At 68.9% G+C, this 56541-nt stretch carries 53 protein-coding genes and 2 pseudogenes (2 of these 55 cut by a window edge); 13 read left to right on the top strand and 42 right to left on the bottom strand.

Features of this window, described 5'->3' with window-relative positions; all coding sequences use genetic code 11:
• From ATK30_RS01325 to ATK30_RS01345, 5 genes are all read right to left on the bottom strand, one after another.
• A protein-coding gene (locus ATK30_RS01325; RefSeq protein ID WP_101433889.1) for a DUF6292 family protein crosses the window boundary here: on the bottom strand, positions 1-376 show its 5' portion. 83 nt of this gene lie to the left of the window's left edge; only the first 376 of its 459 coding nucleotides appear in the window; the start codon lies at positions 374-376; its stop codon lies beyond the left edge, outside the window.
• A gap of 362 nt (positions 377-738) precedes the next feature.
• Positions 739-1101 carry a VOC family protein gene (locus ATK30_RS01330; RefSeq protein WP_158242429.1) on the bottom strand — a complete coding sequence of 121 codons (363 nt, stop codon included), beginning with the start codon at positions 1099-1101 and terminating at the stop codon, positions 739-741.
• A gap of 29 nt (positions 1102-1130) precedes the next feature.
• On the bottom strand, positions 1131-1829 hold the full coding sequence (locus ATK30_RS01335; protein ID WP_341867334.1) for an aldo/keto reductase: 699 nt from the start codon (positions 1827-1829) through the stop codon (positions 1131-1133).
• Complete coding sequence (locus tag ATK30_RS01340; RefSeq protein WP_101433892.1) at positions 1822-3030, bottom strand: IS110 family RNA-guided transposase; 1209 nt, start codon at positions 3028-3030, stop codon at positions 1822-1824. The genes ATK30_RS01335 and ATK30_RS01340 overlap by 8 nt, the downstream gene beginning before the upstream one ends.
• 82 nt (positions 3031-3112) lie before the next feature.
• On the bottom strand, positions 3113-3619 hold the full coding sequence (locus ATK30_RS01345) for an aldo/keto reductase (RefSeq protein WP_101433893.1): 507 nt from the start codon (positions 3617-3619) through the stop codon (positions 3113-3115).
• Between the two features lie 73 nt (positions 3620-3692).
• On the opposite strand from ATK30_RS01345, the gene ATK30_RS01350 reads away from it, so the two are divergent.
• Positions 3693-4229, top strand: a complete 537-nt coding sequence (locus ATK30_RS01350) for a TetR/AcrR family transcriptional regulator (protein WP_101433894.1) — start codon at positions 3693-3695, stop codon at positions 4227-4229.
• Between the two features lie 164 nt (positions 4230-4393).
• Positions 4394-5488 (top strand): hypothetical protein, encoded by a 1095-nt coding sequence (locus ATK30_RS01355; protein ID WP_101433895.1) that lies wholly within the window; start codon positions 4394-4396, stop codon positions 5486-5488.
• Positions 5489-5556: 68 nt separating this feature from the next.
• Here ATK30_RS01355 and pabB read toward each other — a convergent pair whose 3' ends face one another.
• The 3 genes from pabB to ATK30_RS01370 are packed head-to-tail and all read right to left on the bottom strand — an operon-like array spanning position 5557 to position 8943.
• The gene (gene pabB, locus ATK30_RS01360) at positions 5557-6714 is read right to left on the bottom strand and encodes an aminodeoxychorismate synthase component I (RefSeq protein ID WP_101433896.1); all 1158 of its coding nucleotides are present in this window, start codon (positions 6712-6714) and stop codon (positions 5557-5559) included.
• The gene (gene purU / locus ATK30_RS01365) at positions 6711-7559 is read right to left on the bottom strand and encodes a formyltetrahydrofolate deformylase (protein WP_101433897.1); all 849 of its coding nucleotides are present in this window, start codon (positions 7557-7559) and stop codon (positions 6711-6713) included. The genes pabB and purU overlap by 4 nt, the downstream gene beginning before the upstream one ends.
• A 10-nt stretch (positions 7560-7569) precedes the next feature.
• Positions 7570-8943: an L-serine ammonia-lyase gene (locus ATK30_RS01370; RefSeq protein ID WP_101433898.1), complete on the bottom strand. Its 1374-nt coding sequence runs from the start codon at positions 8941-8943 to the stop codon at positions 7570-7572.
• Between the two features lie 110 nt (positions 8944-9053).
• On the opposite strand from ATK30_RS01370, the gene ATK30_RS01375 reads away from it, so the two are divergent.
• Complete coding sequence (locus ATK30_RS01375) at positions 9054-9728, top strand: GntR family transcriptional regulator (protein WP_101433899.1); 675 nt, start codon at positions 9054-9056, stop codon at positions 9726-9728.
• Positions 9729-9751: 23 nt separating this feature from the next.
• Here ATK30_RS01375 and folP read toward each other — a convergent pair whose 3' ends face one another.
• From folP to ATK30_RS01450, 15 genes are all read right to left on the bottom strand, one after another.
• On the bottom strand, positions 9752-10591 hold the full coding sequence (folP, locus tag ATK30_RS01380; RefSeq protein ID WP_101433900.1) for a dihydropteroate synthase: 840 nt from the start codon (positions 10589-10591) through the stop codon (positions 9752-9754).
• Complete coding sequence (locus ATK30_RS01385; protein WP_101433901.1) at positions 10588-11436, bottom strand: bifunctional 5,10-methylenetetrahydrofolate dehydrogenase/5,10-methenyltetrahydrofolate cyclohydrolase; 849 nt, start codon at positions 11434-11436, stop codon at positions 10588-10590. The genes folP and ATK30_RS01385 overlap by 4 nt, the downstream gene beginning before the upstream one ends.
• The gene (locus tag ATK30_RS01390) at positions 11433-12053 is read right to left on the bottom strand and encodes a cyclodeaminase/cyclohydrolase family protein (RefSeq protein WP_101433902.1); all 621 of its coding nucleotides are present in this window, start codon (positions 12051-12053) and stop codon (positions 11433-11435) included. Before ATK30_RS01390 ends, ATK30_RS01385 begins: the two co-directional genes overlap by 4 nt.
• A 23-nt stretch (positions 12054-12076) precedes the next feature.
• A complete protein-coding gene (locus ATK30_RS01395) occupies positions 12077-14551 on the bottom strand; it encodes a GcvT family protein (protein WP_101433903.1) in 2475 nt (824 codons plus the stop codon).
• A 40-nt stretch (positions 14552-14591) separates the two neighbouring features.
• Positions 14592-15182, bottom strand: coding sequence for a sarcosine oxidase subunit gamma (locus tag ATK30_RS01400; RefSeq protein WP_101433904.1), 591 nt, complete (start codon positions 15180-15182; stop codon positions 14592-14594).
• Positions 15175-17889, bottom strand: coding sequence for a 2Fe-2S iron-sulfur cluster-binding protein (locus ATK30_RS01405; protein WP_101433905.1), 2715 nt, complete (start codon positions 17887-17889; stop codon positions 15175-15177). Before ATK30_RS01405 ends, ATK30_RS01400 begins: the two co-directional genes overlap by 8 nt.
• Positions 17890-17971: 82 nt before the next feature.
• Positions 17972-18253, bottom strand: coding sequence for a sarcosine oxidase subunit delta (locus ATK30_RS01410; RefSeq protein ID WP_101433906.1), 282 nt, complete (start codon positions 18251-18253; stop codon positions 17972-17974).
• Between the two features lie 11 nt (positions 18254-18264).
• Complete coding sequence (locus ATK30_RS01415) at positions 18265-19494, bottom strand: sarcosine oxidase subunit beta family protein (RefSeq protein ID WP_101433907.1); 1230 nt, start codon at positions 19492-19494, stop codon at positions 18265-18267.
• Positions 19491-20789 (bottom strand): serine hydroxymethyltransferase, encoded by a 1299-nt coding sequence (locus ATK30_RS01420; RefSeq protein ID WP_101433908.1) that lies wholly within the window; start codon positions 20787-20789, stop codon positions 19491-19493. The genes ATK30_RS01415 and ATK30_RS01420 overlap by 4 nt, the downstream gene beginning before the upstream one ends.
• A gap of 111 nt (positions 20790-20900) precedes the next feature.
• The gene (locus ATK30_RS01425) at positions 20901-21527 is read right to left on the bottom strand and encodes an MBL fold metallo-hydrolase (protein WP_101433909.1); all 627 of its coding nucleotides are present in this window, start codon (positions 21525-21527) and stop codon (positions 20901-20903) included.
• Positions 21524-22612, bottom strand: coding sequence for an S-(hydroxymethyl)mycothiol dehydrogenase (locus ATK30_RS01430; protein WP_101433910.1), 1089 nt, complete (start codon positions 22610-22612; stop codon positions 21524-21526). Before ATK30_RS01430 ends, ATK30_RS01425 begins: the two co-directional genes overlap by 4 nt.
• Positions 22613-22626: 14 nt before the next feature.
• The gene (locus ATK30_RS01435) at positions 22627-24912 is read right to left on the bottom strand and encodes an FdhF/YdeP family oxidoreductase (RefSeq protein ID WP_101433911.1); all 2286 of its coding nucleotides are present in this window, start codon (positions 24910-24912) and stop codon (positions 22627-22629) included.
• A 37-nt stretch (positions 24913-24949) separates the two neighbouring features.
• Complete coding sequence (locus tag ATK30_RS01440) at positions 24950-26083, bottom strand: aromatic ring-hydroxylating oxygenase subunit alpha (RefSeq protein WP_101433912.1); 1134 nt, start codon at positions 26081-26083, stop codon at positions 24950-24952.
• Positions 26084-26122: 39 nt separating this feature from the next.
• Positions 26123-27298 (bottom strand): NAD(P)/FAD-dependent oxidoreductase, encoded by a 1176-nt coding sequence (locus tag ATK30_RS01445; protein ID WP_101433913.1) that lies wholly within the window; start codon positions 27296-27298, stop codon positions 26123-26125.
• The gene (locus ATK30_RS01450; RefSeq protein ID WP_101433914.1) at positions 27298-27639 is read right to left on the bottom strand and encodes a bifunctional 3-phenylpropionate/cinnamic acid dioxygenase ferredoxin subunit; all 342 of its coding nucleotides are present in this window, start codon (positions 27637-27639) and stop codon (positions 27298-27300) included. Before ATK30_RS01450 ends, ATK30_RS01445 begins: the two co-directional genes overlap by 1 nt.
• Positions 27640-27761: 122 nt before the next feature.
• Between ATK30_RS01450 and ATK30_RS01455 the strand changes: the two genes are divergently transcribed.
• Positions 27762-28526: an IclR family transcriptional regulator gene (locus ATK30_RS01455; RefSeq protein ID WP_101433915.1), complete on the top strand. Its 765-nt coding sequence runs from the start codon at positions 27762-27764 to the stop codon at positions 28524-28526.
• 179 nt (positions 28527-28705) lie between these two features.
• On the top strand, positions 28706-30142 hold the full coding sequence (locus tag ATK30_RS01460) for an MFS transporter (RefSeq protein WP_244194460.1): 1437 nt from the start codon (positions 28706-28708) through the stop codon (positions 30140-30142).
• A 115-nt stretch (positions 30143-30257) separates the two neighbouring features.
• Here the strand turns inward: ATK30_RS01460 and ATK30_RS01465 are convergent, their stop codons facing one another.
• Positions 30258-30695, bottom strand: a complete 438-nt coding sequence (locus ATK30_RS01465; protein WP_244194461.1) for a hypothetical protein — start codon at positions 30693-30695, stop codon at positions 30258-30260.
• 803 nt (positions 30696-31498) lie between these two features.
• Between ATK30_RS01465 and ATK30_RS01470 the strand changes: the two genes are divergently transcribed.
• Both ATK30_RS01470 and ATK30_RS01475 read left to right on the top strand, forming a co-directional pair.
• Positions 31499-31855: a hypothetical protein gene (locus tag ATK30_RS01470; protein WP_101433916.1), complete on the top strand. Its 357-nt coding sequence runs from the start codon at positions 31499-31501 to the stop codon at positions 31853-31855.
• 81 nt (positions 31856-31936) lie between these two features.
• Entirely contained in the window at positions 31937-32374 is a 438-nt protein-coding gene (locus ATK30_RS01475) for a hypothetical protein (protein ID WP_101433917.1), read from the top strand.
• 119 nt (positions 32375-32493) lie between these two features.
• On the opposite strand, the gene ATK30_RS01480 is transcribed toward ATK30_RS01475, so the two are convergent.
• The gene (locus ATK30_RS01480; RefSeq protein ID WP_101433918.1) at positions 32494-33483 is read right to left on the bottom strand and encodes an AraC family transcriptional regulator; all 990 of its coding nucleotides are present in this window, start codon (positions 33481-33483) and stop codon (positions 32494-32496) included.
• A gap of 131 nt (positions 33484-33614) precedes the next feature.
• Between ATK30_RS01480 and ATK30_RS01485 the strand changes: the two genes are divergently transcribed.
• Together ATK30_RS01485 and ATK30_RS01490 are read left to right on the top strand one after the other, a co-directional pair.
• A complete protein-coding gene (locus tag ATK30_RS01485; protein ID WP_101433919.1) occupies positions 33615-34463 on the top strand; it encodes an NmrA family NAD(P)-binding protein in 849 nt (282 codons plus the stop codon).
• A gap of 341 nt (positions 34464-34804) precedes the next feature.
• A complete protein-coding gene (locus ATK30_RS01490; protein WP_158242430.1) occupies positions 34805-36199 on the top strand; it encodes a methyltransferase domain-containing protein in 1395 nt (464 codons plus the stop codon).
• A gap of 532 nt (positions 36200-36731) precedes the next feature.
• Here ATK30_RS01490 and ATK30_RS01495 read toward each other — a convergent pair.
• The 3 genes from ATK30_RS01495 to ATK30_RS01505 all read right to left on the bottom strand — a co-directional run bounded on the left by ATK30_RS01495 (position 36732) and on the right by ATK30_RS01505 (position 40093).
• Positions 36732-37505: an SMP-30/gluconolactonase/LRE family protein gene (locus ATK30_RS01495; protein ID WP_158242431.1), complete on the bottom strand. Its 774-nt coding sequence runs from the start codon at positions 37503-37505 to the stop codon at positions 36732-36734.
• Positions 37506-37927: 422 nt separating this feature from the next.
• Positions 37928-39079 (bottom strand): DUF3592 domain-containing protein, encoded by a 1152-nt coding sequence (locus tag ATK30_RS01500; protein WP_143271333.1) that lies wholly within the window; start codon positions 39077-39079, stop codon positions 37928-37930.
• A 9-nt stretch (positions 39080-39088) separates the two neighbouring features.
• Positions 39089-40093 (bottom strand): RNA polymerase subunit sigma-70, encoded by a 1005-nt coding sequence (locus ATK30_RS01505; RefSeq protein WP_101433923.1) that lies wholly within the window; start codon positions 40091-40093, stop codon positions 39089-39091.
• Between the two features lie 121 nt (positions 40094-40214).
• Here ATK30_RS01505 and ATK30_RS01510 point away from each other — a divergent pair, with 121 nt between their 5' ends.
• The gene (locus ATK30_RS01510; protein ID WP_101433924.1) at positions 40215-41141 is read left to right on the top strand and encodes an SDR family oxidoreductase; all 927 of its coding nucleotides are present in this window, start codon (positions 40215-40217) and stop codon (positions 41139-41141) included.
• Positions 41142-41369: 228 nt separating this feature from the next.
• On the opposite strand, the gene ATK30_RS45530 is transcribed toward ATK30_RS01510, so the two are convergent.
• Positions 41370-41726 carry a cupin domain-containing protein gene (locus tag ATK30_RS45530; protein ID WP_244194462.1) on the bottom strand — a complete coding sequence of 119 codons (357 nt, stop codon included), beginning with the start codon at positions 41724-41726 and terminating at the stop codon, positions 41370-41372.
• Between the two features lie 915 nt (positions 41727-42641).
• On the opposite strand from ATK30_RS45530, the pseudogene ATK30_RS47215 reads away from it, so the two are divergent.
• Positions 42642-42728: pseudogene (locus ATK30_RS47215) on the top strand (AAC(3) family N-acetyltransferase); the annotation flags it as partial.
• 1056 nt (positions 42729-43784) lie between these two features.
• On the opposite strand, the gene ATK30_RS01520 reads toward ATK30_RS47215, so the two are convergent.
• The 13 genes and pseudogenes from ATK30_RS01520 to ATK30_RS44950 form a co-directional block, all read right to left on the bottom strand.
• Positions 43785-44303, bottom strand: coding sequence for a hypothetical protein (locus tag ATK30_RS01520; RefSeq protein ID WP_101433925.1), 519 nt, complete (start codon positions 44301-44303; stop codon positions 43785-43787).
• Positions 44303-44905, bottom strand: a complete 603-nt coding sequence (locus tag ATK30_RS01525; RefSeq protein ID WP_101433926.1) for a hypothetical protein — start codon at positions 44903-44905, stop codon at positions 44303-44305. Before ATK30_RS01525 ends, ATK30_RS01520 begins: the two co-directional genes overlap by 1 nt.
• A 4-nt stretch (positions 44906-44909) precedes the next feature.
• The gene (locus tag ATK30_RS46800; RefSeq protein ID WP_279629977.1) at positions 44910-45041 is read right to left on the bottom strand and encodes a hypothetical protein; all 132 of its coding nucleotides are present in this window, start codon (positions 45039-45041) and stop codon (positions 44910-44912) included.
• A gap of 513 nt (positions 45042-45554) precedes the next feature.
• Positions 45555-46031, bottom strand: a complete 477-nt coding sequence (locus ATK30_RS44580; RefSeq protein WP_143271334.1) for a hypothetical protein — start codon at positions 46029-46031, stop codon at positions 45555-45557.
• A gap of 171 nt (positions 46032-46202) precedes the next feature.
• Positions 46203-47456 (bottom strand): WXG100 family type VII secretion target, encoded by a 1254-nt coding sequence (locus ATK30_RS44585; RefSeq protein WP_143271335.1) that lies wholly within the window; start codon positions 47454-47456, stop codon positions 46203-46205.
• Positions 47456-47740: a hypothetical protein gene (locus ATK30_RS44590; RefSeq protein ID WP_143271336.1), complete on the bottom strand. Its 285-nt coding sequence runs from the start codon at positions 47738-47740 to the stop codon at positions 47456-47458. Before ATK30_RS44590 ends, ATK30_RS44585 begins: the two co-directional genes overlap by 1 nt.
• Entirely contained in the window at positions 47737-48063 is a 327-nt protein-coding gene (locus ATK30_RS44450; RefSeq protein ID WP_158242432.1) for an SAV_915 family protein, read from the bottom strand. The genes ATK30_RS44590 and ATK30_RS44450 overlap by 4 nt, the downstream gene beginning before the upstream one ends.
• 746 nt (positions 48064-48809) lie before the next feature.
• A complete protein-coding gene (locus tag ATK30_RS01535) occupies positions 48810-49553 on the bottom strand; it encodes an ESX secretion-associated protein EspG (protein WP_101433927.1) in 744 nt (247 codons plus the stop codon).
• A gap of 3 nt (positions 49554-49556) precedes the next feature.
• Entirely contained in the window at positions 49557-50870 is a 1314-nt protein-coding gene (locus ATK30_RS01540) for a hypothetical protein (RefSeq protein WP_043836024.1), read from the bottom strand.
• Entirely contained in the window at positions 50870-51481 is a 612-nt protein-coding gene (locus ATK30_RS01545) for a DUF3558 domain-containing protein (RefSeq protein ID WP_043836026.1), read from the bottom strand. The genes ATK30_RS01540 and ATK30_RS01545 overlap by 1 nt, the downstream gene beginning before the upstream one ends.
• 4 nt (positions 51482-51485) lie before the next feature.
• Positions 51486-52097 (bottom strand): PE domain-containing protein, encoded by a 612-nt coding sequence (locus tag ATK30_RS01550; protein ID WP_244194463.1) that lies wholly within the window; start codon positions 52095-52097, stop codon positions 51486-51488.
• A 797-nt stretch (positions 52098-52894) separates the two neighbouring features.
• Positions 52895-53233, bottom strand: a pseudogene (locus tag ATK30_RS45920) (DUF3558 family protein); the annotation flags it as partial.
• 1 nt (position 53234) lies between these two features.
• Positions 53235-53471, bottom strand: a complete 237-nt coding sequence (locus ATK30_RS44950; protein WP_158242433.1) for a hypothetical protein — start codon at positions 53469-53471, stop codon at positions 53235-53237.
• Between the two features lie 1269 nt (positions 53472-54740).
• Here ATK30_RS44950 and ATK30_RS01565 point away from each other — a divergent pair.
• Both ATK30_RS01565 and fxlM read left to right on the top strand, forming a co-directional pair.
• Positions 54741-55337, top strand: a complete 597-nt coding sequence (locus ATK30_RS01565) for a lanthionine synthetase LanC family protein (protein WP_244194464.1) — start codon at positions 54741-54743, stop codon at positions 55335-55337.
• A 9-nt stretch (positions 55338-55346) separates the two neighbouring features.
• Positions 55347-56541 carry the 5' portion of a methyltransferase, FxLD system gene (fxlM, locus tag ATK30_RS01570; protein ID WP_101433929.1) on the top strand. Its footprint extends 29 nt past the window's final position, so 1195 of the gene's 1224 nt are visible here — the first part of the coding sequence; its start codon is at positions 55347-55349; its stop codon lies beyond the right edge, outside the window.

The following is a 56541-nucleotide window of genomic DNA, read 5'->3' on the forward strand; positions in this document are numbered from 1 at the left end:
CGGGTTTGAGCCCGCAGTCCTGCCTGCTCCGCGTGGCGTTCTCGCGAGGCCGTGCCAGCTCGGCCAGCGCTTGACGGACCCTGCGGGCCACCACGACGGCAGCCGGCCGTACCGGTTTCGGCCAGTGGGCGAGGACCACCGGCTCCTCCGCGCCTTGGGGTTCGAGAGCGAGGCACCATCCGGTGTCCTCGGCCCACTGCAGCATCAGGAACCGGTCCGCGTGCCGCGGGCATCGGTCGGCCAGTGCGACGTAAGCGGTCGACGGGCTGCTGTGCTCGCTCCAGCACGCGGCCGGCTCGACATGCAGCAGCACGGCGACGGCCTCGACGTAGGTGCGCAAGGCCTTGATGTCGGCGTGTCCCGGATCCGGTTTCACCGGTGCGAATGCCTCCTTCCGCGACCGCTTCCCACAGCGGAAGCGCCCACCCATTCGCTGTACCCGCTTTGCGCCTCGTCATTCTTGCGACGACGGAAGCGTCGCTGCCGGGCGCTGGTCCAGCGCGGTGGTCTGGGGCGAATCCGCCGGACGCGCGTCGTTCGACGGGCTGCCCGGCGCCACCGGCAGCGGCCAATCCGACCACGTCCACGGGCACCTCCTCTTCGCCGCGTTTCCTGCCAGGAACAACGGGAAACGTTCCAGCGCCCGGGGTCAGCGGCGCATTCGGAATCCACAGTTCGATCTCTTCCGGCCCGAGGACGCGACGCCCTGTCCATGGCTTTATCCGCGAACGAATCCGCCTACGTCATGGCCCGCAGGCAGAACGGATGCCCGGCTGGATCACGGAGCACCCGGAAGCGGTCCGGGCCGGGCTGCGCCGCTTCCTTGGCGGCTCCGAGCCCGATCGCCGTGCGTTCGGCGGCATCGAGGTCTTCGACGGCGAGGTCGAGGTGGATCTGTTGCGAGCGCTCGGCGGACGGCCAGGTCGGCGGCCGGTACTCGGCGACCTTGACCGCGCCGAGGTGGAGCGGACCGGCTTTGACCGCACAGAATCCCGGTGTCTCGACCACGGTCTCGCCGTCCAGCATTTCGGCCCAGAAGCGGGCCAACGCGGCGGGGTCGGCGCATTCGAGGTTGATCGCGGCGATACGGGCTGCAGGCATGCGCACTCCAGAAGTCGGCGAAGCGGGCATCACGGCACCGGAACGAGCGGACCGTCGAGGAGGCTCCGGTCGCCGTCGAAACCGCGGGCCAGCGCGGCCTCCACGTCTGCGTGCGGCGCGCCTGGCCGGACGGCGCTGACCTCGTCCAGCAGGTCGCGGTGCTCCCGGCTGAGGTCGACCTCCAGCGCGTCCAGGTATCCCCGCAGGTGGGCCTGGGTGCGGGGCCCCACGATCGGGACCAGCGCGGTCCGCGTCCGCTCGGCGCGATGACGCAGCCAGGCCAGCGCGACCTGGACCGGACCCGTCCCGGCCTCCTCAGCGACCGAAAGGACCGCGTCGAGCACGGCGGCCCGCTGCCCGGACTTCGCGTCCGCCGTTCCCTGTGCGGTGAGCCGGCCCTCTTCGCCGCGCCGGTACTTCCCCGTCAGCAGCCCGCCGGCGAGCGGCGAATACGCGACGATTCCCATCCCGTGGGCACGTGCCATCGGGATGAGTTCCCGGTCCGCGGAGCGCTCCGCCAGGCTGTACTCGGTCTCGATGCCGGCCAGCGCCGAAAAGCCGCCCACCTCCGATCTCACCGCGGCGCCCGCGACTCGCCAGGCCGGGAAGTTGGACAGTCCGCCGTACCGGATCTTGCCCGCTCGCCGCAGGTCCTCGAAGCCGGACAAGATCTCCGGCATCGGGGTCACGCCGTCCGGAAAGTGCTGCCTAATGTTTATGTCAAGCAGCGGTAGCCGTGGTGTGTCGGTAGTCGGCCTGGTAAGGCTGGCGGGTGCGCAGGAGCGCGTAGAGGACGTTGATGCGTCGTCGGGCCAGCGCGATCAGTGCCTGGTGATGGCGCTTCCCTTCGGCGCGTTTGCGCTGGTAGAAAGCTTTGCTGAGTGGGTCGGTGCGGATCGCGCAGAACGCGGACTGGTAGAAGATGAACTTCAGGTGTTTGCTGCCGGCGGTGGCTCGCCGCAGGTAGTTCATCTTCCCGGACTGCTGCAGGACCGGCGCGAGGCCGGCGGCCGAAGCGAGCTGATCGGCGCTGGCGAAGCGGTCCAGGTTTCCTGCCTCCGCGAGGAATTCCGCGGTCAGGGTGGCCCCCATCCCCGGCAGGCTTCGGACGAGGGCCGCGTCAGGGTGGCGGTCGAGCCCGTCGGCGATCTGGTTCTCCAGTTCGCCGATGCGGTGCCGGGCCGCGATCGCGTCGGTGGCGAACTCGCGGGCGAACTCGGCCATGCGCTTCTGCCCGGGAACGATCACATGCTGGGCCTGAGCGGCCGCAATCGCCTTGCCTGCCAAGGGTTCGGCATAGCTGCGGCGGACGCCCGCGGCCAGCATGTGATCGATCAGGCCGTCGCGTCCGGCTTCGCGGACCTCTTCCGGTGTGACGAAGCGGACCAGAAGCCGCAGGTCGCTGAGGTTGGTCACGTCCACGACGCGTTCCAGGCCGGGGAAGAACCCGGCCAGGGTTTCGCGCAGCCGGTTGAGGCGGCGGGTCTGATCGATGACGAGTTCACGGCGTCGGGAGACCAGCATCCGCAGGTCGAGGGTGATGTCGTCCTCGGCGGTGACGATGCGCCAGTCGTCGCGCAGGCGCAGCTGGTCGGCGATGGTGGCCGCGTCGCGGGGATCGGATTTGGCTTCGCCGCCCTTGCTGGCGCGGCGGGCTCGGTTGACCACCAGGCCCGGGACGTGGACCAGGCGGACACCTGCCTCCAGCAGCATGGCGGTCAGCAAGCTGGCCACTCCGCCCATCAGGTCGATCGCGGCGGTGAGCTCGCCGTGCTCGGCTTCGGCCTGGCGCAGCTGGGCGATCAGGGCGTCGATGCTGTCCGGGTCGTTGTCGACGCGCCGGGAGAGCAGGACTTTCCCGGTCTCGGCGGCGACGATCGCGACCCAGTGGAACTCCTTGGCGACATCGATGCCTGCTTTTACTGCCATCGAACCTCCGGTCGATCACACGGTGTGGTGCGTCCCGATTCCGCCGTCAACGCCCTACATAGCGATGGTTCGCAGTGCCTAATCAGCGGTCAGAACCAGGTGGTGGAGCGGGCGGCACAGCACTCTGAACCATCACCGGCAGCAGGCATGAAAGCCATACCCGCTCCACCTGCATCCGCCGATCCTCGCGGACCGCGGACATCCCTGAAAGGTAGGGCGGCATGAAGACGTCCACGTAGTCGGTCTTCAACCGTCGCAGGCTCTCCTCGAGCGAGCGGATCATGCTCTTGCGGCTGTTGCCAGTAGCGGTCGGCCGTCGATCCGGCTGGCTGGTCGCGGTGTACTTGGTGATCACCACGAATTCGTCGCGGTCGCGGCCGAGAAGCTCGCCCAGCACGGTCTCGGCCTCGCCGTTCTGGGCGATGTTCGACACGTCGAACGTGGTGCCGCCCGCCGCGACGAAGTCCTCGAAGATCGCCTTCGCGCCCGCCAGCCCCGCAGCGGCCGGCGCCGAGCCGAAGTTGGACGTGCCCAGCACGTACTCGGAGATCCGCAAGCCGCTCTGTCTTCCGAAAGTCTGGTAGCGCACGAAATCCTCCCGAGGGGGCGAGCTGTGGGGTATGGTTCGGACGGTATCACATAAAACGAATGGTCGTTCTTTTATGCCGAGAGTCACTCAAGCCCATCTCGACGCGCGCCGTCAGCAGATCATCGACGCCGCCCGCGCCCGCTTCGCCACGCACGGTTTCGCCCGGACGTCCATGACCGACCTCGTCGAAGCCTCCGGCCTGTCCACCGGGGCGATCTACCGGTACTTCAAGGGCAAAGACCAGATCGTCGCCGCCATCTGCGAGCAGGGCGGCCAAGCGCTGCCCGACGAGCTGACCGCCCAGTCCGTCCAGGACTTCCTCGAGCACATCCGCACCCTCGCGCGGGAAGAGGACCACGCCCGTCTGGTGACCCAGATCTACGCCGAGGCCGCCGTTTCCGAGCCGCTGGCCGCCCTCGTCCGGCAGCAGCTCGACGAACTGCGCTCCGCGGTCGCGGCACGCCTGCCCGACCGCGAACCGGCGGAAGCCGCCCGGATAGCCGAAGCGTTCGTGGCCCTCTGCGACGGCTACCGCCAGCAACTCGCCGTCCGCGGCGACCTCGACCCGGCCCCGTTCGCCGCGGCGATCCTGGCGGCCATCGAGTCTTGAGGACGACGCGACCCGCAGGCGGGGCTGCCCGCGGAGCGGTTGTCACGACAGCGCACGAGAGGTCGACGCGGACCGGAGCGACTGATGACGTTCGTGGGCGCGCGTACTAATCTCTTGCTCACTCGGGTCCGATCAGGAGCCGCCTGGTCAGGACGGATTCGCCGATGAGCGCAGTCCCCGCTGCCGACACGCCGCCGGTGCCGGACCGCGTCGTCGCCGTCGAGCCGGAAGAGGGCCGTCCGTCCGGACAGGACCGATGGTTCGCGCTAGGCCTCCGCGGGCGGCGGAGCACGCGGTACATCCGCGTCCTCGTCCCGTTCGCCTGCTTGGCGGTGTGCGTCGCGATAATCGTGTTCGCCCGGTCGAAGACTTACCTCGCTCTTCCCGCCGTTGTCGCCGTCCTCTCCGCCGCCAGGCTCCGGTTGCTCGCCCGGATCGCCTTTCGTTCCCCGCGGAAGGTGCGGAAGCGGTTGCTCGACCTGCCGTTCCGCAAGGTGCTCGTGGACGACGACATGCTCCGGGCCACGAAGCGTGCGCTCTACCTGAGGCTGGCGAACGACCAGTGGTTCCGCGTCGGCCCGCCCGCGATGAACGGCTTGACCAACAGCCGGGGTTACGTCTGGGCGGTCGGCCCCGAGCCTTCGGGCCGTGCGGGGTTCGTGGTGCCAGGCGTAGTGACGCCAGCCGTTCTGCGCGCCCGCACACTGCCCGGCTCGGCGCGTCCGGTGCCCCCTCGGATACCGGATCCGACCCGCAACGCGCTGTTCCACCTCATCATCCGGCTCTACCGGCCCCGGATCATCGCGGACGCCGGCCTGAGACTCGCGCTGGCGGCCTGGCTGGGCGCCACCTACGCGCCGCTGCTGCTGCGCCCCTACCGGAAATCCGACGAACTCCTCGGGTTCGCCACGTTCTTGGGGCTCTATCTGGCCGCCACCCTCATCTGGACGTCAGCGGTGTCCCTGCGCCACTGGCTGATCCGCGCACCTCGGGCAGCCCGGACAACCTCGTGGACCCCGTTGCGGATCGTCTCCGACTCGGTCAGAAACGGCGGCAATCGCGGGAAACTCTTCTGTCGGGTCACCTCACCGGAAGGAACCCGCACGGCGTCGCTCGCCGGAGTCTCCCTCGTCGCCTCAGCCCAAGCGTCCGGGGTCGTGTGGGTAGCGGGCCAGCCGAAAAAGGGGACTGTCTTCATCGGACTGCCCGGCTACCCGGTCCTCGGCCACGCGAAACTCGGGCGCATCGAGCGCGACTGACCGGCGCGGCACGGATTCCTCGCCGTCACGACCGAACCAGGGCAAGGACCGACCCGGATCCGCTCCCTTCACCCTCGGCCGACGGGCACCCGGGCCACCGACTCGCCCCGTCGCAAAATCCGCGCCTTGGCCAGCAGCTCGCGATGCTCCGCGTCCGCACTCGAGCCCCAAGTGATTCCGCCGCCCACCCCGTACTCCGCCGTGCCTGCCGCACGATCGACCACAGCGGTGCGGATCGCGACGCTGAACCGGGACCGGACCGGCGCGCTCGGCGGCGCCGCCCAGCCGATCGCTCCACAGTAGACACCTCGGGGCGTGTCCTCCAGTTCCCGGATCAGCGTCATGGTGCGGGCTTTCGGCGCGCCAGTGACCGATCCGCACGGGAACAGCGCGGCGAACAGGTCCGGCAATCCGGTCTCGGGCCGCAGCCTCGCGGTCACCTCGGAGGTCAGCTGCAACACGGTCGGATACCGCTCCACGCGCAACAACGAGGGCACCCGAACGCTGCCCGGCACCGCTACGCGGGCGACGTCGTTGCGCATCAGGTCCACGATCATGATGTTCTCGGCGCGTTCCTTCTCGTCGCCGCGCAGCTCGCGTGCCCGGGCACGGTCGTCGGACGGGGTCGGCCCGGCGGGGGCGGTTCCTTTCATCGGCCGCAAAAGCAGCTCGTCGCCGCGGCGTTCGAAGAACAACTCGGGGCTCGCGCTGGCGATCACGAACCGGCCGGTGTCGAGGCGAGCGTGGCAGGAACCTCGTTGTGCCGAACAGAGATCCCGATACAACCCATCGGGGTCACCGAAGAACGATCCGCGCATGCGCACGGTCAGATTGGTCTGATACGTCTCCCCCGCGGCGATCTTCTCGCGCACCCGCTGCACGAGGCCGTAATACTCGGTACGCGACCAGTGCTCACGCCAATGCACGTCGTATTCGCCAACGGACGTCGACGAGATCGCCTCCTGCGGCTGGTCGGTCAGGCCGAACCACACCAGCGGGAGACCCTCCGGTGGCTCGGCATGCACGTCCAACCCATACGCGGCCGCAGCCTCGTACGCTACAAAGCCGTAGGCCCACTTTCCCCGCGCAGTCGCCGCTTCGACGGCTTCCAGCACCGGCACCACGTCCGCCGGCCGATACGCGGCCAGGATCCGGCTGGGCGCGGCGAACCGCAGTCCGGTCCCGGCGCGCAGGTCGTCGAAGCGCGCCGGGCCGGGCGGCGTCATGGGAAGACGACCGTGCTGTGGCCGTTCAGCAGGACTCGCCGCTCGCAGTGCCACCGCACGGCCCGCGACAACGCAAGCGCCTCCGCGTCGCGGCCGACTGTCTGCAGCGCACGGGGATCGTAGGTGTGGTCGATCCGGATGACCTCCTGCTCGATGATCGGCCCCTCGTCGAGGTCGGAGGTGACGTAGTGCGCGGTCGCGCCGACCAGTTTCACGCCGCGGCCGTACGCCTGGTGGTAGGGCTTGGCGCCCTTGAACCCGGGCAGGAAGGAGTGGTGGATGTTGATCGCCCGGCCGTACAGCGCCTTGCTGGTCTCGTCCGACAGGATCTGCATGTACCGGGCCAGGACGACGAGTTCGGCGTCGAATTCGTCGACCAGCCGCAGCAGCCGCGCCTCGGCGTCGGCCTTGGTCTCCGGCGTGACCGGCACGTGCACGAACGGCAGCCCGGCCGCCTCCGCCATCGGCCGCAGGTCCTCGTGGTTGGACACCACGGCGACCAGATCCGCCCCGAGACTTCCCGCGCGCCAGCGGAAAATCAGGTCGTTGAGGCAATGCCCGAGCTTGGAGACCATGACCAGCACGCGCGCGTTCCGGTTCGCACTGAACGCGTAGGTCATCTGGAATTCCGTGGCGATGTCCGAGAAGGCGCGCGACAGCGCGTCCAGATCCGTTTCCTCGGGGGCGCTGACCTGGGTCCGCATGAACAACCGGTCGCTCATCGCGTCGTCGAACTGCTGGTGCTGGCCGATGTCGCACCCGTGCTCGTAGAGGAAGCCGCTGACGGCGCGCACGATGCCGGTGCGGTTGGGGCAGCTCAGGGTGAGCGTGAACGAATGGGTCATCGGAAGCTCCTCAGCATTCGACGATGTTCAGGGCCAGCCCGCCGCGGGCGGTCTCCTTGTACTTGTCCTTCATGTCCGCGCCGGTCTCGCGCATGGTCTTGATGGCCTTGTCCAGGGACACGTGGTGCGCGCCGTCACCGCGCACGGCCAGCCGCGCGGCGGTGATCGCCTTCACGGACGCGACCGCGTTGCGTTCGATGCACGGGATCTGCACGAGCCCGCCGACTGGGTCGCAGGTGAGGCCGAGGTTGTGCTCGATCCCGATCTCGGCGGCGTTCTCCACCTGCTCGGGCGTGCCGCCGAGCAGTTCGGCGAGTCCGGCGGCGGCCATCGAGCACGCGGAACCGACCTCCCCCTGGCACCCGACCTCGGCACCCGAAATCGACGCGTTCTCCTTGAACAGCAGGCCGATCGCGCCCGCGGTGAGCAGGAAGCGCACGGCCTGCTCAGGCGAGAACGACGGCAGGAATTTCGCGGCGTAGTGCAGCACCGCCGGCACGATCCCGGCGGCGCCGTTCGTCGGCGCGGTCACCACCCGGCCGCCCGCGGCGTTCTCCTCGTTGACCGCAAGCGCGAGCAACGTCACCCATTCCATGGCGCGCAACGGATCGTCTTCGTCCACTCCGGACTCGAGCCGTTCGCGCAGCCGCGCCGCGCGCCGCCGGACCTTGAGCCCGCCGGGCAGCACTCCCCCGGTGCGCGTGCCGCGGTCGACGCATTCGCGCATGACCGCCCAGACCTCCAGCAGTCCAGCGCGAATCTCGTCCTCGGTGCGCCACGCGAGTTCGTTGGCGAGCATCAGGTCGCTGATCCGCAACCCGGACTCGGCGGTCAGCGCCAGCAGTTCGTCGCCGGTCGTGAAGGGATACCGGACCGGCGTGGCGTCCGCGACCAGGACCGGCTGGCCCGCTTCGTCTTCGTCCAGCACGAATCCGCCGCCGACCGAGTAGTACTCCCGCCGCTCGATGCGCGTCCGGTCCGCGTCGAACGCCTCGAACACCATGCCGTTGCTGTGGAAATCCAGCCGTTTGCGGCGATGCAGCACCACGTCGTCGTCGGGCGAGAACGCGATCTTGTGCTCGCCGCCGAGGCAAAGCAGCCCCTCGGCACGCACAGCGTCCGCCGCCGGGCCGGCCGCGACCGGATCGACGAGATGCGGCTGCTCGCCGGACAGCCCGAGCACCACCGCCTTCACGCTGCCGTGTCCGTGCCCGGTGGCGCCGAGCGAGCCGAACAGCTCACATCGGACGCGCCGCACCCGCGGCAGCTCGCCAGCCGCCCGAAGCCGCTCGACGAACTCGTACGCCGCGCGCATCGGCCCGACCGTGTGCGAGCTCGACGGGCCGATCCCGACCTTGAAGAGGTCGAACACGCTGATCGTCATCGTCGCTCCCGGAGTTCTCGCGGCATCGGCGCCTTCAGACACCGGATTGATGTATCAACACTCGCCGCGGTGGACATCACGCCGCCGATCCCGGGTTTCCCGGGCTTACCATGGGTTTCGTGACCCTTGCTCGCGATGAACCCGACCAGCTGCCCGCGTCGCTCGCCGACCGCGCTTACGCGGCCATCCAGGACCAGCTGATCATGCTGGACATCCCGCCGATGTCCGCGATCGACGACGCCGCGTTGAGCGCCTCGCTGGGCGTCGGCCGCACGCCGGTCCGCGAGGCGCTCAAGCGCCTGGAGACCGACCGGCTCGTGGTGTCCTACCCGCGCCGCGGGACGTTCGCGACCGCCGTGGACATCACGGACCTGGCCTATATCTCGGAAATCCGCGTCCAGCTCGAGCCGCTGGCCGCCCGCCGGGCCGCGGACAGCGCGGCCGGACCGGTGCGGACCCGCCTCGCGGAGCTCGCCGACGACCTCCAGGACACCGACGCCCGCGCCCTGGACCGGGACACCCTGATGAAATGGGACCTGCGCGTGCACCGCGCGATCTACCGGGCGGCCGGGAACCCGCATCTGGAAGACACCCTGGTCCGCTACAACAACCTCGCCACCCGGATCTTCTGTCTCTTCCTCGACCGGATGCCGCATTTCGACCAGCACGTCGAGGAACACGTCGGCCTGCTGCGCGCGATCGCCAGCGGCAAGGCGAAGACCGCCGAACGGCTGGCCCGCGAGCACGTGACCGGCTTCGAGAAAGCCGTCCGCGCGGTCATCTGACGCCGTCTGCGCGGCTGCCGTGGTCATCCCGCCGCCGCCAGGACGGTGAGCGCGTCGGCTGTCGCGGCCACGTCGTGGACGCGGAGGATCTTCGCCCCGCGCCGCGCCGCCACCATCGCCGCGGCGACCGAGGCGGCCTCCCGCTGCCCGACCGGGCGGCCGGTCAGCCGGCCGAGCATCGCCTTGCGGGAGAGCCCGGCCATGACCGGCGCGCCGAGGTCGGCGAACCGGTCGAGAGACCGCAGCAGCGCCAGGTTGTGCTCCAGCGTCTTGCCGAATCCGAACCCCGGGTCGACGACCAGGTGCTCGCGCGGGATCCCGGCCCGCAGGCATGTGTCCATCCGGTCCTGGAGGAATTCGCGCACCTCGGCCACGACGTCGTCGTAGCGCGGGTCCTGCTGCATTGTGTGCGGCGGCCCCAGCATGTGCGTCAGGCAGACCGGCACGCCGAGCCGGGCCGCCGTTTCCACCGCGTCCGGATACCGCAGCGCCCGCACGTCGTTGATCAAAACGGCTTCCGCCCGGACCGCGGCGTCCATCACCTCGGGCCGGGAGGTGTCGATCGACAGCGGCACGGGCACGCGGGCGGCCAGCTGCTCGATGACGCCGGTGACCCGGTCCAGTTCTTCCTGGAGCGAGGGCGGATGCGCGCCCGGCCGGGTGGACTCGCCCCCGATGTCGAGCAGGTCGGCGCCCTCGTCGGCGAGCCGGAGCGCGTGGTCGAGGGCGGCGGCCGGATCGCGCCCGCCGTCGGAGAAGGAATCGGGCGTGACGTTGACGATTCCGCAGACGAGGTGCCCTGGCCGGTGCAGCTTCCCGAGCAGTGTCTCGTGGGCGGGAGACCGCAGCGTTCCTGTGGTCACGGGAATCTCCCGGCTGCCGATTGGATGGTCTGGCGCAACAGCAGGGCGGTCGTGACCGGGCCGACTCCGCCGGGCACCGGGGTGAGCCCGCCCGCCCGGCCGGAGACGGCCCGTTCGTCCACGTCGCCGACGAGCCCGCCGTCGGCCGTCGGGTTGGTGCCGACGTCGACGACGATCGCGTCCGGGCCGACGTGCTCGGCCTTGATCAGGCCCGGCTGGCCGACCGCGACCACGAGGACGTCCGCCGGGCGGGTCAGCGCGGCGAGGTCCTTGGTGTGGCGGTGGCAGACGGCCACGGTCGCGTCCCGCTGCAACAGCAGCTGCGCGGCCGGCTTCCCGACCACGTTCGACCGCCCGACCACGACCGCGGTGCGCCCGGCGAGCGGGACGTCGTAGTGGTCCAGCAGCGCGAGCACCGCGGCGGCGGTCGCGGGCGCGAACGCCGGAAGCCCCGCGCTCAGCCTGCCCAGGGAAAGCGGATTCGCTCCGTCGACGTCCTTCTCCGGGGCGATCGCCGAGGCGAGGTCCTCGAAATGGGCACCGTCCGGCAACGGCGTCTGCAGCATGATCCCGTGCACGGCCGGGTCCTCGCTCAAGGCCGCCAGCGCGGCGCGGATCTGCCCGGGCTTCGCCTGCGGCCCGAGGTCGACGACGTCGCAGTCGATGCCGGTTTTCCGCGCCGCACCGGCGATCGAGCGGACGTACCACGCGCTCGACTCGTCGTCGGTGGCGACGACCACCGCGAGCCGGGCCGAGGTCCCGGCCCCGGTCAGGGCGGCCGCGGCCGCGGTGACTTCCGCGCGGAGGTTCCGGGCCAGTTCGGTCCCGCTCAGCACCGCGGTCATCGGGCGATCACCTCCCGCACCGCGGCGGTCAGCGCGTCGGCACGAGCGAGGAGATCGTCGACCGGCGCGAGCGCACCGGACAGTTCCGCGCGCGCCTCGGCGTCGGTGATGCCGGCGAGGTTGATCTCGACGTTCACCCGGGCAGTGGAGGCAGCGGCCCGGGCCGCGTCGGCGGACGCCGCGACGTCGCTGACGACGTTCCGGTTGCCGATCGGCAGCAGTTGCTCGGCGAGCCCGAGCACTTGCTCGGCCACCGCGAGCACCGCGGCCGGGACTCGTCCCGCCGCGATCAGTGCGTCCGCGATCGCGGCGGAGCGGGCCGCCTTGTCGGAGCCGGTCGCGCGAGGCAGCGCGTAGGCCGCACCGACCCGGCTGAAGACGGCGATGTCCTGTTCGGCGAGCACCGAGGCCTGCTCGCGCAGGTCGTCGGCGCTGTCGCAGATTTTCGCGATCGTTCCAGCGTGCTCGGCATATTTCGGGCCGACGCTGTACCGGGCGACCATGCCGGCGAGCGCGGCGCCCTGAGCCGCGTGCAGTGCCGCGCTCGCTCCGCCGCCGGGCGCGGGCACCCGCCCGGCCAGCGAATCCAGGAACGCGTCAAGGGTTTCCGTGCGCATGGGTGTCGTCCTGTTCTCGCCGCTCAGCGACGGATCCGCGCCATTTCCGGGTCGACCAGCGGTTCCGCGGTCACGGTCGCCCGCACCCGCCGGTCGAAGTACTGGATTTCCACCTGGGTGCCGACCGTCGCCGACGCGGGCAGCCAGGCGTACGCGACCGGCTTGCCGATCGTGTGCCCGAACGCCGCGGAGGTGACGTACCCGTCCGGTTCGCCGTCCAGGAACACCGGCTCGTGCCCGAGGACCACGCTGCGGCCGTCGTCGACGGTCAAGCAGGCCAGGCGGCGGGACACGGTGTCGTTGCTCAGCTCGGCGACCGCGTCGCAGCCGACATAGCCGGTCTTCTTGGCGTTGACCGCGAAACCCAGACCGGCTTCGTACGGGTTGTGCTCGGTGTTCATGTCCGAACCCCAAGCGCGGTAGCCCTTCTCCAGGCGCAGGCTGTTGAACGCGGCCCGGCCCGCGGCGATCACTCCGAGCGGACGACCGGCTTCGAACAACGCGTCCCACAGCCGCTGCCCGTATTCGGCGCTGGTGTAGATCTCCCAGCCCAGTTCGCCCACATAGGACAGTCGCATCGCGACGACCGGGATCCCGGCGATGGTCGCGTGCTTGAGCCGGAAGTACTTCAGCGCCTCGTGGGAGAAGTCGTCGTCGGTCAACGGCTGGACCAGGTCTCGGGCCAGCGGCCCCCAGACCCCGACGCAGCAGGTGCCGCCGGTGATGTCGCGCAGCTGCACGCTGCCGTCCGCGGGCGCCTGCCGGCGGAAGTAGTCCAGATCGAGGTTTCCGTTGGCGCCGACCTGGAACAGCTGCTCGCCGAGCCGCGCGACGGTCAGGTCGCTGCGGATCCCGCCGGCTTCGTCCAACGCCAGCGTGTAGGTCACCGACCCGACCGACTTGTCCATCTTGCCGGTGGTCAGCCGCTGCAGGAACGCCACCGCGCCGCTGCCGAAGACCTCGATCCGCTTCAGCGGCGTCATGTCGTACATCGCCACCGCCGTCCGCGTCTTCCACGCTTCGGCCGCCGCGATCGGCGAATGGAACATCGCCGACCACGCGTCGCGCGACGGCGGCTGCCATTCGGCCGGCAACTCCTTGACCAGGCGGGCATTGGCCTCGTACCAGTGGGGCCGCTCCCACCCGTGCGCTTCGAGGAAGAACGCGCCGAGTTCCTTCTGCCGCGCGTGGAACGGGCTCACCCGCAGGTCGCGCGGCGACAGCTTGGGCTGCAACGGGTGCAGCACGTCGTAGACCTCGACGAAGTTCCGCTGCGCGGTCTCGTCCACATAGGACTGAGTGGTTTCGATCTCGTCGAACCGGTGCACGTCGCAGCCGTGCAGCTCGATCTCGCTGCGGCCGTCGACCAGCAGCTGCGCGACGGAGCGCGCGACGCCCGCGGAATGGGTCACCCACACCGCTTCGGCGATCCAGAACCCGGCCACGTCCGGGGATTCCCCGACGAGCGGGCCGCCGTCCGGGGTGAACGACATGATCCCGTTGAACCCGGTGTCGATCTTGCTGTCCCGCAGCGAGGGCAGCAGCTGCTTGCTGGCCTCCCACGACGGCGCGAAGTCCTCTTCGGTGAACGGCAGCATCGACGGCATCGCCGCCTCGGTGAGGTCGCCGTCCTCGACCTCGGGCAGGTCGCCCAGCCGCACCGGCATCGGGCGGTGCGCGTACGTGCCGATGCCCAGCCGGTCGTTGTGCTCGCGGTAGTACAGGTCGCGGTCTTGGTGGCGAAGGATCGGCAGGCGCGCTTCGATCTGCTCGTCGTTGCGGCCGACGAGCCCGGCGACCTGCCCGGTGCGCGCGTACTGGTGCGCCACCGGCAGCAGCGGCACCCGCATCCCGGCCAGTTCGCCCACCGCCGGTCCCCAGAACCCGGCGCACGACACGACGATGTCGGCCGGGATCTCGTCCCCGGCGGCGGTCCGCACGCCGGTGACGCGCCCGCCCTGCTGGAGGACTTCCGTGACGCGCGTCGAGCCTCGGAAGACCGCGCCGCGCGACTGCGCGCGCCGGGCCAGCGCCGTGACCGCCCGGGACGCCTTGGCCAGGCCGTCGGTGGGCGTGTGGAACCCGCCGAGCACCTGGTCGCGGTCGAGCAGCGGGTACAGCTCCGCGCAGCGCTCCGGTCCGACGACCTCGCCGGGCACGCCCCACGAGGTCGCCCAGCCCTGCTTGCGGTGCAGGTCGGCCAGCCGCTCCGGCGTGGTCGCAATCTCCAGTCCGCCGACCTGGTTGAAACACCAGGCGCCGTCGACGTCGAGGCTCTTGAACTTCTCGACGGTGTAGGTCGCGAAGCGGGTCATGGTCCGGGATCCGTTGGTCTGGAAGACCAAGCCGGGCGCGTGCGAGGTGGAGCCGCCGGCGAGCGGAAGCGGGCCTTGGTCGAGAACGGTGACCTCGGTCCAGCCGCGCTCGGTGAGCTCGTCGGCGAGGTTGGCGCCGACGATCCCGGCTCCGATGACGACGACGCGGGGGGTGGTGCTCATGGGATCTCTCCTGAAGGGGACGGCCGCTGCGGGAAAAGTGCTAGGGGGCGCGGAATTCCTCGGCCGCGTCGAGCAGCCATTCGGCGAGGTAGCCGGCGAAGGACGGCCGGACGAAGAGCCGCAGGTCGTCCTTGCCGAGGGCGAGCAGCAGCACGCCGGCCTGGCCGACGGCGGTCTGCGCGCAGGCGCCGGCGGGGAACTTCGCCGGCCGCAGGTCGAGCGAGCAGCCGAAGGACAGCAGCTCCCGCGCCTTGGCCCCGCGCAACCGCAGGCTGGTCCGTTGCGCGGACACGTCGACGACCGCGCCGTCGTAGGCGGACACGACCCAGCTCAAGTCTTCCTCGAGCTCGTGCGGCAGCGCGTTCGCGTCCGTCACCAGCCATTCGTCGGGACCGAGCCACACCAGCTGGCCTTGACCGGTCGGGGTCCAGGTGTTCGGTTCGGTCGGCAACGCCGCGCCCAGCACCCGGCCCAGCGCCGCGAGGCCGCACCCGTCCGGGTCGACACGGACATCGACGGCGGCCACCGGATTCTCGGCGTCGACAGTGCAGCCGGCGATCTCGTCGCCGAGCGCATCGAGGGCGGGCTGCCAGGCGGTGAGCGGGTGGGTGCGATACAGGACGTCAGCCATCGCGGCGGGCTCCTTCCGGGTCGACCAGCACGGTGCTGCCGATTTCGGCCTCGACGAGGACGCCGCCGACCGGGACGTGCACGACGTCCCCGACGCGGGCGCGTCCGTTCTTCACCAGGGCGAGCGCGAACGGCCGGCCCAGCTCCGCGCTGCGGTAGCTGGAGGTGACGTGTCCGAGCATCGGCACCGGCGGGTCGGGCAGCTTCCCGTCCGGGCAGCGTTCCACGATCTGCGATCCCTCCGGCAGCCGCGTGCTGCGGTCGGTGGGCAGCAGCGACACGAACTGCTTGCGCAGCGGATTGTGGTTCTCCGGCCGGGAAAACGAGCGTTTGCCGATGAAGTCTTCCTTCTTCTTCGACACCGCCCAGCTCATGCCGAGATCCTGCGGGCTGACCGTGCCGTCGGTGTCCTGGCCGATGATCGGGTAGCCCTTCTCCGCGCGCAGGACGTGCATGGTTTCCGTGCCGTAGGGCGTGATTCCGTACTGCTCCCCGGCCGCCAGCAGCCGCTCCCACAACGCCGGCGCGTACCAGGAGTTGACGTTCACTTCCCACGCCAGCTCGCCGGAGAACGAGATCCGCGCCAGCCGCACCGGCACTCCGTCCAGCACGGTGTCCTGCCAGGACATGAACGGGAACGCGTCGTTGGAAACGTCGACGTCCGGGAACACTTCGGCGAGCACGTCGCGCGAACGCGGCCCGACGACCGGGAACACCGACCAGTGCTCGGTGACCGACGCCAGATACACCTTCAGGTCGGTCCACTCGGTCTGGAGCCACTCCTCCATCCAGTCCAGCACGGCCGCCGCGCCGCCGGTGGTCGTGGTGACCAGATACCTGTTCTCCGCGATGCGCAGGACAGTGCCGTCGTCGAGCAACATGCCGTCGTTGCCGCACATGACGCCGTAGCGGACCCGGCCGACCTTCAGCGTGCTCATCATGTTCGTGTAGAGCCGGTCGAGGAACTCGCCCGCGTCCGGTCCTTGCACGTCGATCTTGCCGAGGGTGGACCCGTCGAGCATGCCGACCCCGCCGCGGACCGCGGCGCACTCGCGCAGCACCGCGGCGTCCATGTCCTCGCCCGGCTGCGGGTAGTAGCGGGCCCGCTTCCACTGGCCGACGTCCTCGAACACCGCTCCGGCCTCGAGGTGCCAGTCGTGCAGCGAGGTGACCCGTTCCGGGTCGAACAGGCTGCCGCGCTCGCGTCCGGCCAGCGCCGCGAAGGCGACCGGCGTGTACGGCGGTCGGAACGTGGTCGTACCGAGTTCCTCGATCGGGCGGCCGAGCAGTTCGGCAGTGATGCCCGAGGCGAGCACGCCGGACGTCTTGCCTTGGTCGTGGGCGGTGCCGATCGTGGTGTAGCGCTTGACGTGTTCCACCGAACGCAGCCCCGCGCCGACCGCGCGCCGGATGTCGGCGACGGTCGCGTCGCGCTGGATGTCCACGAACTGCCGTGCCGGATCGCCGTCGGTGCGCCAGAGGATCTTGGTCGGAGTGGCTGAGTCGAAGTCCCCGTTCGCGGCCCCGATCACAGCGACCCCGGGCAGCGGAGCGGCCGGGCGGAACGCGCCGAGTGCCGCGTCATAAGCCAGCGCGCCCTTGATGTGGCTGAACAAATGCACGGTCGGATTCCAGCCGCCCGAGACCAGCAGCGTGTCCGCGGGCAGCCGCACCCGTCCGTCCGGGGTCGTGGCGAGCACCGCGGAGACCCGGGTGCCGCCTTCGGTTCCGGTGACCACAGTGGACGGATGCACGGTCACGCCGTGCGCGTTCGCCCGCGCCTCTTCCTCGCGCGGCAGCGTGTCGCGCGCGTCCAGGACGGTCACGTGCGCCCCGGCGCCGGCGAGGTCGACCGCCGCCGCGTAGGCACGGTCGTCGCTGGTGAACACGACGACCTCGCGGCCGACGAGAACGCCGTAGCGGTGCAGGAAGTCCCGCGCCGAGGAAGCGAGCATGATCCCGGGCCGGTCGTTGTCCTCGAACACGATCGGCCGTTCGTGCGCGCCCGTCGCGACGACGACGTGCTGCGCGCGGATCCGGTGGACCCGCTGCCGGGCGCCCGCCGCGTCCGGTCCGAGATGGTCGGTGCGCCGCTCCAGCGCGAGGACGAATCCGTCGTCGTACTGGCCGAACGCCGTGGTGCGCTGCAGGTGCAGCACGTCCGGGTTCGCCGCCAGTTCGGCCACGACGTCTTCGACGAACTCCGGTGCCGGTTTGCCGTCCAGTTGTTCAGTACCGGTCAGCATTCCGCCGGGTGTAGCGCGGTCGTCGACCAGCACCACGCTCTGCCCCGTTCGCGCGGCTGACCGGGCGGCGTGCAGCCCGGCCGGTCCGGCGCCGATCACGAGGGTGTCGGTGTGGGTGTGCTTGCGGTCGTACCGCGCGGTGTCGGCGATCTCGGCCAGCCGCCCCTGCCCGGGCACGCCACGCGCGACGAGTCCGTCGACCAGTTCCACGACCGACGCCTGCAGCATCGGTTCGGGGAACGGCTCCTCGATCTGCACCAGGCCGGTCGGGTCCTCGGTCCACGCCGCGCCGATCCCGCGCGGTCGGCCGAATTTCACGCTGGTCCCGAGGCGATGCACGCCGTTGGCCAGCAATGCCGACGCGAGCGTGTCGCCGGGATGCCCGGTGTAGCTGCGGCCGTCGAAGGTGAACGTGAGCGTCTTGCTCCGGTCGACGCGGCCGTAGCCGTTGACTCGGCTCATGCCGTCGCCTCCTTGAGGAGTTTCACGCTGGCTGTCCGGGAGGCGACAGCATGAATGGCGATGATTCGCTGGCAAGCGGCGCTCATGCGGTCACCTCCGGGCGCGGTTCGCCGATCCGATACGTGGCAAGGAATGCGTAGCTGCGGGTGTCGCGGACGGCGTTGAACCATTTGCGGCACCCGGTCGCGTGGCTCCAGCGTTCGGCGAACGGGCCCTTGGGGTTGTCGCGGTAGAACACGAACTCGGCCCATTCCTGGTCGGACAGGTCCGCGGGCCGGGCGGGATAGGCGACCTCGGCCTGTCCGCCGTAGTGGAATTCGGTTTCCTCGCGCGGCCCGCACCACGGGCAGCGAATCAGTTGCATGGCAAGTCCTCTCAGTGCGCGACGGCTGCGGCGCCGTGCTCGTCGACGAGCGCACCGGTGGCGAAACGGTCGAGGCCGAACGGCGCGACGTACGGATGCGGCTCGCCGTGTGCGACGGTGTGCGCGAAGCACCAGCCCAGTCCCGGCGTCGCCTTGAACCCGCCGGTTCCCCACCCGGCGTTGACGAACACGTTCTCGTACGGCGTGTGCCCGACGATCGGCGACGCGTCCGGCGTGACGTCCACGATCCCGGCCCACGACCGCAGCAGATGCGCACGCGCGAACACCGGGAACAGCTCCACCGCCGCGGCCATCTGCCGCTCGATGATGTGGAACGCGCCGCGCTGGCCGTAGCCGTTGTAGGAATCCACGCCCGCGCCCATCACCAGCTCGCCCTTGTGCGCCTGCGAAACGTAGACGTGCACCGCGTTCGACATCACGATCGTCGGATGCACCGGCTCCAGCAGCTCGGACACCAGCGCCTGCAAGGGATGCGACTGCAACGGCGACCGCACGCCGAGCTGGTCGAGCAGCACCGAGGTGTGCCCGGCCGCGCACAACGCGACCGTCCCGCACCCGATGTCGCCGCGGCTGGTCCGCACGCCGGTGACGCGGTCGCCGTCCACGGTGAACCCGGTGACCTCGCAGTCCTGGATCAAGTCGATCCCGGCCTCGTCGGCGCGGGTGGCGAAACCCCAGGCGACGTAGTCGTGTTTCGCGATTCCCGCGCGCGGCTGATACGTCGCGCCCTGCACCGGATACCGGATGTCGCCGGACACGTTCACGATCGGGCAGATCTTCGCGACCTCGTCCGGCCCCAGCCATTCCGCGTCGACGCCGTTGAGCTTGTTCGCCTCGACCCGGCGGACGGAGTCGCGCACGTCCTGCTCGGTGTGCGCGAGGTTCAGCACGCCGCGCTGGGAGAACAGGATCGGGTAGCCGAGGTCGTCCTCGAGCCCTTCCCACAGCTTCAGCGCGTGCTCGTAGATCGCCGCCGACTCGTCCCACAGGTAGTTCGAGCGGATCAGCGTCGTGTTGCGGGCCATGTTCCCGCCCGCGAGCCAGCCGCGCTCCAGCACCGCGACATTCGTGATGCCGTGGTTCTTGGCCAGGTAGTAGGCGGTCGCCAGGCCGTGCCCGCCGCCGCCCACGATCACGACGTCGTAGGTCTTCTCCGGTTCCGGGTTGCGCCACAGGAAATCCGGGTGCTCGGGCAGGTGCGCACCGGGTGCGACGGTCATGCGACCACCTCCGGGTAGAGCGGGTGCCGCTCGGCCAGTGCCGAGACGCGCGCGGCCAACGCGTCCAATTCGGACTCTCCGGTCTCCGGCCGCAAGGCCAGCGCGATCACGTCGGCCACCTCCGCGAAATCCTCGGCGCCGAACCCGCGCGCGGCCAGCGCCGGCGTCCCGATCCGGACGCCCGAGGACACCATTGGCGGCCTCGGGTCGAACGGGACCGCGTTGCGGTTCACCGTGATTCCCGCGCGGTGCAGCCGATCCTCCGCCTGCTGACCGTCCAATGCGGACTCCCGCAGGTCGACGAGGACCAGATGCACGTCCGTCCCGCCGGAGACCACCCCGACGTTCTCCTCCGCCAGCAGCCGCTCGGCCAGGATCTTCGCCCCGGCCAGCGTCCGCTCCTGCCGTTCCCGGAAAGCGGGCTCCCCGGCGAGCTTGAACGCGACCGCCTTCGCCGCGATCACGTGCTCCAGCGGACCGCCCTGCTGCCCCGGGAACACGCTCGAGTTCAGCTTCTTGCCCAGGTCCGCCGTCGCCAGCACGACGCCGCCGCGCGGGCCGCCGAGGGTCTTGTGCGTCGTCGAGGTCACCACGTGCGCGTGCGGCACCGGCGACGGATGCAGGCCCGCCGCCACCAGCCCCGCGAAATGCGCCATGTCGACCATCAAGTACGCCCCGACCTCGTCGGCGATCCGGCGGAACTCCGCGAAGTCCAGCTGCCGCGGATACGCCGACCACCCCGCGACGATCAGCTTCGGCTGGTGTTCCTTCGCCAGCCGTTCCACCTCCGCCATGTCGACGAGGTGGTCGCTCTCCCGCACGTGGTACGGCACGGGGGTGAAGTACTTGCCCGAGAACGTCAACCGCATCCCGTGCGTCAGATGCCCGCCGTGCGCGAGGTCCAGGCCCAGGAACGTCTCGCCCGGCTTCAGCAGCGCGTTCAGCACCGCCGAATTGGCCTGCGCGCCCGAATGCGGCTGCACGTTCGCGAACTCCGCGCCGAACAGCGCCTTCGCCCGGTCGATCGCCAGCTGCTCGACCTCGTCGACGTGCTCGCAGCCGCCGTAGTACCGGCGGCCCGGGTAGCCCTCGGCGTATTTGTTGGTCAGCACCGAGCCCTGCGCCTGCATCACGCTGAGCGGCGCGAAGTTCTCGCTCGCGATCATTTCCAGCGTCCGCCGCTGCCGGCCCAGCTCCCGGCCGACCGCCGCGTGCACCTCGGGATCCGCTTGAGCCAGCGGAAGCCCCAGCACCTGAGCGGCGCTGCTCTCCTGACGATCGACCGTGACGGACATGCGGCAGTCCCCGATTCCTTCGTAGTAGACGATTGATATATCAGATAAGGGTCAGGCTAAGTCGGCGAGGAGAGCCGGGTCAAGAGCCGTTCCGGGGCGGTTTCCGGGTGATCAGTGCCCGCGCGCGAGCCATTCCGCGAGATGCGGGGCTTCGGCGCCGATCGTGGTGCTTTCGCCGTGGCCGGTGCGCACTGCCGTGTCCTCGGGCAGGGTCAGCAACGTGTCCCGGATCGAGGCGATGATGGTGTCGAAGCTGGAAAACGACCGGCCAGTGGCGCCGGGGCCGCCCTGGAACAGAGTGTCGCCAGTGAACACGGTCTTGAGCTCCGGTGCGTACAGGCTCGTCGAGCCGGGCGAATGCCCTGGCGTGACGAACGCCCGCAGGTCGATCCCGCCCGCGGTCAGCACTTCTCCGTCCCGGAGTTCCCCGTCGGGCCGGCGATCCGGATGGGTCAGCGCCCACAGCGGCGCTTCGTCGGGATGCAGCAGAATCGGCGCGCCGAAGGTGTCCGCCAGCACCGGTGCCTGGCCGATGTGGTCGTCGTGCCCGTGAGTGCACACGATGGCGACGACCCGCCGGTCCCCCACCTGTTCCGCGATCGCCTTCGCGTCGTGCGCCGGGTCGAGGACCAGGACCTCCCGGTCGTCGCCGATCAGCCAGACGTTGTTGTCGACGTCCCAGGTGCCGCCGTCCAGCGAGAAGGTGCCGGAGGTGACGAGGTGCTCGATCGGGTTCACAGGACCACCACCGAGCGCAGCACGTTCCCCTGCCGCATCTTCTCGAACGCGTCCTCGACGGAGTCCAGCGCGATCTCCTCGGAGACGAACTTGTCCAGCGGCAACCGGCCCTGCAGGTGGAGGTCGACCATCGCCGGGAAGTCGCGTTCCGGAAGGCAGTCGCCGTACCAGGAGGATTTCAGCGCGCCGCCGCGGGAGAAGTACTCGATCAGCGGAAGTTCCGGTGCCGTCATCTCCGGCGTCGGCACGCCGACCAGGACGACGGTGCCGGCCAGGTCCCGGGCGCGGAAGGCCTGTTTCCACGTCTCCGGCCGGCCCACCGCGTCGATCACGACGTCCGCGCCGAAGCCGCCGGTATAGCCGACGATCGCCTCGACCGCGTCGAGATCCCGGGCGTCGACGGTGTGCGTCGCGCCGAATTCCTTGGCCTTGTCCAGTTTCCGGGGATCCCGGTCGACGGCGATCACCGTCGTGGCTCCGGCCAGGACCGCACCGGCGATCGCCGCGTCGCCGACCCCGCCGCAGCCGATGACCGCGACCGAATCGCCGCGGCCGACCCCGCCGGTGTTGATCGCCGCGCCGAGACCGGCCATCACCCCGCAGCCGAGCAGGCCGGCGACCTGGGGCGGGATCCGCGGATTCACCTTCGTGCACTGCCCGGCCGCGACGAGCGTCTTCTCCGCGAACGCCCCGATGCCCAGCGCCGGGCTCAGCTCCTGCCCCGACAGCAAGGTCATCTTCTGCTTCCCGTTGTGCGTGTCGAAGCAATACTGGGGTTTGCCCTTGCGGCACGCGCGGCACTGCCCGCACACCGCGCGCCAGTTCAGGATCACGAAGTCGCCGGGGGCCACGTCGGTCACGCCTTCGCCGACCGATTCCACCGTCCCGGCGGCCTCGTGTCCGAGGAGAAAGGGAAACTCGTCGTTGATGCCGCCTTCGCGGTAGTGCAGGTCGGTGTGGCAGACCCCGCAGGCCTGGACGCGCACCACCGCCTCTCCCGGGCCCGGGTCCGGCACGACGATCGTCTCGACCGACACCGGTTTGCCTTCGGCGAGGGCGACGACGCCCTGAACGTGCTGTGCCATGGTGCACCTGCTCCTTACTCGACGGGTCGAACGGGTTCGAGCCGGACCACGACCGACTTGGACGTCGGCGTGCCGGACTCCAGGGCTTGCGAATCGAGCGGGACGAGCGGATTGGTCTCCGGGTAGTACGCGGCGGCGCACCCCTTCGGCGTGTCGTAGGCGACGAGGCGGAACCGCGGCGCCCGGCGTTCGCCGTCCGGCCACTCCGAGACCAGGTCGACGTGGTCTCCGTCGCGCAACCCCAGCTCGCGCAGGTCCGCCTCGTTCACGAAGACCACCCGGCGTCCGGAGCGGATGCCCCGGTAGCGGTCGTCCAGCCCGTAAACGGTGGTGTTGAACTGGTCGTGGCTGCGCAGCGTCTGGAGGATGAGCCGGCCCTCCGGCACGGTCAGCACCTCGAGCGGGCTGACCGTGAACACCGCTTTGCCTTCGGGGGTGGGAAAGGTCCGCGTGTCGCGCGGCGGATGCGGAAGCGTGAAAGCGGCGTGCCGGCTGATTTTCTCTTCGTATCCTTCGCAGCCGGGCACCACGCGGCCGATGCGCTCGCGGATCCGCGCGTAATCGGCGGCGAATTCCGGCCACGGAATGCCGTACCGGTCGCCGAGCGCGGCGTATGCCATTCCGCAGACGATCGCCACCTCCGACCGCAGCAGCGGCGCGGCCGGTTTCGCCCGCCCGCGGGACGCGTGGACGACCGACATTGAGTCTTCGACGGTGACCCGCTGCACGATGCCGCCGGTGTGGTCCTGTTCGGTGCGGCCGAGCGCGGGCAGGATCAGGGCGTCCTTGCCCGCGGCAAGGTGGCTCCGGTTCAGCTTGGTGGAGATCTGCACAGTCAGCGCGGCGGACCGCAGAGCCGCTTCGGTGACCGCGGTGTCGGACATCGCCTCGGCGAAGTTGCCGCCCAGCCCGACAAACACCTTCGCGCGCCCGTCCCGGAGCGCGCGCACCGCGTCGGCGGCGTCGTGCCCGTGCTCGCGCGGCGGCTCGAAGCCGAACTCCGCACCCAGTGCGTCCAAAAAGGACTCCGGAGGCTTTTCCCAGATGCCCATCGTGCGGTCGCCCTGGACGTTGGAATGGCCGCGCACCGGACACAGCCCGGCACCGGGCTTGCCGATCATTCCGCGCATCAGGGCGACGTTCACGATCTCGCCCACGGTGGCGACCGCGTTGCGGTGCTGGGTGATCCCCATCGCCCAGCAGTGCACGGTGCGCTGAGACTCGGCCATCATCGCCGCGGCCGCTTCGATCTCCTCGCGAGCCAACCCAGTGGCGGCGACGACCTCGTCCCAGTCGACGCCGCGGACGTGCTTTTCCCAGGCTTCCCAGCCGGTGGTCGACTGCCGGACGAACTCGCGGTCGACGATCGTGCCGGGATTCGCGTCCTCGGCCTCCAGCAGCAGCCGGGCGACGCCGCGCCACAGGGCCAGGTCGCCGTTCGACCGGATCCGCAGATACCGGTCGGCGAGGCCGGTGCCGATCGTCAGCCCCCGCGGGGTCTGCGGATTGTTGAACTTGAGCAGCCCGGCCTCGCGCAGCGGGTTGACCGCGAGGATCTTGGCGCCGTTGCGCTTGGCCTTTTCCAGCGCGGACAGCATCCGCGGGTGGTTCGTGCCCGGGTTCTGGCCGGAGATCACGATCAAGTCGGCCTCGTGCAGGTCCTGGAGGGTCACCGTGCCCTTGCCGACGCCGATCGTGCGGGCGAGGCCGACGGACGTCGACTCGTGGCACATGTTCGAGCAGTCCGGCAGGTTGTTGGTGCCGAATGCGCGGGCGAACAGCTGATAGACGAACGCGGCTTCATTCGAGGCCCGGCCGGACGTGTAGAAGAGCGCCTCGTCCTGGGACTCGAGTGCACGCAAATGCTCGCCCACGAGCGCGAACGCGTCAGCCCAGGAGATCGGCTCGTAGTGGTCGGCACCGTCCCGGCGCACCATCGGGTGCGCCAGCCGGCCCTGGCTTTCCAGCCAGTACCCGCTCCGGCCGGCCAGCTCGGAGATCGAATGCCGGGCGAAGAAGTCCGGGCCGACGGTGTCGCGCTGCCCCTCCCACGAGACAGCTTTCGCGCCGTTCTCGCAGAACTCCGCGGTGTGCCGGCCCTCCAGCGGATCCGGCCACGCGCAGGACATGCAGTCGAATCCGTCGACCTGGTTGAGCGACAACAGGTTCTTCGCCGATTTCGCCGGCCCCATCTGGGCCAGCGCGCGGCGGAGCGAAACCCGGACCGCCTTCAGCCCCGCCGCGTGCGTCGCCGGCGGGCGGACTGTCAATCCGGCTTCTTCGGGGTATTCGTCGGACACCGTCGACCTCGGACCTCTCCGTGTTTCCCGCTCGCCGTCAGCTGATCGCCGCGGCGGCCCAGTCCCGGAACTCGCCGATGTGGTGCTCGGACGGGACGAGCACGCCGCCCTTGGCGTAGGCCTTCGAGGACATCGCCGGCTGGCACCGTTCGCAGGCGTCGAAGTCCTGCTGGTTCACCCGGTGGAAGAGCTCGACCGAATGCGCCAGGTCCGCGCCGCTGTCGACGACCTCCTGCGGGTACAGCCAGTCGCATTCGACGATCGTGCGGTCGACCGCCATCGGGTACATCCGGTGGAAGATCACGTGGTCGGGCACCAGGTTGATGAACACCTGCGGGTTGACGGTGATCGCGTAGTAGCGGCGGTCGTGGTTCTCGCCGACGCCGGACAGGGTGTCGAAGCCGGCCCGGCCGTCGACGGTGAACCCGGCGACCTCGTCTCCGAATTCCGCGCCGTGGCCCACGTAGTACTGCGCCGCGTACCCGTCGGCGAACTCCGGCAGGACCTCGGTGAGCTCCGGGTGGATCGTCGCGCAGTGATAGCACTCCATGAAGTTCTCGACGATCAGCTTCCAGTTCGCCTTGACGTCGTAGACGATCCGGCGGCCGACGACGAGGGTGTCGATGCCCCAGCCGTCGATCGCCGCCGGGTCCCCCAGCCGGGCGGTCACCGCGCCCTGCACCGTCTCCTCGAAGGAAGGCGGCTCGTCGGCGAGGCACACCCAGGCAGTGCCGAGCCATTCCCGCAGCGCGACCGGGATCAGCCCGTATTCCTTCCGGTCCACGTCCGCCATCGAGTTGAGATTCGGCGCGGCGACGAGCGAACCGTCGAGCCCGTAGGTCCACGCGTGGTAGGGGCACTGCAGGTTCCGGCGGACGCTGCCGGAGTCCTCCACGCACAACTGGGCACCGCGGTGGCGGCAGACGTTGAGGAAGGCGCGCAGAGCGCCGTCGCGGCCGCGCACGAGCAGCACGCTTTCGCCGCCGACGTCGACCTTCCGGAAATTCCCGGCGGTCGGCAGGTCCGAACCGCGCGCGACCGCGAACCAGTGCGCTTGGAAGATCCGCGACTGTTCGAGTTCGAAGATCGCGGGATCGGTGTAGTGCGCGCCCGGCAGCGTCGGGATGAGGCTCGACCCGGTCTGCTCCGGGCGGGTTTCGACAGAGCTCATGTGCGGTCCTTCTGTGCGTGGGAGAAGAGTTCGGGGGGTTCAGAGCCGTGCCGCGCGCGGGGCGGCCAGCTGCCGGCGCCAGCGCCCGAACGAGCGGACCCGGCCGATGGCCAGCACCGCGACCGGATCGCCGTCCCGATCGCGGTAGAGCGCGAGGAAATCGAAGGAGTCCGGGTCGCCTTCGACCACTTCGACCCGCGCGGCGCGGCCGCGGTGCCCGGCGAACTGGATGCGGTGGCCGTACTGATCCGACCAGAAATAGGGCACTTCGTGATGCGCCGGCGCGGTGTGCTCCTGACCGAGGAGGGCGGCGGCCGCGGCGGACGGTTGCTGCACCGCATTGGTCCAGTGTTCGAGCCGCGTCGCCGCACCGATCAGCGTCCGGTGCGACTTCGCGCAGTCGCCGACCGCGAACACGCCGGGGACGGAGGTAGCGCCGCGGGCGTCGGTGACCACCCCGTCGTCGAGCTCGAGTCCGGAGCCGGCGAGCCACTCCACCTGGGGTGCCGCACCGATGCCGAGGAGCACCACGTCCGCCGGCAACTCGGTGCCATCGGTCAGCCGGACGCCGGTCGCCTGCGGAGACCCCGTCACCTCGGCCAGACCGGCACCGGTGCGCAGCCGGACGCCCCGGGTGGCGTGGAGCCGGGCGCACACCGCGCCCATCTCCGCGCCCAGCGGCTTCTCCAGCGGGACCGGGGCGGCCTCGACCACATCGACCTCGACGCCGAGCGCGGCTGCGGTCGACGCCACCTCCGAGCCAATGAAGCCGGCGCCGATGACCACGAGCCGGGCACCGGGAACCAGCGCCTTGCGCAAGGCGAGCGCGTCGTCGAACGTCCGGAGAGTGTGGACTCCGTCGGGCACCGGGCCCGGCAGTTCGCGCGCCCGTGCCCCGGTCGCCACGACGACGCCGTCCGAGACGATGCGCTCGCCGCCCTCGAGAACGACCGCCCGCTCGGCGGCGTCGAGCGAAACGGCCCGGCAGCCGAGCCGCCACTCCGCTGCAAGCGACTCGTCTTCCGGAGTCGCCAGCGCCAGGTCGGCCTCGGAGGCGGTGCCGGCGAGGAATTCCTTCGACAGCGGCGGCCGGTCGTACGGGGCGTGCGGTTCGTCCCCGACGACGACGAGCCGTCCTTCGAACCCCTTGTCCCGCAACGCCCTCGCCGCGCTGAGACCGGCGAGCGAGGCGCCGACGATGGTCACCGCACGCATCAGACGGCCTCGGCCACGAGCGTTCCGGCGGCCGGCGCGGTGGCGGGCACGTTCACATAGAGCAGGCCGTCGGACACGACCACCTCGTGGGTCCGCACCGGCCGGCGCGCCGGCGGCCCGCTCGGCACACCGGTCCGCAAGTCGAAACACGCTGCGTGCAAAGGACATTCGACCGCGCACCCCTCGACCCAGCCGTCCGAAAGGGACGCGTCCTGATGGGTGCACGTGTCGTCGATCGCGTAGAACTCGCCCTCGACGTTGAAGACCGCGATCGGGACCTCGGCCTCGATCCGGACGGACTCTCCGTCGGGGAGGTCGGACACCGCGCCGGCACAGATCATCGCTCGACTCCTGTTGCGTATTGCGGAACGCGTGACACTATCCGCAACACACGATGAGGCAGCCGCCCCCATCCGTCAACGATGGATTTCCTGCTTCGCCCACCCGGACGAGGAGTTGCGCAATGAACAACACCGAGCCGCGCTCGACCACCCAGGCCGTCGAAAGAGCACTGTCGATCCTGGTGCTGCTGGCCCGGAACGGGCCGTCCCGACTGACCGATCTGGCCCGCGAAATAGGCGTGCACAAGTCGACCGCGTCGCGGATGATGTCGGCGCTCGAACGGTTCCGGCTCGTCGAGCAGACCGGGAACCGGGGCCGGTACCGGCTCGGCTTCGGGATCGTCCGGCTCGCCGGGGCGACTGCCACGCAACTGGACATCGCGCGCGAAAGCCGCCCGGTCTGCGTCCGCCTCGCCGCCGAACTCCGCGGCACCGTGAGCCTGAGCGTCCGGGAAGCAGACGGCGTCACCGCCGTCGTCCAAGAGCCGGAGACGGAACGCAACTGGATCGGCCTGCGCGCGCCGCTGCACGCGACCGCGAGCGGGAAAGTCCTGCTCGCCAGTTTCGGCTTCGAAGAACTCGGCGAAATGCTCGAGCGGCCGCGCGAACGCTTCACCCCGCACACCATCACCGCACCCGGCGTGCTGCTCGCCGATCTGAACCGGACGCGCGACCGCGGCTGGGCGGCGACGAGCGGGGAACTCGAACCGGACCTCAACTCGGTCGCCGTCGCGGTGCGCGGACCAGGCGGCCGGATCGTCGGCGCGCTCAGCGTGTCAGCCGGAAAAACATCCTTGCGCCCCAGGGATTTCCGCGAGGTCGCGCGAATTCTCGCCGACGGCGCCGAAGAGATCCTCGAGCGCCTCCACCGCTTCGCGGACGCCTGATCCGAACCCGCCGGTAACCCCACTGTCCTCAATGGACGCTTCGCGGACGCCCTTGACCAGCCGTGACACACCTAATAGCGTCAATAGATATATCAGCCGCCTCATGACTCAAGGACGATCATGAATCCCTGCCGCTGCACGCCGCCCGAATCCATGACCGGCCGAACGGAGGAAACGCGGTGACCGCGGCACCGGAGGGCCCCGGAGGGACCGTCGGCGCGATCGCGATCGAAGACGAGAAAACGATCCGCCGAGCCTCGATGGCCGCCGCGGTCGGCAATGTCGCCGAATGGTACGACTTCGGCATTTATTCCTATCTCGCCGCCATCGCGCTGGACCGGGTTTTCTTCCCCGAAGCAGGAAGCTGGGCGCCGGTGCTCACACTCGCCACGTTCGCCGCGGCGTTCCTGGTCCGCCCGCTCGGCGGGTTCATCCTGGGCCCGCTCGGCGACCGGATCGGCCGCACCCGGGTGCTGTCCGCGACCGTCCTCCTGATGGCGGGCGCCACGCTTCTGCTCGGGCTCGTGCCCAGCTACGGCACGATCGGGATCGCCGCGCCGCTGATCGTGCTGTTCATCCGGATGCTGCAAGGCTTCTCCGCCGGCGGCGAATACGCCGGAGCGCTCACCCTGGTCGCCGAGTACGCCCCGGACCGCCGCCGCGGCTTCTTCGGCAGCTGGCTGGAATTCGGCACCCTGGTCGGCTACACGCTCGGCGCAGGGATCAGCGCCCTGCTGATCACCGTGCTGCCGCAGGACGACCTGCTGGCGTGGGGCTGGCGGATCCCGTTCATGATCGCGCTCCCGGTCGGCGCGGTCGGGATCTACCTCCGGCTGCGGCTCGAAGAGACTCCGGCGTTCCGCCAGCTGATGCGCCGGTCGCCGGCCATGGCCACCATGTCGCTGCGCCGGATGTTCCGCGTCCTGCTCACGAAACACCGGTCGGAGGCCTGGATCGCGGGCGGTCTCGTCATCGCCTGGAACGTCACCAACTACGTGCTGACGAACTACGTGCCGACCTACCTCACCGGCACGCTCCCCAGCCACGGCGTGACCGGCACCAGCGAGTCGGTGTCGAGCACGCTGCAGGTGATCGTCATGATCGCGATGCTCGCCGTGATCCTCTTCGTCGGCAAGCTGAGCGACCGCATCGGCCGCAAACCGATCCTGCTCACCGGCAGTCTCTTGCTCGTCGTCGCCGGCCTTCCCTCGGTCTGGCTGCTGCGCCACGGTCTGGCCGGACAGGTCGCCGGTCTGTTCATCATGGGCTTCACCCTGCTGTGCTTCGCCGCCGTGACACCGTCCACTTTGCCCGCTCTGTTCCCGACCTTCATCCGCTACGGCAGCCTGTCGATCATCTTCAACATCTTCGTCTCCGCGTTCGCCGGCACCGCCCCGACTGTCATCGGTGTCGCGGTGACCGGCACCGGCAACCTGGACTGGCCGGGCTACTACCTGATCGGAGCCGGCGTGATCGGACTCCTGGCCACGCTGTCCCTGAAGGAGCCAGCCGGCCGCGCCCTGCCGGGTTCGGCACCTCTCGCCTCCACCTCGGAGCTGCTCACGCCGGACCAGGCGACCGGCGGAGTTCCAGTCGAAGATCCGTCCGCGCGTTGACGGCGCCTTCACTGGAACTCCGGCGGTTGGCCTCCCGGCCGGGAAGCTCGACGTTCCTGAACGGGACCGGTTCCCCCGGATCCGGACGGTTCCGGGGGAACCCGGCAGGCAGCGACTACTCGCCGGTGTCGTCTCCCCGCTGCCCTTTGACACATTTGTGGGGGTCGGCGCGCAGGCACACGGTTCCGCCGTTGACGCGCAACCCGGCGTCGTCGAACGCGGTGGTCCAGGAATGCGCGATCGCGGTCTGCGCGGTGGTCAACGGAATCAGGCCGCTGCAGACGGCGTCCTTGAGCTTGTTCTCGACCGCGTCCTTCGGGTTGGGGATCTTCCCCGGCTCGACCCACAGATTGCGCGGGTCGTCCGGCGCGCCCCCGAGCTCGAGCGAGACGAGATGGTCGTACTCGCCGGTCGCACCCGGCTGGAGGCTGTAAGCCTTCGCCGTGGCCGCCTTCATGCTGTTGGTCTTGGACGTCGGAGGCCGCACGGTCTTGGTCCAGCCGCTCTTGCACACCGTGGACCCGATGTCCGCCTGGTTCACCTGCGGATTCACCGCCCCGGGCGTGCAGGCCGGATCCGGGACCGGCTGCCCGTTGCGGCTGCCCAGACGACACGAGCCCGTGCCCGGCACCGGGGTCGAGGAGTTCCCGGCGGCCAGGCCCGCATGGTCGCCGGCCAGGCTCGGCGATTCGCCGCCCGCGGCCTGGTGGCCTGAGCTATGGCTCGACGTGCACGCGGCGCACGCCAGCACCCCCGCCGCGACGACACCAGCCAGACGAACCGCCCTAGCCGGACGAAAACCCTTATTCCGCACGCTTTTCCCTTCCTGCCGGAGGCGTCCCTGCCCGTCCGGGACGCCAGCCGGCACAGACTCTCCGACGCGACGCGATCCGCGTGGGCGCGACACGCGGCGGCGGCGGAATCCCACCCGCGTCACAAAGCCCACGTGACTCTTCCGCCACCGGGCGGCGAGCCGAGCCGTCGACGAGACGGACGGGCACCAGCTGGGAAGCCGGGATGATCGCTGCCGGAAGGACCGTCACGGACACCGCGCGGCAGCGGAAGCGGCTGCCAGCACAGCCGGTCGTCACCGATGCCACTCCGCATGAACCGCCGCCCCGACGGTCCTTCGCGCGGGCTACCCCGGGTGTCTCGCGACCGCGAGAGAATACCCAGGCGAGCGATTCAGCGGCTTCGAATATCTACGGCGGCGCTATGACGGGTATCGAGCCGCCGCCGGGGTGACCCCGTTCGCGTCCGAATAGTTGCCCCTTCCCATCGCATAACCAACACTCGATTGCACTGGTCCCCGCACCGGAGAATTGCCTTGAATTCACCAGCAGGGAAAGGACAATCATGCAGATCAGGAAATGGGCGGCGGCAGGTGCGATCGCCGCGGCGGCCGCGGGCATGTTCGCGTTCGGCGGGGGAACCGCGTCGGCGGCGACGCTCCCGACCCCGCCCGGAAACAACAATCTCAACGGCGCTCCGTGGCAGATCTGCGGTTCGAACACGCCGATCGTGGGCGGGTTGCTGGGAGCCGGCTCGGGCGCGACCTCCGGGAATTGCCGGAATGCGTACACGCCGTCCGGGACCAACGCGAATGTGCTGCCGTGGCAGATTTGCGGCTCGAACACGCCGATTGTCGGCGGCGGCCTGCTCGCGGGATCGCCCGCGAAGAGCGGCGACTGCACGAACGCTTCGGTCAACTGACACCCACCCACAGCGGGCGCGCGGGCGGCCCGAATATTTCCACCGATTCGGGTCGCCCGCACCCGGCAGAAAGGGATTGCCATGAAACGCGCAGTCACTGCCCTCGCACTAACCCTCGGCAGCGCCGCCGCGGGACTCCTGCTCGCGCAGTCGCCCGCTTCGGCCGCCAACGTGAACGGAGTACCGCTGCAGATCTGCGGCAGCAGCGCGCCGATCGGCACGATCGGCGGCTCCGCGTCGTCGGGCCGGTGCGCCAACGCGGACGGCGGAAACCCGAACATCTCGGCCGCGCCCGTGCAGGTGTGCGGATACAGCGTGCCCGTGGTCGGCGGCCCCGCGTCCGCACGGGAATGCGACAACGGCGGCGAGCCCGGACGTCCCGGCACGAGCCTGCTGCCGGTGCAGGTGTGCGGCGCGACCGCCGCGATCGGCAGCACCCGGATCCCGGTGCCCAGCGGCCCAGCCGGCTCCCCTCGCTGCTACAACGCCCCGTCGGCCCTGCAAACCCTCGCACCGTGACCAGCTCCGAGCGCGCGGTTTCTTTCAAAACCCCCAGGCGGTGAATCCGTAGCGTCGGTGCCGTTGGTTCCCCGATTTTGGTGAGGCACCGTTGGCCGATCCGCGAAGGCAACCACGGGTCACTGCCGCGTATCAGCGGAATCCTCCTGGCTATGGTGCATCGCCCGATAACGACCGGGAGCGTGACCGACGACCCGTTTGAAAGCACGAGCGAACGCGAATTCCGAGTCGTAACCCACCTTCCGGGCGATCTGGCGCAGCGGGGCTTGGCCCTCGCGCAGCAGGCGGGCGGCCACGGTCATCCGCCAGATACCGAGGTATTCCATCGGCGTGTGCCCGGTCGTCGACGTGAAGCGGCGACTGAACCGGGCACGCGGGACGCCGACGGCGCGCGCGAGCGCCTCCACGGTCCAGGGTCTGCCGGGGTCGTCGTGCAAGAGCGCGAGCGCGGGGCCCACCGCGGGGTCGTGGAGCGCGCGGGCCCACCCGGCCGGCTGATCAGGCTGGTCAAGGAACCAGGACCGCAAAGTGTAGGTGAACAGCAGGTCGAGCAGCGAAGCCACCACGGCGGGCGTGCCGCGGCCGGCGTGGTCGACCTCGGTGGTGAGCAAGTGCACGGCGGCGGCGAGGCTGGTGCCGCGCATCTGGCCCGCCGTGACATGCACGACGTCGGGCAAGGAGGCGATGAACGGGTGCTGCGGCGTCCGTTCGACCAGGTACGCGCCGCAGACCAGAACGGTCTCGGGACCGTCGCCGTCGATGACGAGATCGGTGGACGACAGCTCCTCCAGGTCGGCGCCGAACAGCTCTCGCACCGTGGGAGCCGGCCGGCCTGGGGTGTCGGCGACAACGTGTCCGGCACCGGACGGCAGCAACGCGACATCACCCTGGGCGAGATGCAGAGGCTGTCCGCCGTCGGGGACGAGCACGAGGGAACCGGCGATCACGACGTAGATGGTGGCGATCGACCGCGACTCGAACGCGATGCCCCAGGGGGCGCGCACCAGCGCCCTTCCGTAGACAACGCCGCCGCGGCGGAGGGCGGCGACGACGTGGCCCACGACGTCGGCCACCTGGTCGCGCTCACGACCGGCTGCTTTCGCCGTCACCCGCTATACCCGATTCGCTCTGGCACGGCGCCGATCGGATATGAATCTGTCGAGAGCTGTCATGGCGTGCGTCGATAACCCGTTCATATGGTGCTGTGGTTGCCGATTCGACCCTACCGTGTGAGGAACGCGTGTCTGCCACAGTTCTTGTTCTCGGCGCGACCGGCCGCACCGGAGGCCGGGTGGTGTCGTTGCTGGCCGAGCGGGGACACGCGATCCGGGTGCCGAGCCGAACCCCGAGGTGCCCGGAGGGTCCGGTGACGCCGGTCCGCTTCGACTGGAGCGACCCGGCGACCTACCCGCCCGCGCTGGAAGGCGTGGACGCGGTCTACCAGTGGTTGCCGACCAGCTCCGACCCCACGACGCAGGTCGCGGCGCTGCTGGACGACGCCAAGGCCGCCGGGGTGCGCAGAGTGGTCCACCTGTCCGCCGCGACGGCGCATCTGTGCGGTGAGGACTTCCCGCTGCACCGGGTGGAGCGATTCCTCGAAACCGGGCCGGTGCCCGCGACGATTCTGCGCCCCAACGTCTTCGCCGAGAACTTCTCCGAACACCCCGCGATCGTGCGGGGCATCCGCACCGGTGTCGTCGCGGTCCCCGCGGGCGACGGCCGGGTCGCGCCGATCTCCGTCGAGGACATCGCCGCCGCGGCCGCGGTCGCCCTGACCCAAGACGGCCACCAGCACAAGACGTACTCGCTCACCGGACCTGATTCACTGTCCTTTTCAGACATGGCCGCGATCGTGGGCGATGCCGCCGGAAAGCCCGTGCGGTATCAAGCGATGGACCCGGACGCATTCCGCGAAGCCATGCTCGGCGGCGGCACGCCTGGTCGGGTCGCCGATTTCTACGCCACCATGTACGAAGGCATCCGCAACGACTCGGCCGCCGCCGTGACCGACGACGTCCAGCGCATCACCGGCCGGCCGCCAGTCTCCTTCGCCGACTACGCCCGCGCCGCGGCCGACCTCTGGCGCTGACCAGTGCAACCGGGACTGCCGGAGAAGACGCCGACAGAACTCCTTCCCGCGAGGCCGCATACAACAGCTCCGCACCCGACAGCCGAAACTTACGGCCGCGCCGACGATCACGCGTCCACCCCAAGGCCGACGCCTTCCAGGTGCACGCACAGTGCGGTCCAGAGGGCGTCCAGGCTGTTCGTCATAAACCACCTCCGTCCGCGCCCAAGGCAACAACGCACCCGAAGATCCGTTTGAGGACTCAATCGTCTAGTCGGTTCGATCAACACGGGTTGAGCGATGCGACCGACGGCAACCCGCCTCCCTTGTGCGTTGACGCCGCAGCGTCAACTATGAGCGGCATGAAGCAATGGGAAGCAGTAGACGCCGGGTGGGGGCGGCTGGCCGCGGATTTCGCGACGCTGTCCGAACCGTCGAACGTCCGCGAATACGTCGGACTGCACCATGCTCTGGGGGTGGCCGTCGGCGACCGCCTGCTGGACCTCGCCTGCGGCGCCGGGCTGGCGCTCGAACTCGCCTCGCTGCGCGGCGCCCAGGTCGCCGGCATCGACGCCTCGCCGAGACTGGTCGCGGTGGCGCGCGACCGGAACCCTGACGGCGACGTCCGCGTCGGAGACATGAACGAGCTGCCCTGGGACAGCGCGAGCTTCGACGTGGTGACGAGCTTTCGCGGCATCTGGGCCACCACTCCGAACGCGATGGCCGAGGCACTGCGCGTGCTCAAGCCGGGCGGCCGATTCGGCATGACCGTGTGGGGGCACATCAAGGCTTCGCCCGGAGCCTGGTCGCTGAGCCCGTTCACCCTTGCCGCGGAGCCGCAGGTCCGGAACCAGGCTGACATGAATCAGATGGGCAGACCCGGCGTCGGCGAGCGGCTGCTCGCGGACGCCGGCTTCGCTGACATCGAGCGCCTCGACATCCCGTTCGTATGGGAGTTCGCCGATCCCGAGCAGTTCGCGCGTGCGCTGGCCTCGACCGGGCCGGCCTACGAAGCGATCGAGCAGGTCGGCGCGGAGGAATTCCACCGGAGGTGCGTGGAACTCGCGGCCGGGCACGTCCGCGACGGTCTGCCGCTGCGGGCGAAGATCAACGTCGCGGGATTCACCGCGAGGCGCCCCGTGGAGGTGCCCGAATCGTACGAGGGTGACTTCACCGGCTCCTTCCTCGGTTGGTACCCCCCGAGCGAGTACGCCGAGCAGTCGCGGCAGGCAGACCTCGACGAGGACGGCTTCGTCTGGACGGTGACCAAGCTCTGGGCGCGCATGCCGGGCGCGTTCGACGACCTGTTCGCGCTGCAGCGAAGCGCCGCGAAGTTCGGCGGCCTCTCGCTTCGCCAGCGCGGGGTGCTCACCACCGCCATGGCCGCCACCCTCGGCGACTCGGCCTGCGCGTACGCGTGGGGCGGCAAGTACGCCAAGTGGGCGGACGACCCCGACGTGCCGGCAAGCGCCCTGCGCGGGGACGACGACGCGCTGCCGCCGGACGAGAAGGCGCTCGCCGGGTGGGCGCGCAAGGTCGTACGAGACCCGAACGCGACCACCTCCGCCGACGTCGACGACCTCCGCCGCGCCGGCTTCACCGATGACCAGATCTTCGCCGCGACACTGTTCTTGGTGCTCCGGCTGGCATTCTCGAGTTTCAACGACGCCCTCGGGCTGCGGCTCGACCAGGCAGTCGTCGACAAGCTCCCCGCCGCGGTCCGCGATGCCGTCACCTGGGGCCGCGCCCCCATCTGACGGCGCTGGGCGAGGCGATCAGGACACGGGACGCACCGGTCCCACCGAGCCGCGCCAGACCGGCACGCGCCGTCGAGGATCCCAACAACGCCGACAACAGCTTCCGATCACCGCCACGAAGCCCCAGCGCAGGCACGCATCATCGACCCATCGACGGCGGACAATCCATAGCGGATGCGCCGCGGGCCCTCATCTGTCTGGTGCGCACGACGCTGCCAGCAGCACCGTGCTGACCGACAGGCAACTCCGGACCAAAGGCGGTTCTGGGCATCGCGATGGCTGGCGGCGGCATGAGCGGGCAACGGTTCCGGGCGCGGCCGCGGCCCGTCCGCAATGAACTGCTGTCCGGTGCACCGGCACACGGGGCCGCCTGCCAGCACGAACACCGCTGCTCAACCGAAATGATCTCGAACCCGTCAGGCCCACCATTCGGTCGATCGGCAACGCCGTGCTTCACGCGACCGGGCGGCGGATCCGTTCCCCGCCGATCACGCAGGACAAGCGGCTTCAAGACCCGCGCTGGAGGCTGGCTTCAGCCCCCGCCGGTTCGCCTCCTGGCGACCACAAGCGTCTGCGGACCGGTCCCGACGCCGTCGAGTGCGAGTACCCGGCCGCCCCTGGCCGCCGTGACGACCAGTGTGTCCCGCTCGGGGCCCGCGAAACACAGGTTGGTCGGGAAAGTGCCGCGGGGGAAGCGGATCGGCGCGCCGAGCGTGCCGTCGGGATGGATCACGGCGACCTGGTCCGCCTCGGGCAGCGCGGCGTAGAGGCGCTGGGCGGTGTCGAAGGCCAGCCCGTCCGGCCCGCCGGGAACATCGGCGAGCACACCGCCTGGCCGCAGTTCCTGCCCGTCCCAGGTGTATCGCAGCACGCGTCGTTCCCTGGTGGCGGCGAACAACTGCGTGCCGTCGAGGTCGAAGGCGAGCCCGTTGGGGAAGTCGATCCCCCCAGCCACCGGCTCGAGCCGCGTGCTGCGGTCGTGGTACGCGTAGACCAGGCCGGGGCCTTCCTCGTGCGGGCTGCCCGGGTCGGTGAACCAGATCCGTCCGTCCGGCCCGCACACGAGGTCGTTGGGCGCGCGGAGCCCGGGAACGGCAGCATCCTCGGCGGTGTCCCCGTGCAGCGTCTGCAGGTCCGGCGCGACCGGCCGCGCGGACTTGCTGGGACGCACCGATCCGCCGTTCTGGGCGACCCACACCTGGCCGTCCTCGTCCTCGGCCAGCCCGTTGGGGCCGCCACCGGTTTCGATGCGACGGACGATTTCACCGGTGTGCAGGTCCAATTCGAGGACGTTGCCCCGGGACACGCTGGTCAGTCGGAGGCAGACCGACAGGAGATCATCAATCCACTTTGTACTGTCCATCTGGGAATCTCAAGTTCGATTGGACAAAACTCAACGATGTTGTGGTGGTGGCAACGCCATGGAACGGGCTGCGCGGTGGGAGCCGGCCGAGGTCGAGGCGTTCATCGTGTCGCCGTCGACGGCCCGCAACGCCTGAATTCTCTGCGAGTTCATCACTGATGCACGGTACGGCTGGCCGGGCAAGTGCCTGGAACTGTTCGGCTCGGCACCGCAGCAGTCCGACGTCGCGAACAGGTCCGACACGTGAAACCCCCAGGTCAGGAGACGAAATTGCTAGATCGCGGCCGGAAAGGCGTTCTGCCTCCGCACCACTACCACCTACCTGTGGAGCGTGTCCAAAATAGACAATCGAAGAGAACGGCGAATCATCCCGGACCCCGTTTTTCTTCGTCAGTTCTCGATGTGCCTCGAGACCGACGGCGGCGTGAGGATCGGCGAGGTGGCGAAAGTGGGGTCTCCGCTTGCACAGGGACCGCGTACGGACGTTTGCCGCCTTCCCGGGGAAACAGCACGACCATTGTCGAGGCTTCGCCGCCGACCCAAGCCCGCTGCCGTTCCCCGTGTGCGAAGCGCGTCGCCCGGCGGGTCGACAGAACGCCCCCGAGTTCGATCTTGCCGCCCTGGAAGTAGGTTGCGAATATCTGTCCGGTCGGGGTCACCAGGACCGAAGCGGGATGCCAGCCGGTGCGCCGCACTGCCCGATACCTTCGGACCCAACCCACCGCGGCCCACGCCGCGAACGGAACCCCGCCCAGTCCTGCCAGCAGCGGTTCGACGAACAGCGACAGCTGTACGTCGCTGGTGTTCTCGTCCTCCGGGGTGCGAACCCGCCCAGGATCCTCAGGGTCATAGATGACCGGCACCTCCTGCCCCAGATCGAAGTCGCGCTTCGTTTCGAGCCTGATCTCGGCCGTCCGCCACGCGTCGCCCACGGGGTAGGTCACATCGATCGTCCAACTGCCTTTGGACGGCTCGGTCACGAAGTACACCCTGGCGGTGACCCGGACACCGGAATCCAGCAGCTCTTGCCCACTGGCCGAACTCCTGACACCTTCCACGATTCCGCCCGCCAGCAGCACGAGGAACACCACCGTGGTCCCGATCGCCCGCCAGGCCGGCACCCCCAGCCGGGACACCTGCGCGGTCAGATCCAGGTCACGGTAGGCGGTTTCGCCCGGACCGGGCGGCACCCAGGTCCTCGCAGGCGGAGCGGTCCTGCCAGTCGCCGTCGCGGTCGCTGTTTCCCGCAACCGTTCTTTGGCCAGTCTGTTCCAGTACGCGGCCTTGACCGCCGTGAAGACAGCCGGCAGGGCAAGCAGCACGAACAACACCGCCGCGCCACCGATGACGTTCACCTCGCCCGGCGACGCACTGCCGTCGGCCAAGCCGACGACCACACCGCCGACGACCACACCACTCGCAATCGTCAAGACAAGGCAGATACCGAGATGCCAATTCCGAGTTCGCCGATATCTTCGTAAATCCTCGTCGCGGTCAAGGCCGGCCCCCAGATCCATCTCTCGAAACTACCGCAGCGAATCGCTGCCATCCACCAGGAACGCGTTGGCGCCAGCGAGTTCGGCCGGGAGTTCGAACAGGCCGAACAGCCGTGGTCCGATGTGGACGTCGATCGCGGCGATGCGGTCGTCCCTGACGGTGACGATCTGGACGGCGAAGGCGCGCAGGGCCTTCTGTCGGTCATCGGCGTGGTAGATCGCGAAGGCTGGTGAGCAGTTGGCTTTGACCGGTATGGCCCTGGCGTCGCGGCACGGGTTGGGTTCGCGGAGGAACCACCGCTCGATCTGGGCTCGGCCCGCCAGCCAGAGTCCGTACGGCGGCATGGACAGCGTCGCGTCGTCGTGGAGCAGCGCGGTCAGGGCCGGGATGTCGTACCGCTCGAACGCGTCGACGAAGCGCTCGAGCAGAGCGTGTTGTTCGTCGGTGAGGTCGACCGGCGGCATCAGTTGAGCCGGTTTGTTCGCGAGGCGGTGACGAGCCCGTCGCAACAGCCCGTTTGCGGCGGCGACGGTGATGCCGAGGAGGGCGGCGGTCTCCTGCGCGCTGAGCTTCAGGACGTCGCGCAGGATGAGTGCGGCGCGCTGTGTGGGTGAGAGGCGGTGCAGGGCGGCGACAAAGGCGAGACGGACCGAATCGTGCAGGACGGCGGTCTCGAGCGGGTCGGTGCCGGGCGGGAGGAGCCAGCGGTCGGGCGCGGGTGCGATCCATCTGCGGTCGTCTGGCTGGCCGAGCGGCGAGCCGGCGTCCCCAGCGCCGGTGACGTCGATCGGGTGTTCTCGCCGGGGCCGCTGCCTGAGCATGTCCAGGCACACGTTGGTCGCGATCCGGAACAGCCACACCCGCAGTGACGAGGTGCCGGCGAAGGCATCGTGGCCGCGCCAGGCGCGCAGCATCGTCTCCTGAACGGCTTCCTCGGCGTCGAAAGGAGAACCGAGCATCCGGTAGCAGTAGCCCAGTAGTTCGGACCGGTGTCGTGCGTGGATCTCGTTCCAGCTGGTCGTGGTCGTGGTCACGTCACGGGCAACACCCGGCTGCCTGAACGGATTCCCGACGGGCGGTCAATTCTGTCAACGCACTTCGTCTACAAGGGTGAGGGCCCGATGCGACGGCCCCCCATCGACGAAGGAGTAATCGGTGATCCTCATTACTGGCGCGACCGGGCTGACCGGCTCGGCTGTAGTTCGCGAGTTCGTCCGCCAGGGCCGGCCCGCGCGTGTCCTCCTGCGCAACCCCGCCAAGAGCCGGGCCTTTGCCGCCGCGCCCGGCATCGAGACCGTCGAGGCCGACCTGCTCGTGCCGGGCACCCTCGCGGCGGCGCTGGACGGGATCGACACGGTCGTTCTGATCTCCGGCGCCGATGACCGGATGGTCGAGGCGCAGTGCAACCTCATCGACGCGGCCGTCACCGTCGGCGTCAACCACATCGTGAAGGTGTCCGGGATGGGCGCCGATCCGCACTCGCCCTTTCGTTTCGGGCGTTATCACGCGCAGATCGAGCGACGTCTTCAGGCAGCCGACGTCGGCTGGACGATTCTCCGCCCCAGCCAGTTCATGCAGGTCTACTATCGCGAGATCCCGACGATGCTGGCCGACGGGACGTTCGCGCAACCGCTGGGCGACACCCGGCTGGCGCCGATCGACATCGAGGACATCGCCAAGGTCGCCTACGCGACCGCGACCGGGGGCGGCCACCGATCGGCGATCTACGAAATGACCGGGCCGGACGCGCTGACGATGCCGGAGATCTGCGCGGTTCTGACGTCCGTTGTCGGCAACCCGATCCGGTACGTCGACATCCCGCCCGAGGACAAGCGCCGGCGACTTGTCGAGGCCGGGCTCCCGCCCCGCTTCGCCGACGACCTCGATGACCTGTTCCGCCTTCGCCGGGACGGCGGGCCGGAGTCCCAGGTCGCTGTCGAGGTGTTCGAACAGCTCGACATCCGGCCCACCTCCTTCGCCGAGTTCGCACAGCGCTCCGCCATGATCTTCCGGGGAACCTCGACACCCGACCAGTTGTGGGCATCGGGCTGGCAGAAGACGGACGCGGGCGTTGTTCAGTGACGGCGGGGCATGCTGCTGACGTCCGTTTGCGAACTGACCGGTGACACACCCGCCGTGGATCGATCTGATGCCGTGATCGCCTGTCCGCCCCAACGCCGGAATCGGCCGGGCGGCCGCCCGTACTGGCGCTTGAAGGCGTGCGCGAAGGCGAATTCCGAGGTGTAGCCGACGGTTCGGGCCACAGGGCCAGTGGTGTGTCGGCATCGCGCAGGAGCCGCGCGGCGAGGGTCAGCCGCTCAGCGCCGCGACGACTGCAGGATCGTGGAGGGCAGCGACCCAGCCGGCGGCGGTGTCGGTGACCTGCTCGTCGGGCCATGCCCGCAGGACGTGCAGGAGAAGGAGGACCAGCAGAGCGGGCAGCATCGCCTCCGAGCCCGGGCGAGCGAGTTCCGGTTCCATGTCGAGCAGATCCAATGTCGCACGCAGTGCTGGGTGCCGTCCGGCACGCGCGGACAGGTGGATCACGTCGGGCAACTCGTTGATCAGGGGATGCGGGCGTGCCTGGGCCAGCAGGTGCGCGCCGCACAGCATGATCGACTCGGGAGACGCTTCATCGTCGTCGGGCCGTATCTCGGCCAGCGACACGGCCGCATCGTCGGGCGGCGTCGAGGGGCTGTAGGCCAGACCATGCGAACAGGGCTACCTCAAGACGATCTACCCACAACGACGCCGCCATCGCCATTCGATCCCATCGGACGTTGCCTAGCCGCAACGAGGCCGCCGTAAGAGTCAGCGGCATGCGACCGAGCGGAGGAATAGAGCACCCAGGAACCGGGCGAACTCGTCTGCTACGGCCAGCGCGTCCGCATCCGGCACGTCGGTCTACATAGGACACGGGAAATGCTCAACGCCCCCGGCTTCGGCCAGCCCGTGCAAATCGACGTCTATCGCCACACGGGAGACGGCTACGCGGGAGCCACCCGTCCAGCGTCTTGATCCGCTCCCGACGAACTCTGCACCCTGTTCGTCGCCGCTGCACTGTTTCTTGCACCTCCGCAAGATCGGTGAGAGCAAAGGCGGAGGCCCTCCTCGGCATGAGCGCGTCCCTGTTCCGCGCTGACGATCTCGGCCGAAGCGGTACGGCGATATCTCCCCCTCGCTGACTTTCCCGTCACACGCCGCCCGAACCGCAGCCGGCGGAGTGCAGTGGCGGGTTCCGTCCGCCAGGTGCAACTGGCCGTCCTCGAGCACCCGGGCGGTATGCACTTCGCCTTTCGCGCGCCGGACGTAGCGAAGCTGATCCCCGGCTGCACGAGTTTGCGGCCCTCGACCATTTCAAGCAGACTGCGGGCTTCGTGCAAGTCGTTGACAGCAGGAGTCGCCGACATTGCGAGGACAGCCACTTCGGGATTGACTTAAGCGCAATCCTCGGACGAGAAAGCCTCGACGCAAACGTGCCCATTCCGCGCGTGTCCGGTACGCCTCCCAGTCCACCGGCCCTCCGCGGCACAGTCCGACGTCGATCCCGGTGAAGGGCACCATAAACAGCAGCATGACCTCGGCGCTCATATCCTGCTCATCGGCGCCGGCCACAACCGGAATACCTTTCTGCACCACGCCGAAACCCTCACGTCCTTCCCAGGCTGAAAGTCCGCCGATTCCCTCGCCTGGTCAACGGCGAACGAGTCTGGCTCGAAACACTCGATGTCGGCAACGACCACGACACGTGCGGCAAAGGCCGGCAACGAAGAAGCACAAGTCGATGCAGCCGCCTACCGCCTCATCCCGACCACGACATTCGTACCGTTCGCCGTTCCGCGACTGACCCCACTCCTGCCCCGCCCTTCCTAACTGCAGCTCAGTCCCTGCATCGCCCGTGAGATGCCAGTATTTGCGGACTGCCGCCGCGTGAGCGCAGAGCGGCACCTCATTGCGGCGGTTGGCTGCACAGTGGCCCGGGTGAGATGACAACGGCCGAGAGCGCCTTGTGCTCGTCGTCGCTGAGCTCGATGCAGGCGGCGAGGACATCCGCCTCGCGCCGGGTCAGCGATGCCGTGCCCCAGGACGATTTCCCAACAGCACTCGGTTCGCGAACCCGCGGGGTTCACACAACACGTCGGCACCGCGAGCGAACAATGCGAGCATGCCTCGTGTTGCACACCAGCCACGGCTTCATCACGTCTCTGGCAATCGCTCGTCCAGGCGGCTGCGACGCTTCGTCCGCAGTCCCACAGATCAACTCGTCCGTTGCCAGCCCGACGCCTCCAGGCCCGAACCGCGAAGCGACGAGTCGGAAACACGCACGCTACAGCGACAGCCCGCTCACACCGGGTACGGCTCCAGGGCTCAACGAGTAAGTCGGAACCGCCGCACGCATTGCATGCCACGCGTTGAGCAACGAATAGACATATCGAACTCGGCAGGTCACGCCAGGAGCTACAGCGGCCAACACAGCGTCCGCCCCGTGCCCCGAACTGCCCCGACTACCGCAGCGCGCCGCCGACGACTCGATAGCCGATCAACTGGACGATCGTCAAAATCGACACTAAATCACCCCTACTCACAGGTAACAAAAAAGCCCAGGTCTAAGACCTGGGCTTTGGCTCCCCCGCTTGGACTCGAACCAAGAATCCTCCGGTTGAGTTCCGTGCGCGCCGAGATCGTCATGACCGCTGGCAATCAGTTGATGCCGACGCGGCATCCCTATGTAGCGGGAAGCATCAGCATCGAACCGTCTTCCCAGTACAAGCTCGCCGGGGCAGGGCTCCATTGCGGTCGCTCGGTTCCACGGCCGCTCCACACGACGGTCGGCTGCGCGCCGGGACCGGTGAGTTCGACGATCGCGAGCTGGGTTTTGCCGCGGACGACGGCGATCTCGCCGGGATGCTGCTTGAGGGCTTCGGCGACGCGGTATGCCTGGCCGGTTGCTGGTCCGCTCGGGATCGCGGCATGACGTTTCGGCCCGTCGCGTTTGAAGAGCCGGAACAGGGCCCAAACCGTGACGAACGGCCAGGTGATGGTGGAGGCCACGTCCACCAGGAACTCGCCGATCTCCACCAGGCACCCGCGCGGACCGTTCTCGCTCGCAGCGCTGCGTTCGCGTTTCCCGCGGCGGTCCCGTCGCGAGCCGACCGTGACCCGGCCCATCCCGGTGACCTGGACCGGTTCGCGCCAGGCTGCTTCGAAGTACTGCTGCGCTTGCGTGATCAGGTGTTCGTCCATCAGCCCACCCAGGAGACGGTGTCGAAAATGTCGAGCGCCAGCACGACGACGTGTTCCCAATCCTGCCAGTTGTTCGAGCACACCCCGACCATCGCGACCGACGTGCCCCGGGGATCCGGTATCCATGCTGCCACTTGCCGTTGCAGGACAGGTATCTCGATGCCGTCCGCGTCGTTGCGCAGGATCGTCTTCTCCTCCTGAACGGTGACGACCGCTTTCCCGGCAGGAAGGTCGAGCAGACGCGCCGTCCGGCCCTCGACCGAGGCATGCACCTCGAGCAGGCCCTCGACGGCGACGTCGACCGAGTCATGGGCGGAGGGAATGCACGAGCTGGCCAGGACCGGCATGATCGGCCGGTCGGGGACGTCGGGCGAACGGTAGACCGCGATCGCCGCGTAGCCGATGCCCTGCGAGCCCATGGTTTCGCCGTACAAGGCGTAGGTGTTGGCGAGCATCGCCGCGTTGGGGTCGTCCGCGGCCAGCCCGAACACGGCCGCCACCCGGGCGTCGAGTTCGTGCTTCTCGGCTCCGTCTACCTCGATGTCCTCGACCGGCAGTTCGACGAAACCGTCCGGGACGGTGAAGGTGAACTCACGGGTCATCCGGTCACCGTCCCTTCACGACCCGGTCGAAGACCTGGCCGGCGGATTGCGGCGGCCGGCCGGTGACCGTGTCCTTGACGAAGTCTTTCGCGGAGTGCCCGTCGGCAGCGGCCAGCACGATCCGCGCCCGCGACACCTGCCGGTGCTGGGCACGACCACGTCGCGCCAGTGCCTCCAGTATCTACCGATCGACCGGGGCCAGCGTGATCACATACGGGCTACGCACGGCCACCAACCCACTCATTTCAAGATCGACTATGGGAGAGAGCGGTATCGGGCTGGATCGTGCCCTGGCTTCCCCGCCCGAGTCGACCAAGACTTCGCTGCGTCAACGCCTGCTTGCCCGCGCCCAGGAACGCTGGCCCCAACTGACCGCAGTCCAGGTGCGGCACCACGGTGCGTTCGCCTAGGTCGCCGACAAACTCACCGACGACACCACCCGGCCGCAATTCCAGTTGCAGTACAACCGTTCCGCCAACAGCTGGGGGTTCGCCATCTGCCGCGCCGGCCGCGAGGACTACAAAAATCGATCCTGACCAGCGGCCACACCTTCGGCACGCCACAAGAAGCACTCGACTGCGCCTGCGGACTCTGCCTCAACGACCCTTCCGCCTGGCTACGACCCCCGACGAACGAACGGGCGCAACCACTAGCTGCCGTCTCGGTGGAGTCCGCGACCTCCTGGCAGCTTGAGAATCGTGCGCGCTTTCTCTGATGGGTTAGCGGTTCCTTGGGCCATCGAGTGGAGAATTCCGTTGTACACGAGATCCCACAGTTTCTGATTCCCCTGCACGTCCTTCAGTTTGAGAGATCCGATATCGCGTCCCGCCGTGTCCTGGAGACGCAACATCATGTTGACGCCGCTGGCGTGTACGTCGACGGCGGTCAGGTTGTAGGTGTTGACCCACTTGTCCTTGTTCTGCACCCAGCATGCGCCAGCCGCCAGCCAGCCGCCCCGCATGATCAGCCAGATCAGCACTCCTGCGAGTGCGATGAACGGCCACCAATACGGTGTGGCAGCCCAGGAAAACCCCTGTGTCTCCACCGTAGGTACGACCGCGACGATAACGGCCGCAATAACGCCCGACTGCACCGCTCCGCGTCCACTGTCCTGCCGCCATTCCAATACCGGTCCTTCCGCGTCCGGCGTCGGCGGATGCTTACGCGGGGACCGGTCCGTCGGCGTCGACTCGTTCGCCGCAAAATTTGTCGGTGCGCGCGGCGGACGCGGTTGTCCAGTCTCGAGGTCTGGCTGGGGGGGCAAGCCGGAAGCAGTCATGGTCGGTCGTCTTTCCCGTCAGAAGATCGAGGAGAAGAAGTGGCCAACTGAGTGCGCAGCACTCGACACGCCATGACCGATGTCGGACGCCGTGTTCTCGGCCCAGTGTGAAACCTCTGGCCAGTGATTCACCAGTTCCCCAACTCCATACGCCACTCCCACGCCGACGCCGACCGCGGCCAGGGTCACTGGGCCTCCGGCCAGACCGACTGCAGCGAATCCGGCGAGAGTGCCTTCTGTGGCGAGGGATCCCGCTACGTAACCGCCAAGGTCCGCGCCTGCGGCTTTTGCCACGTCGCCAGGGTTCTTTGCGTTCCGGCTGTCCCATGCCGTCTGGCCCAGAGCGATGACGCCACCCACAACTGGAAGCTTTTCGGCGATTTCCGGCAGCTTGGATCCAATGCTTGGGATGTCTTTCAGACTTGCCGAAAGGACATCGCCAACTTTTGTTCCGGAAAGCCCTTCGGTCCACTTCAAGTTTCCGTCGAGTGCGGCTTGTGCTTTTGTCGCTCCTGGTTCAAAGACTCCAGCAGCGCGGGCTGCCGCCGCCTCTTCGAAGGGATCCTCGGCGTTTGCGGCGATGCGCTTGAACAGTTCAACCTGCGCGTTGCGTGCAGATGCGATCTTTCCCCACTTGTCGGCTTGGCTGATCGCTGTGCCGACCATGCCGGTGACGGTGCCGGCGGCGATCCAGCAACGCTGATCGGCGGCGTCTTTTAGCATGGTGTCCCATGCATTCATTTTTTGTTCAAGCGTGTTGTGCGCGTTCTGTTCCAGCTTGCGCGCGTCCGATACGGTCTCTCGCGCTTGCTGGAACGCCGCCTGCTGGCGCTGATAATCCTGTTGCGCCTGGACGGCACCGGGGTTCGGCGCGGATGAATTGCCACCCGGCGCACTTGGTTGCGCCGGAGGTGACGGTGGGGCGACGGGATCGGCGATCGTATCGCCATTTACTGTCAACCCAGCGCTCGCTGCGATATTGCGCGCCTGAGTCATCCGCGCCTTGACCGTAGTCAAGTCATCCGCGAACGCGTGGAGATTCTGCGCAGCGGTGCGGCTGCTGTCGGCGACATCGTCGGTCTTCTCACCGGCCGGTTGCATCCGTGCGCGGAACGCGTCTCCCGCTTGGCCCGTCCACAAGGTCTCTGATTCGCTACGAGCCGTGTGAAACGCTGTTCCGCCCTGCGTTATCCCGTCTGCGAGGCTCATTAGTTGATCGGCCGCGCTACGGCACGAGTTCTCGTCACCAACGACCTTCAAATCAATCGGCATCAGAGCGCCCTCCGTGTGCCGTTCATGGACTCACGGGCGTTGTCATCAGCAGACTGATATTCCTTCGCTCCCGCTTGGGCGCGGTCGGCAGCGCCGGCGGCCGTCTGTACGACCTTTGACATCACGTCGCCGAGAGCCGCCAGGCAACTTCCAACTGCGGCCGTCGATGTGCCGGCGTCGGGTATCGTCGGCGCTTTTCCTGCCAGTCCTTCCAATTGTTCTGCCCCCTGAGCGAGCGTCCCGGCCAAGCGGTTCAGGTCCTTGATATCGAAGCCACCGCTCATCGCAGGTCACCTTCTGCTGCAGGACCCGCCACGCGCCACTCTTCGGGTACGTCGACGTCGACAGCGACCACGTCAAAGCCGACCAACTGCTGCAAACCGACTAACTGCTCACTTGGGACGGCGATCCAGCCCTGTTCCGGTCCGCAGCCTGCCACGAGCAAGTCTTTCGAGCTGTATGCAAGAAGAGCCGTACGACCGTCCTGCATGTGTCGCAGCTGAACTTGTGCTTGGACATCGCCCGGCGTCACTGGGTTAGTCGGGACAAACACGTCTCGGGCAAGTTCTTGAGCTCCAGTCGACTCCCCGCTCGACTCGTCTGTCATGTCGGTTCTCTCCCCGCAATCACAACCACCCTGCCGCGAGTGGCCCACTCCTACCCCTCGGTCCTCGAATGGCATCGTCACGTGACACTAACAGAGACATACCGTTAGCGAGCGCGGTTCCTGAGCGGTCCGAAGTCGCCTGGGGAGGTCGGCGCCCATATCGTTGCCAGGCTGCTTGAACCACTTGGTTGCACCTTGGGTCAAATGGATCCCGGGTGCTCAACTTGGCGATGACTCTCATACGCCTTTAAATCGCTCCCGCAGGTCGCGGACGGACATGCGCCGCAAAGGCGACAGCCCGGCCCCTCTGCTTCGCGCCGGGTCCGGACCCTCCTGGCACCTGCGGCAATCATGCCGCCGACAGTCGTGTCGATAGCGCGTGAAGTTATGCAGAGCGATCACATTGCGCGCAATCTTAATTGCGCGGTGCGCCTTCCCCGCGTGCCGAGAGGATCTTCACGGATTCAGCCGGCATCAACCCCGCTGCGCGCCCGATCCCCGCCGACGGTCTCGTTGAGCAGGTCGGCATGGTGTCCGCGTGGTTCAGCAGCGGGGATCGGGTTCCGGGTTGACGCCGACCGAACCTGTCACGGCGCGGCCGTGGATCGCGGGATTGGCGGGGGTCCACAGGCACGGGTTTGCATTTGCACTGAAACGGTCGGCGCGCGCCCGTGCGTACAGCAACGGCCCGCCGCACTGCAGCGACCCGGCCGGGCTGCCTCTCGACCTCCTGACCCCCGGTCGCCTCATCGCAGGTCGTCCAGCAGTGCGCGCAGCTGCGCGACCATGGTTTCCGGCCTGGCCGGGGCGACATTGACATACCACTCGCCGCCCGGCGCGCCGGAGACGGAGAACAAGTAGCGGCCTGCCGCGGTGTCGTAATAGGTGCAGAGGTTGCCGCCACTGGCTCTGTGCCTGCCGAACCGGTCGCGAGCAGCCGCCGAGAACTGCCCAGCCCCGGTGCGCGGCAAACTGGCCACATCCACGACCCGACGTGCCTCCCGCTGCGGGACGGCACCCCCGATGACGCGTTTCAGCTCGGATTCCCTCACCGACAGCCCCGGCCCCGTGCCCGGCGGCACGCGCGGCTCCCCCACCAGCTCCTCGGCGAGCGCGTCCGGCCGAGCCGGCCGGATCAGCACCCGATTCGAAGACGGCACGAAGCAGGCCAACACCGCGTCCGAACCATCCGCCGTGACCACCAGGCGATACCGACGGTCCGCAGTGGCGTTCACTGTCGCCGACAGTTCACGAGCGGCGCGGCACAGCACCGTCATCGTCCGAGCGAAGTCCGAGGTCAAGCCCCCGCGGCTCCACACGCCTTGCCGAGCCAGCGCCTGCACCGCGGCATCACGACTCTCCCTGGCCGCATCCGGATCGCGCCACACCGGCTCGCCGGACAACGCCGTCGGCAGCGACGCTCCGACCTCTTCGGCTGCCACCGGCAGGCAGTCCGCAGGCAACACCACCTCACGATTGAGCACGAGCATCCGTCAGGCGCCGATCACTGGCGGGACAGCCTTGGGGAGCTCGCCGACGAGCGCGTCGTCCGGGTCCTGCTCAAGCAGGTAGTCGGCGGTCTTGTGTTCCGTGTCTTCTTCGCCCTTGCCGCCTTTGCCGCCCGCGCCCATGCCGCCCATGCCCGCCGCACCAGGACGCCCGGCCGCTCCCGACGCAGGCGTGCCGGTCCGTGCCGACGCGCCTTCGTTCAACGCACCCGACCCCGTGCCAGCACCCGACCCGGTGCCGGAACCCGCGCCGCGGCCAACGCCCCCGCTGCTGCCGCCAGCGCCGTAGCCGCTGCCGTAACCGCCCGTGCTGCCGCCGGACCCGCCGCCAGGGCCGAAGCCTCCCCCCGGCACGAAACCAGCGACCGGCCCGAAGGACATGCCGCCGCCGGTCGGGTTGTTGCCGCCGGAACTGCCGGACTGACCGCCGAGCGGGCTCCAGTAATCCGCGTTGCCGGCGGCGGTGCCGGACGGCGGCACGTAACCGGAGGCGCGGGTCCCGTCGCTCGGGACATACGAGCCGGTCGGCGTACCCGTCCCGACCGCCGGACCGCCAGCCGGGCCGCCCGAGTGCGTCCCGCCGCCGGAGCCGGTCGTCCCGCCCGGCCCGCCGGTTCCGGCAGACCCACCGGGCCCGCCAGGTCCGTCGCTGTAGCCGCCGGAACGCGGCACACCGGATGTGCCCCCGTGCCCGTGACCGCCCGGCGTGTAGGGCGACGGGCCGTTCCCGATGCCCGAGCCGCCCGGCTGGCCGACGGAGAAGTCGCCACCCGCCGCGGGCATGGTCAGCTGACCGTACTGAGACGGCCCGGCCCACTGGCCGGAATTGTTCTGCGACTCGCCGTAGTAACCGTGGTAGCTGTCGACGACGACCTGGGCTTTCTCGTCCCACTGCTTGATCTGATCGGCCCGGTTGCTCAAGAACGAGAACCACGTGCCGCTGACCAGGTCGTCGCTCGGCCGGTCGCCGAGGTCACCGACCGACTCCACCTTCGACTTCAACGTGTTGTACGAGCCGCCCTGGCCGCTGTAGAGCCCGTCAACGGCTTGCAGATGCTGGCCGCTGACCTTCGACGCCTGCACCAGCGGACCCGCACCAGCGTTCGCCTGACCGGCCGCATCACCCTGCCAGTACTGGCTCATCTTGCCCTGCAACTGCAGCATCTTGTCGGCGACGTCGTTGTGATCCGTCGAGAAACCGCGGCTCATATCCGAACCGTGGAACAGATCATCGGAGCCCTTGCCGCTTTTCACCAACGCGATGATCTCCGGAGCAGAAAGAGACTGCGGATCTCCCATCACGCACCGTCCTTCAACTTGGCCACCACGAGTTCCGCAGCCTTAAGCACCGCAGGACACGGTTTTCCGTACAGCGGTGAACTCGTCTGAAGGTTGTTGGAAACCGCGAAGACCTCGCTGTCGGTGATTCCGACAGAGATCTGACACCCGATGGTCTTGCGATCGTCCGAGACGTCGACGTACGCCGCAGGATATCCCGCGACCTCCGCCGGCTCGAAATAGGCGCTCCCGCCGTTCCGGCCGTTTTTGTAGACTGTCGCCAGCCCACCCTGGTTCGGGATGAACGTAACACCGATACTGTCGCCGTTTTCGCCATTCCAGGTGCACGCAGGGCTGCTGCTGTCCTTGCTGCTGGCGCGCAAGCCCCCGATGAACTGCCCAGCCTGCTCTTTAGTCAGCAGGGAGCAAGGGTCCTGCTCGTACTTGGCCGCGTTGAGCGGAGCGCTCACTTTCGGCACGCCGGGTGCCGTATCCGACGACGTCGGGACGCTGCCGGACGGAACCGAACCCGCGTTTGACGGGGCAGGACTGGGCGTGCCGGGCGTGGACGAGCAGGCCGCAGCCAGGAACAGGGTCGCAGCCGCGGCGGCGAGAGTGCTGGTTTTGGTCACCTGGTCATCCTTGCTTGCGCAGGCGGTCATGGTTCGCCTGGTCCTGCTTCTCGTAGGCATCGATCGCCTTCTTCAGCTGGTTTGCGTAACCCTGCGCATACGCTTGCTGTTGCCGCAGACTGGCCAGGTATGCATTCGCGTGGCCTCGCGCAGCCTCGATCTGAAGCTTGCTACCCGGGTCCCCGGCCGGCGGCTGCAGCACCGGCAGCTTCCGCGCCTTCTGAATCATGCCGTTAAGCTTGTCGGCGATAGCCTCCCAGTCCGGAAGCAGCGACCGCATCGCGTCGATGTCCATCTTGAAGCCGCCGCCGGCCACCGCGGCGTTCGCGCTGATGTCCTGCATCGCGTTCTGAGCGGCGTACACCGCCGCGAGCGGGCTCGGCGCCACCGTGGTCGCGATCTGCTCGGCATTGCGCTGAGCCTGTTGCTCCGGCGTGAGATAACCGGCACGGGCGGGCGCCGGAGCGTCGCCGCCCGGGCTCGGCGGCCCGCTGGTCACGACCGGGCCGCTGGTCGGCAACGGCATCGGCGGCGCACCCGGCGGCGGTGCCGCCGGCTGATCCGTCGAGGTGATCTGCTGGTTGACGCGATCAAGCCCGCTCTGCCCGTCCGGCATGCCGACAGCCCCTCCTCCATGACGGCCGCCGCCCGATCGACAGACAGCTCCCGTCGTGCCCTCTCCTCGCGACGAACTCCGCCGCCCCCGTTGCGCAACCGTGTGTGGTCGCCCGATCACTTTAACTGCGGCCACCTCACGCTGTCAGCAGAACGCAACAACTGCGAGCTGCGACACGCCCTCGACCAGCCGAAACACCGACGACGCGCCGCCCGGTCGTCACCGGCTGCCGACAGCTTGGTGCGCACGTTGATCACAGCGAGGACTACCAGACACCAGGAAACAGGATCAACGGGCCGGGACTCCCGACCTCGGCCGACAGCGTCGGGCAGAAATCGCAGACCCGCAGGAGTTCTACGAGCGCAACATCCTCGCCAAGAACCTCACATGCCGGGCCTGGAACAAGGTTGTGCAGTCGGCCGCATGCTGAATCCCGCCCAGATCGACGCCGATGGCGAAGTTGTCGTAGATCTGTTGCGCGGACATCGACCGTCCCGCCATCTCACTGCCCGCCCTGCATGGTCGACAACAGCGCCTTGGTCACGTTCGTGGCCGCCCTCGTCGCATTGCTGCCGGGAGTGCCCTGGATCAGCACCAGCATCTCGGTCTGATCCGACACGCCAACCAACATCGTCACCTGGCCTTGGCTGCGGCGATCCGCCGTGTTGGCCAGCACGGCAGGAAAACCGCTCACGACCGTCGGCTCGAAGTAGCCGTCCTTGTAGTACCCGGACGGACGCTTTTTGCCGGTAGGCGTTTGTCAGGCCGTTCTTGACAGTCGTCAAAAACGTCGCGCTGACGGCCGTGTATCCGTCGCTGAACCGCCACCCGCAGCCGGGGCCGCTAGCCGCCGAATCGGCTTCGGGCTGGCTGAGCTGCAGCGCGGACAGCTGTGACGGCGTCAGCATGCTGCACGGGTCGGCAACGTACTTGTCCACGCTGAGCGGAGCGGGAACCTTCGGCGCCTCCGCAACCTTCGCCCCCCCCGGCGAGGAGGTCGGACCGCTCTGGGCGGAGCCGGAAGGCGTCGGGCTTGCCGTCCCCTGCGTCGGTTCCGAGCACCCTCCGGCCGCGACAGCCACCACGCCGGCAATGCCCACCACGGCAAGACGAAATCGAGAGAAATTCACAAACATCCTATTGGCACATTCCGCCAGCAAGGGAATTGCTCGGATTTACTTTGCCAAAAGCGTCCGCGACGTCGGCATCGTGCTGCGTATAGGTTCCGTTGGCCTTTTTCAGCGCGTTGATGTACGCATAAGCCTGTCGTTGCATCGACACGTTGTGGTCGATGCAGCGCTGCAACGACGCTTGCGCAAGTTGTGCCTGCTGGACGGCAGGCGGGTCAGGCGAGGGCGGCTGCGCTGAAGCCACCGCCGCCTCCTGGGCCCTCTGGTCGTTCCGCAATCCGTGAACGACGTCTTCCCACCGGGAGATCAGCGCCGCGACAGTTCCCCGGCTCGAACCGGTACCCGCCCGACCCTGCGGAATGCAGCGTCTCGGACGCCATCTCAGCGGCACCCGCAATCCCCGCGCCCCGCGAAGCCGACGGAACTTCCGGACACCCGGCCCCGGTGCATCCCGGTCGTTGCGCGCTCGGCCTTGCCTGCTGGGTCAGGCAGCGAACCATCGCCCGATCTGAACACGTGATGCTCCCCTCACAACCCGTCATCACTGCGTCGCCAGGGTATCGCACGAGGTCGCGTCGCGGGCGTTGATCGCAAAACCAGGTCTCCCTCACGCTCCACAACCATCTACCATCTTGACCTGCGAATATCCGCGACTTCGTCACCCTCGCTGACACGGCGAGCCGAGTCTGCTGACTGTCTGCGCTCGGCAGGACCTTCTTCCGTGTAGCGCGCCGTCGCGTGTCGCGCAGAGTCAGGCCCTGAGCCGAATAGGCAGCTAGGGGCGTGAGCCGTTGCCGTATAAGCGGGACGCAGGCAGCACGTGTTCGGCGGCGGGGACCCTCTCCTATGGTTAAGATTGCAGATCCGCTCGACGCTCGCGAGCTTCGGCTCAAGGTGCCTCGACACCGACGGAAGAACAGTCCGGAGGGCGCGCGGAACAGCAGATGATGCTGCCGGCAACAGCCGTGTACAGCAAGCTTTTGCGCTGCCTTCTTCCCCTTGTGGCAGCGGGACCGGGCGGTCCAGGTTCTCAGCGGACATGCCGATCCGTTCCTCGCCGCATTGGCGGCAGTAGAACACGTCCCCATCCGCGTCTTCCCCATGCACGCGGGGTCTCGATAACGGTAGCCTCCGAATCGCTCGACCGGGTGTTCCCGCGCGAGCGGGCCCGCTGCATTTCCGGCACGGCTGACCGCCGGCGGCCGGACGGTGGGGCCTCCTCAGCCCGGCCAGCACTCGAGAGCACACGCGCAGGCCGAAGCCCGCGCAGGCATAAACAGAGAGCGTGACTGGTATCCGGCACCGGTCACGCTCGCCGTGTATTTCGGACCCCGCCTTGCCTTGCCTTGCCTTGCCTTGATGCTCGCGTTTGCACTGCTGGGATTCAGAGCCGGTCAAAGCGTCTCGTCGCGGCGCAGAGGCTCAAGGCACGAGTCGCTGGCGGCAGCCCAGTCAAACCGTTCGTTTCCCGGTCGAGCCTGTGCCTACACCAGGGCCACTGTCTCGATCCAAGTTGAGCAGTTCGGCCACCGCGGCTACGCACGCGTCTACACTGCGCCGCGGTCTCGTCGTCTCCGGGCAGGACGCGGCGATCGACCGCATCTGCGCCTGGTTCGACCGCTGGCGCTGCGGCACACCGCCGCAGGCGTGGTGGCCCGAGGTTCTCAGCCGCGCCGACTACGTCTGCGGGACCGTTCGCCTCCGCGGACCGCACCGGCCGAGCTGGTGTTACGGCACTCCGGGCATCGCCCGCGCGCACCAGATCGCCGGCCTCGCCCTCGGCGATCGAACTCGTCAACACCACGCCGAGCGCATCCTGGGCTGGTGTGCCACCGATCAGGCGCAACTCGCCCAGCTCGGTGACGTGTCGCTCTGCCACGGATGGGCCGGATTGGTCCACAGTGTCTGGCGCGCCGGCCAGCACAATGACCATCTCGCCGCCACCGTCTCGCACCTGCTCGTCTGTCTCGCCAGGTGCCTGGCACGCCGACCTCCCGCTCAACATGGGTTGCTCACCGGCACCGCCGGGGCGACCTTGGCCCAACGCGCCGCCCGAACTAACGCTCCGCCCATCACGCAGTGGGACGCTTGCCTGCTGCTCAACGAATGAAGGGAACCGATGAACGAGACCGCCGACGCCACCACCTCACCCGAGGCCCTGCGCGCAACCATGCTCGCCAAGGTCCAGCAGCAGGGTTACGCGAAGCTCCCCGAGGTGGCGCGCGTCATCAGCGAGGTACCCCGGCATGAATTCGTGCCGGAGGCCAGCCTCGCCGACGCACACAACCCCTGGCAGGCGGTGATCACTCACCGCTTCGCCGACGGCACGTCCCTTTCCTGTGCCTCAGCGCCCTTCGTCGTCGCCCTCATGCTCGACCAGCTCGCCGTGGAACGCGGCAACAAGATCCTCGAGATCGGAGCAGGCACGGGATACAACGCCAGCCTGCTGGCCGAGCTGAGCGGCAACGAGGCCAATGTCGTGACCATCGACGTCGACCCCGACGTGACCGAGCAGGCCACCCGCAACCTGGCCGCAACCGGGTACAGCGGCATACACGTGGTCACCGGCGACGGCGCTCTCGGCGTTCCCGAACACGCGCCGTTCGACCGCATCATCGCCACCGTCTCCCCCTGGGACATCCCCCGGGCCTGGTGGCGGCAACTTGTCCCCGGCGGCAAGCTCGTGGTTCCTCTGCGCTGGCGCGGCCAGAGCCGCTCGGTCGGCTTCACCTACCGCGACGGACTCCTGATCGCCGACTCGATCGAACTGTGCGGCTTCGTCTACCTCGTCGGCGACGACGAAGGAGAAAAATCCGCGCCCATCACCGATGACGGGACCATCCGGCTGCATTGGGACCGCGACCAGCCCGTCGACCTCGAGGCCCTCCGCGGAGTCCTCGACCGACCGCGCAGCACCGCATGGTCCGACGTCACCATCGCAGGCGACGAGCCCCACGACGGAATCTGGCTGCGGCTGACCGTCACCGACCCGAGAGTCTGCCGCCTCAACGTCCCCGCCGACACCGCCCCATCGGTATGCGATCCCATCTCGCCCGGACGCGCGCCTGCCTTAGTCGAAGACAGCTCCCTGGCCTACCTCACCTCCCGCCGCCGCGACGAGGACGACAGCACACGCTGGGAACTCGGCGCCGTCGCGCACGGTCCTGCAGCAGACGAACTCGCCCGGCACCTGTGCGACGAAATCCGCGCCTGGTCGATGCACCGGGACGACCGCAAACCCACCCTGGTCGCCTACGCCGCCGACACTCCCGACAGCGCGCTGCCCGGACCCCCGATCGACAAGACCCACAGCA

Origin of the sequence: Amycolatopsis echigonensis, from assembly GCF_002846615.1 — a bacterium.
GTDB classification, from domain to species: domain Bacteria; phylum Actinomycetota; class Actinomycetes; order Mycobacteriales; family Pseudonocardiaceae; genus Amycolatopsis; species Amycolatopsis echigonensis.

Bases quoted from the DNA above. Each gene is read 5' to 3' on its own strand.
- ATK30_RS01415 (WP_101433907.1), bottom strand. From the start codon at position 19,494: ATGACCGTCGCACCCGGTGCGCACCTGCCCGAGCACCCGGATTTCCTG.
- ATK30_RS01440 (WP_101433912.1), bottom strand. From the start codon at position 26,083: ATGAGCTCTGTCGAAACCCGCCCGGAGCAGACCGGGTCGAGCCTCATC.
- ATK30_RS01450 (WP_101433914.1), bottom strand. From the start codon at position 27,639: ATGATCTGTGCCGGCGCGGTGTCCGACCTCCCCGACGGAGAGTCCGTC.
- ATK30_RS01370 (WP_101433898.1), bottom strand. From the start codon at position 8,943: ATGACGATCAGCGTGTTCGACCTCTTCAAGGTCGGGATCGGCCCGTCG.
- ATK30_RS01385 (WP_101433901.1), bottom strand. From the start codon at position 11,436: ATGACCGCGGTGCTGAGCGGGACCGAACTGGCCCGGAACCTCCGCGCG.
- ATK30_RS01475 (WP_101433917.1), top strand. From the start codon at position 31,937: ATGAAACGCGCAGTCACTGCCCTCGCACTAACCCTCGGCAGCGCCGCC.
- ATK30_RS01375 (WP_101433899.1), top strand. From the start codon at position 9,054: ATGGGTTTCGTGACCCTTGCTCGCGATGAACCCGACCAGCTGCCCGCG.
- ATK30_RS01405 (WP_101433905.1), bottom strand. From the start codon at position 17,889: ATGAGCCGAGTCAACGGCTACGGCCGCGTCGACCGGAGCAAGACGCTC.
- pabB (WP_101433896.1), bottom strand. From the start codon at position 6,714: ATGACGCCGCCCGGCCCGGCGCGCTTCGACGACCTGCGCGCCGGGACC.
- ATK30_RS01350 (WP_101433894.1), top strand. From the start codon at position 3,693: ATGCCGAGAGTCACTCAAGCCCATCTCGACGCGCGCCGTCAGCAGATC.
- ATK30_RS01395 (WP_101433903.1), bottom strand. From the start codon at position 14,551: ATGAGCACCACCCCCCGCGTCGTCGTCATCGGAGCCGGGATCGTCGGC.
- ATK30_RS44590 (WP_143271336.1), bottom strand. From the start codon at position 47,740: ATGAGCGGTGGCTTCGATATCAAGGACCTGAACCGCTTGGCCGGGACG.
- ATK30_RS01390 (WP_101433902.1), bottom strand. From the start codon at position 12,053: ATGCGCACGGAAACCCTTGACGCGTTCCTGGATTCGCTGGCCGGGCGG.
- ATK30_RS01535 (WP_101433927.1), bottom strand. From the start codon at position 49,553: ATGCTCGTGCTCAATCGTGAGGTGGTGTTGCCTGCGGACTGCCTGCCG.
- ATK30_RS01470 (WP_101433916.1), top strand. From the start codon at position 31,499: ATGCAGATCAGGAAATGGGCGGCGGCAGGTGCGATCGCCGCGGCGGCC.
- purU (WP_101433897.1), bottom strand. From the start codon at position 7,559: ATGACCCATTCGTTCACGCTCACCCTGAGCTGCCCCAACCGCACCGGC.
- ATK30_RS01340 (WP_101433892.1), bottom strand. From the start codon at position 3,030: ATGGCAGTAAAAGCAGGCATCGATGTCGCCAAGGAGTTCCACTGGGTC.
- ATK30_RS01540 (WP_043836024.1), bottom strand. From the start codon at position 50,870: ATGGGAGATCCGCAGTCTCTTTCTGCTCCGGAGATCATCGCGTTGGTG.
- ATK30_RS01500 (WP_143271333.1), bottom strand. From the start codon at position 39,079: ATGGATCTGGGGGCCGGCCTTGACCGCGACGAGGATTTACGAAGATAT.
- ATK30_RS01355 (WP_101433895.1), top strand. From the start codon at position 4,394: ATGAGCGCAGTCCCCGCTGCCGACACGCCGCCGGTGCCGGACCGCGTC.
- ATK30_RS44585 (WP_143271335.1), bottom strand. From the start codon at position 47,456: ATGCCGATTGATTTGAAGGTCGTTGGTGACGAGAACTCGTGCCGTAGC.
- ATK30_RS01455 (WP_101433915.1), top strand. From the start codon at position 27,762: ATGAACAACACCGAGCCGCGCTCGACCACCCAGGCCGTCGAAAGAGCA.
- ATK30_RS01420 (WP_101433908.1), bottom strand. From the start codon at position 20,789: ATGTCCGTCACGGTCGATCGTCAGGAGAGCAGCGCCGCTCAGGTGCTG.
- ATK30_RS01330 (WP_158242429.1), bottom strand. From the start codon at position 1,101: ATGCCTGCAGCCCGTATCGCCGCGATCAACCTCGAATGCGCCGACCCC.
- ATK30_RS44450 (WP_158242432.1), bottom strand. From the start codon at position 48,063: ATGACAGACGAGTCGAGCGGGGAGTCGACTGGAGCTCAAGAACTTGCC.
- ATK30_RS01520 (WP_101433925.1), bottom strand. From the start codon at position 44,303: ATGGACGAACACCTGATCACGCAAGCGCAGCAGTACTTCGAAGCAGCC.
- ATK30_RS01410 (WP_101433906.1), bottom strand. From the start codon at position 18,253: ATGCAACTGATTCGCTGCCCGTGGTGCGGGCCGCGCGAGGAAACCGAA.
- ATK30_RS01430 (WP_101433910.1), bottom strand. From the start codon at position 22,612: ATGGCACAGCACGTTCAGGGCGTCGTCGCCCTCGCCGAAGGCAAACCG.
- ATK30_RS01550 (WP_244194463.1), bottom strand. From the start codon at position 52,097: ATGCCGGACGGGCAGAGCGGGCTTGATCGCGTCAACCAGCAGATCACC.
- ATK30_RS01400 (WP_101433904.1), bottom strand. From the start codon at position 15,182: ATGGCTGACGTCCTGTATCGCACCCACCCGCTCACCGCCTGGCAGCCC.
- ATK30_RS01445 (WP_101433913.1), bottom strand. From the start codon at position 27,298: ATGCGTGCGGTGACCATCGTCGGCGCCTCGCTCGCCGGTCTCAGCGCG.
- ATK30_RS01490 (WP_158242430.1), top strand. From the start codon at position 34,805: ATGAAGCAATGGGAAGCAGTAGACGCCGGGTGGGGGCGGCTGGCCGCG.
- ATK30_RS01525 (WP_101433926.1), bottom strand. From the start codon at position 44,905: ATGACCCGTGAGTTCACCTTCACCGTCCCGGACGGTTTCGTCGAACTG.